The sequence below is a fragment of the Alsobacter sp. SYSU BS001988 genome (assembly GCF_054796215.1).
Genome location: NZ_JBTAMK010000016.1, coordinates 1 through 54,162 on the forward strand (window position 1 = coordinate 1; position 54,162 = coordinate 54,162).

Sequence of the window (54,162 nt, forward strand, 5' to 3'; positions counted from 1 at the left end):
GCGCCCTGGTGGCTGGATGATGGCTGCCAGGGAGCGCTCCACTCCCAAAGCTCTAACAATCTGAACAAAAAACCGCTTGACCCCTATGACGCGGGATCATGGGCGGTCCTTTCGGGTGCGCGTCAGAGCTTGATGTCGTAGGTCACCCACCGGGTGCGCTCGGCCACGCGATCATAGAGCGCGCGGGCGCGATCATTGTCTTCGGCGGTGATCCAGCGGATCACGGACCAGCCGCGCTCCTGGCCGAGTCGCTTCAGCTGCGCGATCAGCGCGGATGCGGCCCCTGAGCCCCTGGCCTGCGGGTCGACGAAGAGGTCATCCAGGAAGCCGCCGGTCGTCGCCGAAAGCGGCCGCGCGAATGGGCGATAATGCGCCAGCCCGACCAAGCGCCCGGCGTCGAGCGCCGCAAGGCCTCCGACCTCGTGCGCAGGGTCCATGATCCAGCCCCAGACGCGGGCGCGCATCTCGGGCGTCTGCGCGACCTTGTAGAACTGGGCGTAGCCCTCGTAGAGGCGCTCCCAGCCGGAACGATCCTGCTCGCTCAGGGGGCGGATCTCGATCGCCATGGTCCGGTCCTCCAGTCGGTCAGCCCTGCGTCCCGCCCGCGGCGGCCCGGATGGCCGCGATATTGGCGGCGTAGGCCTGGGGCGTGCCGCCCTTGAAGACGGCGGAGCCGGCGACGAGCACATTGGCCCCCGCCTCGACGACGAGCGGCGCCGTCTCGGGCGTGACGCCGCCGTCGATCTCGATGTCGATCGGGCGGTCGCCGACCATGGCGGCGACGCGGCGGACCTTTTCGACCACCTCGGGGATGAAGGCCTGGCCGCCGAAGCCGGGGTTCACGGTCATCAGCAGGACGAGGTCGACGTGATGCAGCACGTATTCCAGCACGCTCTCGGGCGTGCCCGGGTTGATCGAGACGCCGGCCTTCTTGCCATGCGCCCGGATGGCCTGCAGCGAGCGGTGCAGATGCGGCCCGGCCTCGGCGTGGACGGTGACGATGTCGCAACCCGCCCGGCAGAACGCGTCGATATAGGGGTCCGCGGGCGCGATCATCAGGTGCGCGTCGAAGACCTTGTCCGAGTGCCGGCGCAGCGACCGGATCACGTCGGGACCGAAGGTGATGTTCGGGACGAAATGCCCATCCATCACGTCGAGGTGGATCCAGTCGGCGCCGGCGGCGGCGACGTCGCGGACTTCCTCCCCGAGGCGGGAGAAGTCGGAAGCGAGGATGGACGGGGCGATCAGGAGCGGCTTCGTCATCCGTCGGCGGTAGCACCGCCGGCGGCGTCAGGCAATGGCGCGGTTCAGGCCGAAGCCGCGGTGGGAGCCGCGGTCGCGGCGGCCGTCGCGCCGGTCTGGGACAGCGTGCGGCCATAGGCCTGGACGGCGCGCAGGGCCAGCGCCTCGAGGCTCGGCTGGGACGCGCCCGCCATGCTCTTGCGGCGCTCGTTCTGGGTGCGGGACGCGTCGAGCGCGGCGGAGATCTCGTCCTTGCTGATCGCGCCGTCGCCATTGGCGTCGAAGCTCGCCATCAGCTGGTCGGCCAGCGATCCATTGGCGGAGCGCGGCGGGGGCGGGCCGCGGCCGTCCTTCACGGCGGCGAGTTCGGCCTGCGACAGGGAGCCGTCGCCGTCCGCGTCGAGCTTGCCGAACAGGGACGCGGCGACGCTCTGCGTCGTGCCGCCGGAGGCCTGCGCCTGGATCCCGATCAGGCCGCCGGTGGACTTGTCGAGGGACTGCAGGAAGCTGGAGAACTCGTCCTTGGAGACCGACCCGCTGGAGTCGCCGTCGACCTTCGACATCAGCAGCGCGGGGTCGAAACCGCCCTGGCCCACGCTGCCGGCCGGCAGATTCTGCCCGGTTGCGTCCGCCTGGGACGTGGCGGAGGTTTCGTGCCTGGAATGGCCCTTTTTGTGGGACTTGAACGCGTCCATCAGGCTGGACAGGGCGTTTGCGGCTCCGGAAACCGCCAAAGCGGGGATCGTCATGGCTGGACCTCTCTCGCCGGCCCCCCTCGCGGTCATGATGCGGGCCGGCCTCTCGGCCCTGTCTCGCAAGGGCGGCGCCAGCGGCGTCAGGTCAGGCGGGCTCGGGCGAGGGCGCCTTGCGGACGAGGCGCGCCAGCGGGGCCACGGCCAGCGGCGCGCAGTAGATCGGGAACTGCAGCAGCGAGAAGAACAGGTAGGTGTCGGGCGGGCAGGCGGCCCCCATGGCGATGATGAGCAGGCCGGTGTTGCGCATGCCGGAGCCCAGCCCCAGCACGAAGGCGTCGGCGCGGCCGAGGCGGCGCAGCGCCAGCATGGTGACGGCCAGCCCCATCACGCAGCTCGCCGTCGCGACCAGCAGATAGAGCGCCACCTTGCCGGGCGACGCGACCGCGGCCGCGATGACGCCGTCCATCGCCGCGATGGCGAAGACGAGGTAGAGGATCACGAACAGGCCGTCGAACTGGTGCTTGAGCGCGTTCAGGCGGGCGTAGCCGAGCGCCCGGCGCAGCGCGAAGGCCCCGATGAAGCTGCCGCCCAAGAGCCAGAGCAGGCGAAAGCCCAGCACGGCGGGATCGATCGGCACGACGCTGCCGGCCACCAGGGTCGCAAGCGGCGGCGAGACCAGCGGGGTCACCGCCATGGTGAGGACCAACAGCGCGATGGGGACGCTGTTGTCCATCCCGAGCAGGGACGTGTAGGCCGCAAAGCCCATCAGGGGCGGCGAGGCGGCGACCAGCGCGAGGCCGAGGAGCAGGCCGGGATCGACGGCCCCGCGCCCCACCAGCGCCAGGCAGGCCAGCACCAGGAGGGGCGGGGCCGCGGTGATCCACGCCCAGGAGACGCCGAGCCGGCCGGGCTGGGCGATGGCGCGCCGCACGCCGGCGAAGTCGGCCCGGGCGAAGGTCAGCGTGACGAAGCAGAAGATCGAGACGGGCAACACCGGCCGCATCGTGGAGGCGAGGCCCGGGAGCGCCAGGCCGACGAAGATGGAGACGGCGAAGCCCAGCGTCCCGTAGCGGCCCATGGCGGCGAGGGCGCGGGACAGCGCGGCGAGGGCGGAGGGCATGGGGGAGGTGCTTTCCTCAAGCCAGGAGGCTGCGCTTTCGGGAGAGCGCCTTTCGACCGCTTTGCGGAACATTGGCGCTTCAGAGTTGCGGAACGTCGTAGGATCTGCGGCGAATAAGGTATTTCCTGCAACGAAGAATATTCTATGTCATGACCTCGGGGACGGCGCGTTCCTTGCTCCTCCGGCGTGGAGGGGCGACCTGACGCGCCGGCGCGCGAACCTGTATCGTTCACGCGGCAATCGAGCATGGGGCGGTGGAAAGAGCAATGCAGCGCGACGTAGTGGTGTTGGGCGCAGGGATCGTGGGTCTCGGCGCAGCCCTGAAAATCCAGGAAAAAGGGCGTTCCGTCGCTCTCGTGGACCGCCGCGCGGCCGGCGAGGGCACGAGCTTCGGCAATGCGGGCATCATCGAGCGCGCGTCGATCTTTCCCTACGCCTTTCCGCGCAAGCTGTCGGACCTCATCAAATATGGCCTGAACAACACGCCCGAAGCCTATTACCACCTCTCCTACCTGCCCAAGATCGCGCCCTGGCTGGCGCGCTACTGGTGGAATTCCTCCCCGGCCGGCCATCTGGCCGCCATGCGGGCGTCGCTGCCGCTGATCGAGCGGTGCCTCTCCGAGCACGAGCCGCTGATCGAGGCCTCCGGCTCCGAGAACCTCATCCGGCGCACCGGCTGGATCAAGATGTTCCGCGGCGAAGCCAAGTACATGGCCGCCATGGAGGACGCCAAGCGCCTGACGCCCTTCGGGCTCAGCTTCGAGTTCCTGAACGCGGCGGGCCTGCGGGAGCGCGAGCCGCACATCAAGGAGACGGCGTTCGGGGCCATCCATTTCAAGGATCCGGCCTGCGTGTCGGATCCCGGCGCCCTTTCGCGCGCCTATCTGCACCTGCTGGAGAGCCGCGGCGGCTCGTTCCTGGCCGGCGACGCCCGCTCGCTGCAGCAGGACGGCGAAGGCTGGACCATCAAGACGGAATCGGGGGTTCTGCACGCCCGGAACGTCGTCGTGGCGCTGGGCCCGTGGTCGGACATCGTCTTCAAGCCGCTCGGCTACGGCCTTCCGCTCGCGGTGAAGCGTGGCTACCACCTGCATTACCGCCCGGAAGGCAATGCGGTGCTCAACCACACGCTTCTGGACGCGGACAACGGCTATGTGCTCGCCCCGATGGCGCGCGGCATCCGCCTGACTACGGGCGCGGAGTTCGCCGACCGTGACGCGCCGCCGAGCCCGGTGCAGATCCAGCGCACCGAGCCGCGGGCCCGCGCGCTGTTCCCGCTCGGCGAGGCGGTGGACGCCCATCCGTGGATGGGCTCGCGGCCCTGCACGCCCGACATGCTCCCCATCGTCGGAGAGGCGCCGCGCCACAAGGGCCTCTGGTTCGATTTCGGCCACGCCCATCACGGGCTGACGCTCTCGGCCGTCACGGGCCGCCTGCTGGCCGAGATGATCGCGGGCGAGACCCCGTTCACCAATCCGGAGCCCTACCGGGTCGGCCGGTTCCACTGACGCCAGGCGCCGTCAGGGCGTGACCATGATGCGGCCGAACCGGTCCCGCCAGGCCGGAAGCGCGCCCGGGAAGGGGAGCGCGACGGCCTCGAACACGGCGCGCGCGACCGCCCGGGCCAGGCAGTCGGCGGCGGCGACCGCGATCTCGTTCAGGCCGTAGACAGGATCCGCCAGCGGCCGCCGGCCGGTCGCGGCGGCGAAGACGAGGTCGCCGTCGAGCGGCGTATGGGCCGGCCGGATCGCGCGGGCGAGGCCGTCATGCGCCGCCACGGCGACGCGCTTGCACTGCGCCTTGGTGAGATCGGCGTCGCAGGCGACGAGCGCGATGGTGGTGTTCTCGCCCGGGCCGCCCTTGAGCCGCGGCGCCAAGGCCTCGGGCGGCACGCGCATGGGCTGGCCGAGGCCGCCGAACTCGCCGCCGCGCTCGTAGGGCGCGGCCCAGAAATGCGGGCCGTCCCCGATCATGACGCTGCCGACGGCGTTCACCGCCACCACGGCGCCGACCGTGAAGCCCGACGGGGTGACGGCGCTGGCCGAGCCAAGCCCGCCCTTCAGGGTTGCGGTGGCGGCGCCGTAGCCCGCGCCGGCGGTGCCCAGCGCGAAACGGTCCGCGGCGGCCTCGCAGGCCGCCATGCCGAGATCGAAATAGGGCGGCTTGCGCCCCCAGGCCTTGTCCCCGCCATTGGCGAGATCGAACAGGATGGCCTGGGGCACGATCGGCACCGTGAGGTCGCGGATGCGAAAGCCGCGCCCGCGCTCCGCCAGCACCGCCTGGACGCCGCCGGCCGCGTCGAGCCCGAAGGCCGAGCCGCCCGAGAGCACGACGGCGTCGATCTTCTCCACGGTCATCTCGGGGTCGAGGAGGGCGGTGTCGCGCGTCCCCGGCCCGCCGCCCTGGATGGCGACGCTGGCCGCCGCGGGCGCCTCGAACAGGACGACCGTGACGCCGGTGGCGCGGGCCGGATCGTCCGCCTGGCCGACGAGGACGCCGGGCACGTCGGTGATGAGATTCAGCATTCCGCATTTGTCGCGGCGAACGCCGCCGGGCGCAAGACGCACCCGGGGCGCCGCTCGCGACATTGCTATCGGGGCGGGTCCGCCGCGCCCCTGCGAAGGCTTGGCCTGCAGGCGCGAAGCCGCTACCACAGCGCCATGGCGGACGTCACATACCCGGCCGCGGTCGCCGCGGGCCTCCTCAGCTTCCTCAGCCCCTGCGTGCTTCCGCTGGTGCCCCCTTATCTGTGCTTCATGGCCGGGACCACCATCGAGGACCTCGCCGAGGAGGGCGAGAAGGCGGCCAAGCGCGACGTCATGCTGGCGTCCTGCCTCTTCGTGCTCGGCTTCGCCACGGTGTTCGTCGCGCTGGGCGCGACGGCCTCGGTGCTCGGGCAGGTCATCCGGCACTATTCGCAGACGCTCTCCCTGGTGGCCGGCGGGGCCATCGTGCTGATGGGGCTGCACTTCCTCGGCGTGTTCCGGCTCACGATGCTGTATCGCGAGGCGCGCGTGAAGGTGGAGAAGCCGGTGGGCCTGTGGGGCGCCTATGTGATGGGGCTCGCCTTCGCCTTCGGCTGGACGCCCTGCATCGGGCCCGTGCTGGCGGCCATCCTGGCGGTCGCCGGGTCGGAGGACACGGTGCTGCGCGGCGCGACGCTGCTGGCGTTCTATTCGGCCGGCCTCGGCATCCCGTTCCTGCTCGCCGCCATGGCGCTGGGCCCGTTCGCGCATTTCATGCGCCGGTTCCGCAGCCGCATGGGCGTTGTGGAGAAGGCCATGGGCGTGCTGCTGGTGGCCACGGGCGTCGCCTTCCTGACCGGCTCCTTCACGCAGCTCTCGTTCTGGCTGCTGGAGACCTTCCCGGCGCTGGGGCGGCTCGGCTAGAGCGCTCCACGTTTCAGCCTCCTGGAGCCCTCGTCCTTCGAGACGCAGGCCCAAGGGGGCCTGCTCCTCAGGACGAGGGGGATGGAGGGGGCTGCGGATGCGGGGATGGAGCGATTTGGGTCGGCCGCCCACCCCCTCATCCTGAGGAGCCTCGCGCAGCGAGGCGTCTTGAAAAACGAGGGGCTCTAGCCGCCGGACAGCTCGCCGAGATCGAGCTTCATGCCCTCGTGGCTCGCCTTGAAGCCGAGCCTTTCGTAGAAGCGCACGGCGTCCGGCCGGGCCTTGTCGGTGGTGAGCTGCACGAGGCCGCAGCCGCGCGCCCGGCACTCCTGGATGGCCCAGTCGAACATCTGGCGGCCCAGTCCGCCGCCCCGGTGGGAGGCGGCGACGCGCACGCTCTCGATCTGGCCGCGCCAGGCGCCGCGCCGCGACAGCCCGGGGATGAAGCTGAGCTGCAGGCAGCCGATCGGCTCGCCGGCGTCGCCGAGCGCGACCGCCAGGAGCTGGTTGGGATCGCGTTCGATCGCCGCGAAGGCGGCGGCGTATCGGGGGTCGCCGGGCCGCTCGCGCGCGGCGCCGAGCGCATCGTCGGCCAGCAGCGCCACGATGGCCGGCAGGTCGGAGAGGGCGGCGCGCCGGATGCGGAGCGGCTGCGTCATCGACGGCTCAGGCCGCGTCGCCTTCGCGGCCGCGGCGGCCCGAACGGGCGCGTCCGGCCCCGCTCTTGGGCCGGGTGATGGGGCCGAGGCTCGCCTCGACCGCCTCGATGCTGGGCCGCCCGAGAGGCGTCGCCGAGGAGGCCTCGAGCGCGTCGATGGCCCCGCGCATCGCCGCGATATGAGCGGGCGAGGTGCCGCAGCAGCCGCCCACGATCCGCGCGCCGGAGGCGACAGCGAGCCTGGCGTATTCGGCCATCAGCTCGGGCGTGCCGCCATAATGGACGTGGTCGCCGTGCAGCACCGGGATGCCGCAATTGCCCTTGGCGACCAGGATGTCGCCCGGGGCCGCGCCGCTCATGGCCAGGATCGAGGCGACGAGATCGCCGGGGCCGATGCCGCAATTGGCCCCATAGGCGACGGGCCTGCGGGGCAGTCCCTGGGCCAGTTCGGCCAGCGCCTCGGGCGTCATCCCCATCATGGTGCGGCCGGCGGTGTCGAAGCTCGCGGTGAACACATAGGGGAGGTCGGCCTCGATGGCGCCGCGCGCGGCGGCCTCCAGCTCCTCAGGAGCCGACATCGTCTCGATCCAGGCGACGTCGGCGCCGCCGGCCTTCAGGCCGCGCGCCTGGTCGGCGAAGGCGGCGACGGCGCTCGCCATGGTGAGCGCGCCGAGGGGCTCGAACAGCTCGCCCGTGGGTCCGATCGATCCGGCCACCACGACGGTCCGCCCGGCCTCGTCGGCGACCTTGCGGGCGATCGACGCCGCGATGCGGTTGAGCTCGGCCGCCTGGTCCTGCAAGCCGTGCAGCTTCAGCCGGAAGCTGTTGGCCCCGAAGCTGTTGGTCAGGACGATGTCGGAGCCGGCCTCGACGAAGCGCCTGTGCAGGTCGGCGACCTTCTCGGGCTTCTCCAGGAGCCAGCTCTCGGGCGCCTCGCCCGACATCAGGCCCATGTCGAAATAGTTCGTGCCGGTCGCGCCGTCAGCCAGGAGGATGCGGCGTTCGCCGAGGAGACGGGACAGGAGATCGGACATGGTGGGCCTTCATCGCGTGGCGCTGCGAACGCGATCCCTCCCTTAGCACCGCGCAAGGGTTTTGCAAAACGGACGATGCGGGTGTTTTGAGGAACGCTGGCGCGCTGACGCTCTGGAAATCTGGACAGCTGCCCCGCTTCGATATACCTTTGAATGCATATTTCATGGATTGCCGGATGAAGTGGCTTGTTGTCTTGCATCCGGCGTTCGCGTCGGAGTTTCTGGGCTTCGACGAGGACGTTCAGAATGAAATGGCCGCGTTATCACGTCTTCTTGCCGAGTTCGGCCCCCATCTCAAACGACCGCACTCGGACACTTTGAAAGGATCAGCCTTCGGCAACATGAAAGAACTTCGTTGGACCGAGCAGGAGGCGTATGGCGGGCAGCCTATGCGTTCGATCCGGAACGAAGCGCAATTCTGTTGTGCGCCGGCGACAAATCCGGGAAGGGGCAGGCCCGGCTTTACGTCCGACTGATCGAGACAGCCGATCGGCGCTTCGCCGATCATCTTCAGCGCCTGCGAGATGGAACCTGACCGTGAGCAAACCCGTGCCGATGGAGTCGGTGATCGCGTCCTTTTCGCCAGAGCGAGAGCGGAAGATCGCCGCACGCGCCGAGCAACTGACGAACGAATACAAGTCGCTTCAGGATGTTCGACGTTCGCGGGGGCTGACCCAGCGCGAAGTCGCCGGCCGGGTCGGGGGACGCCAGGAGCATGTTTCGCGGCTCGAGCAACGGGCCGACATGAAGGTCTCGACCCTGCGTGAATACGTGCGGGCGCTGGGCGGCGATCTCCATCTGATCGTGACGTTCCCGGATGGCGAGACCGTTCAATTGGACGAGATCGGGCGAGGGTCTTAACCGCAGTCAGCCAAACGAAAAGGGCGCCCGCGAGGGGCGCCCTTCCGGTCAGCCGCGAGGCTGCGCCTTACTTCATCTCGGCGTAGGAGATCTTGCCGTCGGCGCCCTTCTTCCAGACATACATCGTGTAGTCCGGACGGGTGATGTCGCCCTTCTTGTCATAGGCGATGTCGCCGATGACGGTCTTGAACGGCTTGCCGGAGTGCATCGCCTCGGCGACCTTCTTGGGGTCGAGGGACTTCGCCTGCTCGGCGGCGGCGGCGATGATCTGCACCGCGGCGTAGCTGTAGAGCGTGTAGGCCTCGGGGTTGAACTTCTTGGCCTCGAACTTCTTCACGACGTCCTTGGCTTCCGGACGGTTGCGCGGGTCCGGCGGGAAGGTCATCAGGGTGCCTTCGACGCCCGGTCCGCCGATCGTGGCGAACTCGTCGGAGGTGATGCCGTCGCCCGACATCAGCACCGCCTTGACGCCCTGGTCGCGCATCTGGCGCACGATCAGGCCGCCTTCGGTGTGCAGGCCGCCCCAATAGACGATGTCGGCGCCGGCCGACTTGATCTTGGAGACGAGGGCCGAGTAGTCCTTCTCACCGGTGTTGACGCCCTCATAGAGGACTTCCTTCACGCCGGCCTTGTTCATCGCCTTCTTGGTCTCGTCGGCGAGACCCTGGCCGTAGGTGGTCTTGTCGTGGACGACCGCGACCTTCTTGCCCTTCAGGTTCTTGGCGATGTACTCGGCCGCGACGGCGCCCTGCTGGTCGTCACGACCGCAGGTGCGGAACACGTTCCACATGCCCTTCTCGGTGATCTTCGGGTTGGTGGCCGACGGGGTCACCATCAGCATGCCGTTTTCCTGATAGACGTCCGAGGCCGGGTTGGTGACGCCCGAGTTGAAGTGGCCGACCACGAACTTCACGCCGTCGCCGACGAACTTGTTCGCCACGGACACGCCCTGCTTGGGGTCGGACACGTCGTCGCCGGTGGACAGCGTGATCTTCTGGCCGAGGATGCCGCCCTTGGCGTTGATGTCCTCGATGGCCTGCTCCACGCCGTTCTTCAGCTGGGCTCCGAAGGCCGCGTTCGGACCGGTGATCGGACCCGCGACGCCCATCTTGATCTGGGCGCTGGCGACGCCCGAAAAGGCCATCACCGCGCTGAGCGCAATGCCGGTCAACAGTAGTTTCTTCATTGAACTTCCCCTCTGGTCGTATGGTCCCGCAGGACCGGGTCTCCCGGATTATCCTCACGAGAAAGGCGGATCATTGCGCCTTTTCCGGTGCGAGTCATCCGAAAAGCAAAGCGTTTTTCAGGCCTTTCGGGCTCTTTCTTCAAACGGCGGCAGGGCCGCGCTCACGCCACGAAAAGGGGCCCGTCTTCTCGTAGAGCCAGCGGTACTGGGTGGTCATCTGCTGCGTCCGCTTGTAGCGGAAGCCGAGCGCTCCGGCCGCCAGCAGGATCAGCGTGTCGACCACATAGTAGTGCCCCGAGAGGAGAGTGCCGTCGAACAGCGCGAAGTGGATGAAGCGCACCGCCATGCCCAGGATCAGCATGTAGGGGATCACCATCCAGGCGGGACGCCATGTCTGCGCGATGGACTTGCCGGACGCCCAGGCGGCCGCGCCGCCCATGACGATGGAGACGAGGAGGAAGAGCCCGATGGAGCTTTCTTCGTAGAGGACGCCTTGCATGCTTTCCTCGGATGGAGCGTGTTCGCCGGAGCGGCGGAGGACGGGTTCGCGAGCGGCGCTCTGCCGCTCAGTGGCCGCCGCCTTCCAGATAGGCGGCGCGGACCTGCGGGTCGGCCAGGAGCTCGCGGCCGGTGCCCGACATGGTGACGAGGCCGTTGACCATCACGTAGCCGCGGTGGGCCAGCTTCAGCGCGTGGTAGGCGTTCTGCTCGACCAGGAACACGGTGAGGCCCTCCTGGCGGTTCAGCTCGCGGATGGCGTCGAAGATCTGCTTGACGATGAGGGGCGCGAGGCCCAGCGAGGGCTCGTCCAGCAGCAGCAGCTTGGGGCGCGCCATCAGGGCGCGGGCGATGGCCAGCATCTGCTGCTCGCCGCCCGAGAGGGTGCCGCCGCGCTGGCCGATGCGCTCCTTGAGGCGCGGGAACAGCGCATACATGCGCGCCAGGTCCTCGTCGAAATGGGCGAAGTTGTTGATCGACGCGCCCATCTGCAGGTTCTCGTAGACGGTCATGCGCGGGAACACGCGCCGGCCTTCCGGAGACTGCGAGATCCGCAGGCGCGCGATCTCATGCGTCGGCATCGACGTGATGTCCTGCCCGGCGAAGGTGATGCGGCCCTCGCGCGCCCGCGGGCTGCCGAAGATCGTCATCATCAGGGTCGACTTGCCGGCGCCGTTGGCGCCGATCAGCGTGACGATCTCGCCCTGGTTCACGTCGAGGTCGACGCCCTTCAGGGCGATGATGTTGCCGTAGAAGGTCTTCACGCCGCGGATCGCCAGCAGCGGCTGGCCGGGGGCGGTCGTCGCCGCCGAACCCTGGCCCGGCGCCTGGACGGGGGCTTGCGCCAGAGTGCTCATCGTGTGTGCTCCCCGCCGGCCTGCTCGGCCACCACCTGTTCGGCGACCACTTCGACTTCCGCCTCCACCTCCTCGACCTCCTCGTCCTCGACGCCCAGATAGGCGGCGATGACCTTCGGGTCGTTCTGGATCTCCTTGGGCGAGCCGTCGGCGATCTTGGTGCCGTAGTCGAGCACGACGACATGGTCGGAGATCTGCATCACCACCGACATGTCGTGCTCGATCAGCAGCACGGAGGTGTCGTGGTCGGTGCGGATCGAGCGCAGCAGCGCATTGAGCTCCAGGCTCTCGCGCGGGTTCAGGCCCGCGGCGGGCTCGTCGAGGCACAGCAGCACCGGGTCCGTGCACATGGCGCGGGCGATCTCGAGGCGCCGCTGCGCGCCGTAGGGCAGTTCGCCGGCGGCGTCGTCGGCTCGGTCGGTGAGGTCGATCTTGTCAAGCCAGTATTTGGCCCGCTCGATCGCCTCCTTCTCGCGCGCCTTGTAGCCGCCGACGCCGAGCACGCCGAGGATGGTCATCCCGGAGGCGATCATCAGCGGGTTGTGCTGCGCCACCAGCAGGTTCTCGAGCACGGTCATGCCCTGGAAGAGGCGGATGTTCTGGAAGGTGCGGGCGACCTTGGCCTTCCAGTTGATGCGGAAGTCCGGCAGCCGCTCCAGCAGGTAGTTCGAGCCGTCCGGATGGGTGAGGGTGATCATGCCCTCGGTCGGCTTGTAGAAGCCCGTGATGCAGTTGAACACGGTGGTCTTGCCGGCCCCGTTCGGGCCGATCAGGGCGGTGATGTCGCCGCGCCGGGCCTCGAAGCTGAGGTCGTTGATCGCCACGAGGCCGCCGAAGCGCATCGTGAGGTGATCGACCTGGAGCAGCGCGGCCGGGGACGCGGCGGCGGAGGGGGAGGAGATCGCGGACGACATCAGCCGTGGCCCTCCTTCACGAGGGAGCTCGAGACGCTTCGGCGCTCCTTGAGGAAGGCGGTCGGCTCGCGGGTGGAGACGAGGCCGCGGGGCTTCCAGAGCATGATCAGCACCATGGCGAGCCCGAAGAGCAGCGTGCGGTACTGGGTGGGATCGAAGCTCTCGCCGAAGATCTGCTTCAGGAAGTCCAGCTCGCGCAGGATCTCGAAGCCGCCCACGAGCGCGATGGAGGAGATGACCACGCCGACGAGGCTTCCGGTCCCGCCCAGCACCACGATGGCCAGCACCTGCGCGGATTCGATGAAGGTGAAGCTCTCCGGGCTGATGAAGCCCTGGCGGGCGGCGAAGAAGCAGCCCGCGAAGCCGCCGAACATGGCGCCCAGCGCGAAGGCGGTCAGCTTCGTGTTGGTCGTGTTGATGCCCAGCGAGCGGCAGGCGATCTCATCCTCGCGCAGCGCCTCCCAGGCGCGCCCGACGGGCAGGCGGCGCAGCCTCAGCGTCACATAGGCGGTCAGCAGCGCCAGGCACAGGATGACGTAGTAGAGGAAGATGGTCCGGTAGATCGGGCTGAACTCCAGCCCGAACAGCGCCGCGAAGCCTTCGTCGCTGGCGTTGAAGGGCACCCCGAAGAAGCTCGGGCGCGGGATGGAGGACAGGCCGGCGTAGCCGTTCGAGAAGTCCACCCAGTTGATCAGGACGAGGCGGATGATCTCGCCGAAGGCCAGCGTCACGATGGCGAGGTAGTCGCCGCGCAGCCGCAGGACCGGGAAGCCCAGGATGATGCCCCACAGCGCGGCGAGCAGCCCGGAGATGGGAAGGCAGATCCAGAACGACCACACGCCCAGCGCCGGCAGCGTCTCAGGGATGACCTTGGTGGCGATGAGCGCGTAGCTGTAGGCGCCCACCGCATAGAATGCGACGTAGCCGAGGTCGAGCAGGCCGGCGAGGCCCACCACGATGTTCAGGCCCCAGCCGAGCATGATGTAAATGAGGATCTGGATGCCGAAATTGTCGATCCACTTGATGGAACCGCCGGGGCCGACGAGCGCCAGCGTCATCATCGGATAGACGGCGATGAAGCCGAGCGCGACCGGGCCCACATAGCGCGACAGCGCCGAGATGCGGGCGCGGGTCTGAGCGGAGAGGGGCGAGGTCACGCCCTGGGTCTCGACGCGGCGCTCCCACAGCAGGCCGAGCAGGAGCAGCAGCGCGCCGATGGAGAAGACCGTCGCGGCGAAGCCGTCGAAGGCGGCGTTGACGGCGCGGCCGAGGCCGCCGAGCAGCGTCAGGCAGCCCAGGATCAGCAGCGTCTTGGTGAGCTTGTTGATGAAGTAGATCTGGACGAAGCGGGCCAGGAACACCGCCACGCAGGCGAGGAAGACCCAGTTCCAGCGCGGCGCCAGGACCAGCTCGTTGGCCATGTTCTGCTCGGTGCGCAGCGCCAGGATGGGCACCGAGAGGCCGAGCATGACGACGGCCGCGAACCCGGCCTCGCGGGTGGCCCGCATCATCAGGCCCATGGCCGGCTTGGCCGGGACCTGGGCCTGGGGGACTCCTGTGTCGATGGTGGCGGTCATGCTCAGACCTTCTCGACTTCAGGACGGCCGAGGATGCCGGTCGGCAGGAAGATCAGCGTGATGGCGAGGATCGAGAACGCCGCCACGTCCTTGTAGTCGATGGTGAAATAGGCCGACCACATGGTCTCGATGAGGCCGATCAGCAGGCCGCCCAGCACCGCGCCGGGGAGCGAGCCGATGCCGCCCAGCACCGCCGCCGTGAAGGCCTTCACGCCCGGCACGAAGCCGTCCGAGAAGTTCACCACGCCGTAATACATGAGGTACATGACGCCCGCGACGGCGGCGAGCGCCGCGCCGATCACGAAGGTCAGCGAGATGGTGCGGTCGACGTCGATGCCGAGCAGCGCCGCCATCTTGCGGTCCTGCTCGCAGGCGCGCTGGGCGCGGCCGAGCGGGGTCTTCTGCACCAGCCACCAGAACACGGCGAGCAGCGCCACCGTGATGATCATGATGACGATCTGCTTGTAGGCGAGCACCACCGTGGTGGAGCCCTCGCCCATGAGGGTGAAGTTGCCCTGGATCATCGGCGGCAGCGGCTTGTTGCGCGGGCCCTGGACCACCTGGACGAAGTTGGACAGGAAGATCGACATGCCGATGGCGGAGATCAGCGGCGCCAGGCGGAACGAGCCCCGCAGCGGCCGGTAGGCGACGCGCTCGATGGTCCAGTTCCACAGGCCCGTCAGAGCCATGCCGAGGATCAGCACCAGGAACAGCGCGGGCACCACCGCGACGCCGAGCCAGGCCGTGAACACCATGAACAGGATGAGGGCGATGAAGCCGCCGACCATGAACACGTCGCCATGGGCGAAGTTCACCATGCCGATGATGCCGAAGACCATCGTGTAGCCGATCGCGATCAGCCCGTAGATGGACCCCAGCGTCAGCCCGTTGATGAGCTGCTGGAGGAAAACTTCCATGTCGAAACGCCACTCCCCTCATACGCCTTCCACGCTCTGACGGCGCTGTCGAAGGCGGCGGGGTTCCCGCAAGCAAGGCGCGTGCCCGGAACCCGCACTCAGTCTGATCAAAGTCTTATCAAGGCCCCGCCGACGCTACAATCATCACCCGCCACAAACCCGACAAAAAGCATAAACCGCTAAAATGGCAGGGGACAGCAGCGCTTTTCGCCGCATGACGCGCGCAGGGGCGCGTCATGCGCAATGGCGTGCGGAGCCGGCGGCGCCCATGAGCCTCGCGCACGGCAGGCATGCCGGCCGACCGCCCGGGCTCGTGCGGCTCAGCCGGGCTCGCGGTCCATCACCTGGAAGCCGTGCGCCAGGGGGTCGCGGTCGTCGATGAAAATGGTGTTGTAGCCGGTCATCCGCGCCCAGCCCTCGATGGAGGGCACGATGGCGTCGAACCCGCCCACCTTCACGGCCTTCTCGACGCGCCCGTTGAAGACGGTGCCGATGATCGATTCGTGGATGAAGTCGTCGCCAACCTTGAGCCGGCCGAGGGCCGCCCACTGGGCCATGCGGGCCGACGTGCCGGTGCCGCAGGGCGAACGGTCGATGGCCTTGTCGCCGTAGAACACCGCGTTGCGGGCGTGCGCGCCGGCGGAGGGCGTTCCGGCCCAAAGCACGTGGGAGAGGCCGTTGATGGCCGGGTTCTCAGGATGCACGAAGTCGTAGCGCGCCCGGAAGGCCGCCCGGACCTTCGGGCTCCAGCGCAGGATGTCGGAAGGGTCGACATGCTCCAGGCCCGGGAAGTTCGGCTGCGGCTCCACGATGGCGTAGAAGTTGCCCCCATAGGCCACGTCCACGGTGAGTTCGCCGAGGCCCTCGACCTCGGCCGAGATCCGGCGCGAATGCAGGAAGGACGGAACGTTGGTGATGCGCACGCTGTCCACATAGGGGCCGTTCTGGACGTAGCGGGCCTCCACGAGGCCGGCCGGCGTGTCGATGCGCAGCACGCCGGGCTCGCGCGGGCTCACGAGCCCGCGCTCCAGCGCCATCGTGACCGTCCCGATGGTCCCGTGGCCGCACATGGGCAGGCAGCCCGACGTCTCGATGAACAGGAAGGCGATGTCGCAGTCGGGCCTTGTGGGCGGGTAGAGGATCGCGCCCGACATCATGTCGTGGCCGCGCGGCTCGAACATGAGCCCGGTGCGGACCCAGTCGAACTCGGCCAGGAAATGCGCCCGCTTCTCGACCATGGTGGCGCCCTCGAGGCGCGGGCCGCCGCCGGCGACGAGGCGCACCGGGTTGCCGCAGGTGTGGCCGTCGACGCAGAAAAACGTGTGGCTCGCCATGAGGTTGGTTCCGAGTGGTGGAGTTCTGATTCAACTTGAAGGTGCGACTTTCGTGGGCGTCCAACGATCCCTCATTCTGAGAAACATCGCCTCTTGGCGATGTGGCTCGAAGGACGAGGGCCTCCAGCAAGATCGATCGTCGTGCGATCCGGATCCCCTCGTCCTTGGAGACGCCCTGCTGCGCAGGGCTCCTCAGGATGAGGGGTCTAAAGTGAGCGACCCCCGGGTTTTCAGGCGATGAGCATAGCGCTGCGCCAAGGCCTTGCTTCAGCCCCCATCAAAACCGCTGCGGGCTGAAGCGCGCAAGGTCGATCTGGGACGCGCGGCCGGCGACGAGGTCGGCCACGAGGGCGCCGGTGGCGGCCGACTGGGTCAGGCCGTAGTGACCGTGCCCGAAGGCGTAGATCACGTCGGCGGTCGAGCGCGCCCGGCCGATGACGGGCAGCGAATCCGGGATCGAGGGCCTGAAGCCCATCCAGACGGAGCCGCTCTCGAAGGGCGGCACGTCGCGCAGGTAGCGCGTGGCCTTGGCGTGCAGCGCCCGGGTGCGGGCGTGGTTGGGCGGCAGGGACAGCCCGCCCAGCTCCACCGCGCCGCCGATGCGAAGCCCGCTGTCGAGCGGCGTCGCCACGAAGCCCTGGCCGTCGAAGGAGACCGGGCGGGCGAGGAGCCCCGTGACGCCGGGGAAGCTGACATTGTAGCCGCGCTCGGTGTCGAGCGGCACGGCGTCGCCCAGGGAGGCGGCGAGGGGCTTCGACCAGGCGCCGGCGGCGAGCACGATCTTGTCCGCGGTCAGCGCGTCGCCGGCCCGGGTGGCCATGCGCGCGGGCGGGCCGGCCTCCAGGGCGACGATGTCGGCCCTCTGGAACGCGACGCCGCGCCGCAGGGCGGCGTCGAAGAGCGCCTGCGTGACCTCGCGGGGGTCGCTCACATGAGCCGCGTCCGGGAAGAACGCGGCCGCCACGATCCGGTCGGAGAGCGCCGGCTCCATCCGGCGCGCCTCGGCGGCGTCCAGCAGCTCGCACGCGACGCCGAGTTCGCGCTGCTTTGCGAAATGCGCCTTGGCGCGGACGAAGGCCGCCTCGTCGTCGAACACGAAGAGCCCGCCGCGGCGGTGGATGAGCGTCTCCAGCCCGAGATCGCCGGAGAGCCTGGTCCAGGCCGGCATGGCCAGCCGCTGCAGCTCGACCAGCGCCTCGACCGAACGGGCGAGGTTCTCCGGGCGCGAGGCCCAGATCAGGCGCGTCAGCCAGGGCAGGAGGGGGAGGAGGTAGCTCGGCCGGATGGCGAGCAGCCCGAGCGGATCGAGAAGGAAGCGCGGCGCCCGGCGCAGCATCTTGGGCGACGCGATGGGGTCGATGTCGGTGTGCGCCAGCCAGCCCGCATTGCCCTGCGAGGCGCCTGCGGCCGGTCCCTCCCGGTCGACCACCGTGACGCGATGCCCTTCGGCCGCCAGCGCATGCGCGCTGGCGAGACCCACGAGCCCGGCTCCGACGACGGTGATCTTCATGGACGGCCTCGGTCGTTTGAGGGGAAGACCCTCACCCCAGCCCTCTCCCCGGCGCGGGGAGAGGGGGCCAAGCGCAGCGAGGTCGGATCAGGGGAGGGCGCTGTCCTACTCCGCGGCGAGCTTGCCGGCCGGCAGCTGCGGGCGGTTGGCCAGCGCCTTGGCGACGATGGCCTCGACCCGGGCGCGCTCGTCGCCGACGAGCGGCATGCGCGGGGCGCGGCAGCGGTCGTTCGAGCCGGCCGCCAGCTGCTCGACCAGCTTGATGTTCTGGACGAGCTTGGAGGAGAGGTCGAGATCCAGCAGCGGCTGGAACCAGCGGTAGATCGCGACCGCCTCGGCCAGGCGGCCCTGACGCATCAGCTCGTAGATCGCGACCGTCTCGGCCGGGAAGGCGCAGACGAGGCCCGCGACCCAGCCCACGGCCCCGACGGCCAGGCTCTCCAGGGCGAGGTTGTCGACGCCGGTGAAGATCTGGAACCGGTCGCCGACGGCGTTGAAGATCTGGGTCACGCGGCGGACGTCGTCGGAGGATTCCTTCACGGCGACGAAGAGCGGGTCGGCGGCGAGCTCGCCCAGCATGGCCGGCGTGATGTCGACGCCATAGCTGACCGGATTGTTGTAGATCATGACCGGCAGGCCGCCGGCCTTCGCGACGGCGCGATAATGGGCCATCGTCTCGCGCGCGTCGGACCTGTAGGGCACGCCCGGCAGGATCATGAAGCCTTCGGCGCCGGCCTTCGCGCCCGCCTCGGCCAGCGCCTGGGCGCGGCGGGTGGAGCCTTCCACCACCGTGAGCAGCACGGGGACGCGGCCCTTGGCGACCCGGAGCGCGGTCTTGAGCACGTCGACCTTCTCGTCCGGCTCCAGCGTGGAGGCCTCGCCCAGCGAGCCGCAGACGATGATCCCGTGCACGCCGGCGTCGAGCTGCAGGGCGAAGGAGCGCTCCATCTCGGCGATGTCGAGGCGGTCGTCGTCGGTGAACTTGGTGGTGACGGCGGGGAAGACGCCTTTCCAAACCTTCGCGCTCTCGGACATGGGGCTCTCCTGGGTTGCCGGCTGACGTCGTATATGCGTAATATATCACCAAGGGACGGTCAAGCGGGCAGGGAGAGCCGGTGTCGGACGCAGCGCAGGCGGACAGGGTCGAGAGCGAGGGCAGGGAGGCGCGCGCCGCCGCTCCCGCGGGTCCGGGCCTGACCGGAGCGGAGGCCGAGACCCTCGCCGACCGGGCCTACCGCATCATCGAGGACCAGATCGTCCGGCTGGCGCTGGCGCCCGGCGCGCGCCTGACCGAGCAGGATCTGGCGGCCCGGATCGGGCTCGGCCGCACGCCGGTGCGCGAGGCGGTTCAGCGCCTCGTCGCGGACGGACTGCTGACCGTGTTCCCCCGCAAGGGCATGGCGGTGGCGGCCATCAACCCGCTCGACGTGCTGCTCGCGCTCGACGCCCGCGCGGCGCTGGAGCGCGTCATCGCGGCCGCGGCGGCCCGGCGGGCGACGCCGGAGCAGCGCGAGGCTCTGGTGGAGGCGGCGGGCGCCATGATGGCCGCGGCCGAACGCGGCGATCCGGCCGACTATATGCGCCACGACCAGCGCTTCGACCACCTCGTGGGCGAGGCGTCCGGCAACCCCTTCGCCGTGCGGGCGCTGGCGCCCCTGCAATCCATGGCGCGACGGGGCTGGTTCTATTTCCGGCGCGAGCGGGACCTCGCGGCCTCGTCCCGCCAGCACGCCGCCGTCGCCGCCGCGATCGGGGCGGGGGACGCCGCCGCCGCCGCGCGGGCCTCCGACATGCTCATCGCCCATGTGCGGGACGGGTTGAAGCAGGCGCTGGCCGATCTCTGACGCCCATCGGCCGGCTTCGCGCCATTCTGGGACAATGGGCGGCCTTCTCGCGGCCATACAACTGGCGCGTGCATTGCCTTGCCTCTCCCCGAACCCTATCTTGGGACCTTGCGGAGCGCTCGCCGAATGACCCGACCCTTGCGTCCCCCGTCGCCTGGCGAGATGGCCGCCCCCGCCGCAAACGCCCGCGAGGCCGCCGGCGCGGCGCGCTCGCAGGCCTATCGCGACGGCATGGCCCGCATCGCCTCGGCGGTTCACGTGATCGCCACGGACGGGCCGGCGGGCCGGACCGGCTTCACCGCCACGGCGGTGACCTCGATCTCCGACGCCCCGCCCACGCTCCTCGTCTGCCTCAACCGCGCCAGCGCGTCCGCGGCGCGGCTCGTCGCCAATGGCGTGTTCTGCGTCAACACCCTGGCGGCCGACCAGGCCGGGCTCGCGGAGGACTTCGCCGGGCGCTCGGGACTGCACGGCGAGGCGCGCTTCAGCCATGGCGTGTGGACGACGCTGGCGACGGGAGCGCCCCTGCTGGAGGGCGCTCTCGCGAGCTTCGATTGCCGGCTGGTGGAGGTGCGCGACATCGCCACCCACCACGTGCTGGTCGGCGAGGTCGAGGCGGTCCGGATCGGGACCGCCGGCGAGAGCCTCGTCTATCTCGATCGCGCCTACCGGGCCGTAACGGGCGGCTGAGCCTCACCCGGCCAGCGAGAGGCGGCCATGCGGGTCCACCACGACCCGCCGGTCGGCGAGGCGGCGCTGGTCCAGCGCGCCGACCCGAAGCGCCGGCGGGGTGGCCCAGCCCATCTCCCGCGCCACCACGAGGCCGAGCAGCAGGATCGCGTCCGGCTCCGTCATCAGGATCGCGGCCGGGGCCTTGCCGGCGTGCACCAGCTCCAGCAGGACAGCCGAGGCGGAGGACGAGCCGATCGTGCCGGGCAGCGCCAGCACGCGGCCGGCCACGCATGCTCCGCGCTGGGGATGGCGGGCGTCGATGATGTCGCCGGTCTTCGGGTCGACGCCGCCCCAGAAGCTGATCGGGGCCGACAGGGCGAGAACGACGCCCTCGGCGTCGCGGTCCTGGTCGCCCGGCAGCAGCACGTCGCAGCTCAGCTCCACAGCACGTCCTCCCGAACGAGGCGGCCGGCGACCGCGCTCTCCACGCAGTCGGCCAGCGAGCCGTATTGGACGGCGAGGCCGGTGTTGCCGGGCGCGTAATGGGCGAACTTGCCCGAATTGGTCATCAGCACGCCGTCGGCCCGCTCCAGGATGGGGGTCACCACCACGCAGGTGTCGGCCACGAAGGTGACGCCCCGCGCCTCCAGCGCCGAGCCCAGGCCGCTCGCCTCGATGGCCTTGATCACGTGGCGCCCGGTGCAGGCGTAGAAGGGCACGCTCATCCGCCGGCCGCCGAGGAAGAGGCCGAGCGCCTCCACCTCGTCGAGCGAGAGATGCGGGCTGCCGATGGCGACGGCGTCCACGGCGTCGCCGGGGCCGGCCGTCGACAGGCGCGCCTGGGCGGCGAGCATCATGTCGGGCGTCACCCGGATGCGCTCGGCCGCGAGGGCGGGCTCCGCCCCGCCGCACGCCGCCTCGACGGTGGGCGCCTCCGGGGTGACCCCGGCGATGTGGAACAGCCCGACGCCGCCGGACGACGCCGCCGCGGCGCCCAGCGCCTTCAGCCGGTCCTCGCTGGAGAACCCGTCCAGCCCGGCGACGACGCCGATGGCCGAGCCCAGCGTCAGGCCGTACCAGGTTCCGAAGACGGGCCAGAACACGTCGGACGCGCGAAGGGCGGCCGACAGGCCGGACGCGTCGATCACCACCGTGGCGCGGCGGCTCTCCGGCCGGTGCAGGCCATAGTCCGGCGCGCGGCCCGTGATCGCGCAGGCGATGTCGAGGAAATCGCCATAGCGGTTGGTGCGGGCGCCGAGCACCGAGTTGCAGAACACCACCGCGTTGGACTCGCCCCAGGCCACGTCGCTGCCGAGGGCCGGCCGGTGGCCGGCCTGGTAAGGCGCGCAGGTCCAGGTGGGGGCGCAGCCCATCGCCTCATAGGCGCGCATCATGCGCCGGGCCATCTCGCGCTCATGCGGCGGCAGGCGCACCCGCGAGCAGCCGACGAGATCCAGCGCGCCGACATTGAGGGTCGCCTTCACGGCCGTCTTCGCCGCGCCGGCGACGAGCGCCTCGGCGAAGAGCGTGCCCGAGTCGCCGTGATAGAGCGCGCCGTCGATATGGGCGGAGGCGACCGGGATCAGCCGCGGCGCGCCCATCAGGCGGGCCGCCTCCGCGACGATCCGCATCGCGATGGCGCGTCCACGGCCGTGTTCGCCGGCGGCGGCGGCCCGTTCTTCCGGCGTTAGCGCGAGCATGGCTCACCTGCGTTCGCGTCCGTTCGGCCCGATTGCGGCGGCGTGCGGGACATGGTCTGATCCGCGCGACTTTAACAGGGGCGCTCGCGCCGGGCGCAAGTCCCGGACGCAGGTCGGCGCCCTCTTTTCTGACGTGGGAGGAACTCCATGGCGATGACCATGTCCGGCGAATTCGTGCTGCCGGCCGACAAGGCGACGGTGTGGGCCAAGCTGAACGATCCGGACGTCCTGCGCGCCTGCATTCCCGGATGCCAGAGCCTCGAGACGACGGGCGACAACGGGTTCGCCGCCGTCGCCAAGGTCAAGGTCGGGCCGGTGAGCGCCACCTTCAAGGGAAAAGTCACGCTCTCCGACATCGATCCGCCGAACGGCTACCGGATCACCGGCGAGGGCGAGGGCGGCGTGGCGGGTTTCGCCAAGGGCGGCGCCGTGGTGAAGCTCGAAGACGCCGACGGCGGCGCGACCAAGCTGAATTACGACGTGGAGGCCCAGATCGGCGGCAAGCTGGCCCAGTTGGGCGGGCGGCTCATCAATGGCGTCGCCAAGAAGATGGCGGACGAGTTCTTCGCGAACTTCGCCAAGGCGGTCGAGCCGCAGCAGGCGGCCTGACGACGTCCTGCCCGCGACGCCGCTTCAGCTTGGCGCGCCGGCGCCGAGACCTTGGCGGTGAGGGCGCCGGGCGCAACCTAAGCGGTCGACCTGCCGCGAGTCTTGCAACCGGAATCCGCAGCTGTCCGAAATTCGCGCGAAACGTCGCGGATTCGGGGTGCTTTCTCATCCCTTAAGTTGCTTGACCGCGTTTTCCGGGCGTACCAAACTGGAATCCTTCGAAGTTGGACAGTGATCAACCTGGGTCATCCGACCTGGGACATCTCGGTTTTCGCCGCGTCGGAGCGGCCAAGAAAGGTCGTCGCATCCTCTCCGGACAGGACCGCGCGGCGACGCATCAGTGGAGGAAGGCATGACGACGATTTCGATGACGGTGAACGGCAAGGCCGTTTCCGGGGCGGTGGAGCCGCGCACGCTTCTGGTTCAGTTTCTGCGCGAGACGCTGCGGCTGACGGGCACGCATGTGGGCTGCGACACGAGCCAGTGCGGGGCGTGCGTGGTGCATGTGGACGGGGCGGCGGTGAAGAGCTGCACCGTGCTGGCGGTGAGCTGCGAGGGTTCGCACGTCGTCACCATCGAGGGGCTGGCGAACGGGACGGAGCTGCATCCGATGCAGGCGGCGTTCCGCGAGCATCACGGCCTGCAATGCGGCTTCTGCACGCCCGGCATGATCATGACGGCGGTCGACCTCGTGAACCGCAAGGGTTCGGCGCTGGACGAGCACACCATCCGCGAGGAGCTGGAGGGCAACATCTGCCGCTGCACGGGCTACCACAACATCGTCAAGGCGGTGGAGGCCGGGGCCCAGGCGATGGGCGCGGGCGGGCTGCGCGCCGCGGCGGAATAGGGAGAGGGGCGCGTAGCGAATGGCGAATGGGGACGCCTGGTCCCCGCCTCTCCGCCTTTCCTATCGCCCACTCGCCATTCGCACTTCGCCATTCGCGCAACACCATTTTGCGCGCCGTAGCCGCCCGGGCCTGACCCGAACCAGAAGCGGCCGGCGCCTCCCGAGGAGGAACACCATGACATCGACCGGCATCGGCGCTCCCGTCCGCCGCAAGGAAGACTACCGGTTCATCACCGGCAAGGGCCAGTACACCGACGACATCAACCGCCAGGGCCAGACCTACGCGGCCTTCGTGCGCTCGCCGCACGCCCACGCCGTGCTGAAGGGCGTCGACGCCTCCGCCGCGCTGGCGATGCCGGGCGTGCTGGCGGTGCTCACCGGCCAGGACCTGGAGGCCGACAAGGTCGGCGGCCTGATCTGCGGCTGGATGATCCACAACAAGGACGGCTCGCCCATGAAGGCCGGCGCGCATCCGGCGCTGGCGGTGGGCAAGGTGCGCTATGTCGGCGACCACGTCGCCGTGGTGGTGGCCGAGACGCAGGCCCAGGCGCGCGACGCCGCCGAGGCCGTGGCGGTGGACTACGACGTGCTGCCCGCCGTGGTCGACATGAGCGAGGCGCTGACCGGCAAGACCGTCATCCATGACGTCGCGCCCGACAACCGCGTCTATGACTGGCATCTGGGCGACAAGGCCTCGACCGACGCGGCCTTCGCCCGCGCCAGGCACGTGACGCGGCTCGACATCGTCAACAACCGCCTCGTGCCCAACCCGATGGAGCCGCGCGCCGCCATCGGCGACTACGACCCCGGGCAGGAGCAGTTCACGCTTTACACCACGAGCCAGAACCCGCATGTGGCGCGGCTGGTGCTGTCGGCCTTCATCGGCATCGCGCCTGAGCACAAGCTCAGGGTGATCGCGCCGGACGTGGGCGGCGGCTTCGGCTCGAAGATCTTCATCTACGCGGAGGAGACGGTCTGCGTCTGGGCGGCCAAGAAGGTCGGCCGGCCGGTGAAGTGGGTCAGCGACCGCACCGAGGCCTTCCTCAGCGACGCGCATGGCCGCGACCACGTCACCCACGCCGAGCTGGCGCTGGACGAGCGCGGCAAGATCCTCGGCCTGCGGGTCAAGACCAAGGCCAATCTGGGCGCTTACCTCTCCACCTTCTCGTCGTCGGTGCCGACCTATCTCTACGCGCCGCTGCTGTCGGGCCAGTACGACATCCCGGCGATCTACGCCGAGGTCGAGGCCGTCTACACCACGACCGCGCCGGTGGACGCCTATCGGGGCGCGGGGCGGCCGGAGGCCACCTTCGTGGTCGAGCGGCTGGTCGAGGTCGCGGCGCGCGAGCTGGGCCAGGACCCGGCGGCGTTCCGGCGGCGCAACTTCGTGCGCAAGTTCCCGCACCAGACGCCGGTGATCATGACCTATGACGTGGGCGACTACGCCGCCTCGCTCGACAAGGCCATGGAGATGGCGGACGTGAAGGGCTTTCCCCGGCGCAAGCGCGAGAGCGCCCGCAACGGCAAGCTGCGCGGGCTCGGCTACTCGGCCTATATCGAGGCGTGCGGCATCGCGCCCTCGCAGGCGGTGGGCTCGCTGGGCGCCGGCGTCGGCCTGTGGGAATCGGCCGAGGTCCGGGTCAACCCGGTCGGCACCGTGGAGGTGCTGACGGGCTCGCACTCGCATGGCCAGGGGCACGAGACCACCTTCGCGCAGCTGGTCAGCGACCGGCTCGGCGTGCCGATCGACCAGGTGGCGATCGTGCATGGCGACACCGACAAGGTGCAGTTCGGCATGGGCACCTACGGCTCGCGCTCGGGCGCGGTCGGCATGTCGGCGATCTCCAAGGCGCTCGACAAGGTGATCGCCAAGGGCAAGAAGGTGGCCGCCTACGCGATGGAAGCGTCGGAAGGCGACATCGAGTTCAAGGACGGGCGCTTCGCGGTGAGCGGCACGGACAAGTCGCTGGCCTTCGGCGAGGTCGCCCTGCAGGCCTATATCGCGCACAAGTTCTCCGGCCAGGAGCTGGAGCCGGGGCTGAAGGAGGGGGCGTTCTACGATCCCACCAACTTCACCTTCCCGTCGGGCGTGCATATCTGCGAGCTGGAGATCGACCCGGACACCGGCGTGACCACCATCGCCAAATGGACCGCCGTGGACGACTTCGGCACGGTCATCAACCCGATGATCGTGGAGGGGCAGGTGCATGGCGGCATCGCGCAGGGCGTCGGCCAGGCGCTGTTCGAAGGGGCGCGCTACGACGCCTCGGGCCAGCTGGTGACCGCCTCCTACATGGACTACTGCATGCCGCGCGCCGACGACCTGCCGAGCTTCCAGGTGGGCGCGACGACGACGCCCTGTCCGTCCAACCCGCTCGGCGTCAAGGGATGCGGCGAGGCCGGCGCCATCGCGTCGCCCCCCGCCGTGATCAACGCCATCACGGACGCGCTCGGCCACGAGGACATCGCCATGCCGGCGACGCCCCAGGCCGTGTGGCTGGCCGTCCAGCGGCGGCTGCCGGCGGTGGCGGCGGAATAGGACGGGGGCGAATGGCGAAGTCGCGAATGGCGAATGGGGGGAAGAGGCGGACGCAGGGGCCTGGCCTCCCTCCTCACCCTTCGCCCTTCGCCCCTTTTCGCCCTTCGCCTCGACCCCATTCGCCACTCGCCATTCGCCATTCGCGCCTTTCCTGAAGAGGTTCCCATGTACGCCTTCTCCTACCACCAGCCCAAGACCGTGCGGCAGGCCGCCTCGCTGCTCGCCAAGAACGAGGACGGCAAGATCCTGGCCGGCGGCCAGACCCTGCTGCCGACGATGAAGCAGCGCCTGGCGGCGCCTTCGGCGCTGATCGACCTCGGCAAGGTCGAGGGCCTGTCGGGCATCGAGCTCAGGGGCCGCTCCCTCGTCATCGGGGCGACGACCAAACATGCGCAGGTCGCCACCTCCGAGATCGTCCGCCAGGCGATCCCCGGCCTCGCCGACATGGCCGGCCTGATCGGCGACCCGGCGGTGCGCAACCGCGGCACCATCGGCGGCTCGGTCGCCAACAACGACCCGGCGGCGGACTATCCGGCCGCCTGCCTGGCGCTGGGCGCCACCATCGTCACCAACACGCGCAAGATCCCGGCCGAGCAGTTCTTCACCGGCCTGTTCGAGACGGCGCTGGAGCCCGGCGAAGTGGTCGTCAAGGTGGCCTTCCCGATCGTCTCCAAGGCGGCCTACGCCAAGTTCCGCAACCCGGCCTCGCGCTACGCCATGGTGGGCGTGTTCGTGGCCAAGCGCGGCTCGGACATCCGCGTCGCCGTCACGGGCGCCGGCGCCAACGGCGTGTTCCGCGCCACAGCGCTGGAGGAGGCGCTGAAGAAGCGCTTCTCGCCGAAGTCCCTGGAGGGCGTCTCCGTGCCGGCCGCCGGCATCAACGGCGACATCCACGCCTCCCCCGAATACCGCGCCCACCTCATCACCGTCATGGCCAAGCGCGCCGTGGCGGCCGCCATCGGCAAGTAAAGCCTCCCCGCCCTCACGGGCCGATGCGACCCAGCCCTCTCCCGCCCGGCGGGGGAGGGCTTTTCATTGGAGGGGCGAAATCCCCGTCACGGCGCCTCATTTTGCGGCGCCCCGGCGTCTTGCGGGCCCATGTTCTTGACCCCCATTGCTGGCACGCGCTTTGCGGTTACTCTGGCGTTGCGGCCGCGTCGCGAGACGGGCCTTGAGGGGGACTGACATGGCGTCGGCGTTCGACGAGATGAACGGCGCGAATGGAGAGATCCGGGAGGCCTACACCGCGCTCAAGCGCTGGCTGGACACGGCCCCGCCAGACCACCTGGCCCTGCGGCGGAGCCAGGCCGAACTCTTCTTTCGCCGCATTGGAATCACCTTCGCCGTCTATGGCGACGCGGAATCGACGGAACGGCTGATTCCGTTCGACATCATTCCCCGGGTCATCACCAAGCCGGAATGGACCAGGCTGGAGGAGGGGCTGGTCCAGCGCGTGACCGCGCTCAACGCCTTCCTGGCCGACCTCTACGGCCCGCGCGAGTGCCTGAAGGCGGGGATCATCCCGGAGGACCTCGTCTATCGCAACGCCGGGTTCCGGCCCGAGATGGCCGGTCGGCCCGTGCCGCACGGCATCTACTGCCACATCGCCGGCATCGACATCGTGCGGGTCGGCCCGGACGACTTCTATGTGCTGGAGGACAACGCCCGCACCCCGTCCGGCGTCTCCTACATGCTGGAGAACCGGGAAGTGATGATGCGGCTCTTCCCGGAGCTGTTCACCGAGAACCGCGTCGCCCCGGTCGAGAACTACCCCGACTCGCTGCTGGCGACCCTGCGCTCGGTGGCCCCGCGCAACGGAGCCGGCGACCCGGTCTGCGTGCTGCTGACGCCCGGCCAGTACAATTCGGCCTTCTACGAGCACTCGTTCCTGGCCGACAAGCTCGGCATCGAGCTCGTCGAAGGGTCGGACCTCTTCGTGCGCGAGGACATCGTCTACATGCGCACGACCGAGGGGCCGAAGCGCGTCGACGTCATCTACCGGCGCATCGACGACGACTTTTTGGACCCGCTGGCCTTCCGGCCGGACTCGGTGCTGGGGGTGCCCGGCATCGTCAGCGCCTACCAGGCCGGCAACGTGACGCTGTGCAACGCCATCGGCACCGGCGTGGCGGACGACAAGGCGGTCTACAGCTACATGCCGGAGATCGTCCGCTTCTTCACCGGCAAGGACCCGATCCTCAACAACGTGCCGACCTACCGGTGCCGCGAGAAGGATTCGCTGTCCTATGTGCTCGACAATCTGACCAGCCTGGTCGTCAAGGAGGTCAACGGCTCCGGCGGATACGGCATGCTGGTCGGCCCGCACGCCAGCAAGCAGCAGGTGGAGGAGTTCCGCCGCAAGCTGAAGACGGCGCCGGACGGCTTCATCGCCCAGCCGACGCTGGCGCTGTCGACCTGCCCGACCTTCGTGGCGTCCGGCGTGGCGCCGCGGCACGTGGACCTCCGGCCCTTCGTGCTCACCGGGTCGGACAAGGTGCGAATCGTGCCGGGCGGGCTGACGCGCGTCGCCCTGAAGGACGGATCGCTCGTCGTCAATTCCAGCCAGGGCGGCGGAACCAAAGACACCTGGGTGCTCGATGCTTAGCCGGACCGCCGACAACCTCTACTGGGTCTCGCGCTACATCGAGCGGGCCGAGTTCCTCGCCCGCATCCTGGACGCGACCGCCCGCCTCGCCACCCTGCCGGCCGCCTATGGGGGCGCGGGCAACGAGTGGCAGAGCGTGCTCCTGACGGCGGGGGCGGCGGAAACCTTCGCGGCGCTTTATGACGAGCCGACCGAGCGCAACGTCACCGAGTTCCTGGCCTTCAGCCCGGACAACCCGTCCTCGATCCGCAGCTGCCTGGAGCAGGCGCGTTCGAACGCCCGCGCGGTCCGCACCGCCATCACGGGGGAGATGTGGGAGGCGATCAACAGCGCCTATCTGGAGCTGCGGCGCTACGACCCCAAGACCATGAGCCGCGAGGAGTTCGCCCGCTTCCTGGAATGGGTGAAATCGACGTCGCTGACCTTCGACGGCTCGGCCTACCGCACGATGCTGCGCAATGACGGCTACTGGTTCTCCCGCCTCGGCGTCTATCTGGAGCGCGCCGACAACACCGCCCGCATCCTGGACGTGAAATACCATGTGCTCCTGCCCGAGAACGAGCGGGTGGGCGGCAGCCTGGACTACTTCCAGTGGTCGACCATCCTACGCGAGGTGTCGGCGCTGACGGCCTATCACTGGGTCTACCGGCAGAGCCTGAAGCCGTGGCTGGTCGCGGACCTCCTGATCCTGAACCGGCAGATGCCCCGCTCGCTCGCCTCGTCCTACGAGAACGTGGTGCGCTTCCTGGACGACCTCGGCGGCGCCTACGGGCGTCAGGGCGTCTCGCAGCGGCTGTCGCGGACGATTCTGGCGCGGCTGGAGAACACCCGCATCGAGGACGTGCTGAGGAGCGGGCTGCACGAGTTCATCTCGGGCTTCATCGCCGACAACGCCAAGCTCGGATCGGCCATCACGGACCAATACCTCGTCTGACGCCGCCCCGGCCCTGGGCGGCCGGGCGGCGCGGGCGCACAAGGCGAGCCCCATGCGCATTCGCGTTTCACAGCAGATGACGTACCGGTACGCGCCGGCGGCGAAGTCGCTGATCCAGACCCTGCGGCTCACCCCGCGCAACACCGAGAGCCAGTTCGTGGTGAACTGGCGCATCGACGTGGACGTCGACGGGCGGCTGCGGCCCGTGGAGGACGCCTTCGCCAACCTCACCCATGTGCTGTCCGTGGCGGGGCCGGTGGAGCAGATCAGCGTCAACGTCCAGGGCACGGTGGAGACCTTCGACTCCGCCGGCGTGGTGCGCGGAGCGGTGGAGCGCTTCCCCGAGAGCCTCTATCTGCGCGACACGCCGCTGACGGAGGCCGGCGAGGCCGTGCAGGCATTCGCCGAGGAGGCGACGGCGGCCGGGCAAGACGACCGCCTCGCCCGCATGCACCTGCTGATGGCCGCCATTCACCAGCGCTTCGACTATGACGCCTCGGAGAGCCGCACCGCCCTCTCGGCCGCCGACACGCTGTCGCGCGGCGCGGGCGCGTGCCAGGACTTCGCGCATCTGTTCATCGCCGCCGCGCGGCACCTGTCCGTCCCGGCCCGCTATGTGAGCGGCTTCGTGTGGCGCGGCGAGCCCGGCTCGAAGGAGCGGGGCGGCGCCGACGCCGGGCACGCCTGGGCCGAGGCCTATATCGCGGGCCTCGGCTGGGTGGCGTTCGACCCCGCCAACAAGATCTGCCCGGCGGGAGCCCATGTGCGGGTGGCGGCGGGCCTCGACCAGCTCGGCGCGGCCCCGGTGCGCGGAGCGCAATATGGCGGCGGCGAGGAGCGCATGGAGGTCCGCGTCGCCGTGGACGCGCTGGAGCAGTCGCAGTCGCAGTCGCAGTCCTGAGCCCCGTCGCGCTCCGGCGCGCGGGCCTCAGCCGTTCGCAGCCCTTCCAGACGGGTCGCATGCGCGTATGATGGGCGCCGCGACGCAGCAGCCCGCGGCACGGAGTCCCGCCCATGGAGACCTGTGCTAAGGCTGAAAGGCGTCCCGTGCTCCTCGCGCCCGGGAGGACACGCCCTTGAACCCGGACCCACCGATGACCTATTGCGCCGGCATTCTCGTTCGCGACGGCCTCGTGATGATCGCCGACACCCGCACCAATGCGGGGCTCGACAACATCTCGACCTTCCGCAAGCTTCACCTCTTCGAGCGCAAGGGGGAGCGCGCGATCGCGCTGGCCACCGCCGGCAATCTGTCGATCTCCCAATCGGTCGTCAGCTTCCTGCATGAGGGCGTGGAGAATCCCGACACGGGCGAGGTCGAGACGCTGTTCGACTCGCCGACCATGTTCCGGGCGGCGCAGCTCGTCGGGCGGGCCGTGCACAAGGTGCGCACCGTGGACGGCCGCAGCCTCGACGAGGCGGGCGTGAAGTTCGACGTGTCGATCCTGATCGGCGGCCAGATCAGGGGCGGGGCGCCGCGGCTGTTCATGCTCTATGCGGCCGGCAACTTCATCGAGTGCGGGGTGGAGACGCCCTATCTCCAGATCGGCGAGCACAAATACGGCAAGCCGATCCTGGACCGGGCCGTGACGTTCAACACCAATCTCAGCGACGCGCTGAAGCTCGGCCTCATCTCGATGGATTCGACCATGCGGTCCAATCTCGGGGTCGGGCTGCCGATCGACATCGTCACGCTGCGGCGGGACGCGATGGAGCCCGACCTGGTGCACCGCATCGAGGCGGGCGAGCCCTATTTCCACGACCTGCGGGAGCGCTGGTCCGCGGCGCTGAGGGCGGCGCACATCGCCATTCCGCAACCTCCCTACAAGCCCAAGGCGCCTGCGGAGCAGATTGGTAAGAACTGAATGCGATAACGGCCTGTGTTACGGTCGGAATTGCGTAATGGTGTGGAGTATTCCCCGGCGGAGTCCAGCGACGGTGACGGCCAGGATCGTCTGGCCCGTGGCCGCGGTGCTTCTCTCCCTGCTGACCCTCGCGGTCGGCGGCCTCGTCCTTGCTGGCCAACGCGCCAACGAAATCTCGCTGGACCGCCAGCGCGCCTCCTTGGGCGTGCTGCTGGATCACGAGCGGGCCAAGGCGCTGCGCGCCCTCGCCGTGACGGTCTCGGGCGGGGAAGCGGCCGCGGCGCTCAAGCATCCGATGTCGCCGGACCGGGCCCAGCGCGCCATCGGGGCCGTGCTGGAGACGGCCTACGGGTTCGACCAGTCCTTCGTGGTGACGCCCGAGAACGTCGTCGTGACCGGCCGCGCGGACGGCCAGCCCGGGGACCAGCGCCGCTTCACCTGGGCGAAGCCGCTGCTGTCGGGATCCATCCAGGCGGTCCGCGACCGCGTCTCGCAGCTCGTCCTGCGCCGCAGCGACTGGGCCGGCGGGACGGAAACCCCCGATGGGGCGGCGCTTCGCTCGGGCCACGCGCGCCTCGTCTTCGACGGCTCCACGCTGCGGATCGTGGCGGCCGTGGCGCTTCCCACCACCGAGGGCGAAAGCGCCTTCGGCGGCCTCGTGGCCGTCGCCTCGCTGCCGCTCAGCCCCGCCGCCCTGCAGCACCTCTCCCAGGCGAGCGGCCATGAGGGCCTGCGCGTCGAGGCGGGCGAGAGCGCCGGCTTCAACGGCCTGCCGGTCACGGACGAGTACGGCTACGTCAAGGCGCAGCTGGTCTGGACGCCCGACCGTCCGGGCGACATCGTGCTGGAGCGGGTGCTGCCCGCCATCGCGGCCGCCCTGCTGGCGATCGGCCTGTTCTCGGCCTTCATGTTCGCCCATGTCCGCACCGTCACGACGGAGCTCGTCACCCGCGAGGCGGAGGCGACCCACCTTGCCAACCACGACCGCCTCTCCGGCCTGCCCAACCGCGCCTTCTTCTCCGACCGGCTCGACGTGGAGCTCTCGCGCCTGAAGGAGAGCGGCGAGGGCCTGGCGGTGATGTTCCTCGACGTCGACAAGTTCAAGGACATCAACGACAACTACGGCCACAGCGCCGGCGACATGCTGATCCGCATCGTGGCGCGGCGCATCACCGGCGTCCTGCGCGGCGCCGATACGCTGTCGCGGTTCGGCGGCGACGAGTTCGCGATCATTCAGACGGGGGTCCGCAGCGTCAACGACTGCGCCGCCCTGGCGCACCGCATCCTCGAGGCGATCCGCGAGCCGGTCGAGCTCAACGGGTCGCTCGCCTATGTGGGCGTGTCGATCGGCGTCGCCATGGCGCCCGACAATGGCGAGGACCGCGACATGCTGATGCGCCTCGCCGACGTGGCGCTCTACCGCGCCAAGCGGGAGGGCCGCAACCGCTACTCCTTCTTCGAGCTCGGCATGGACGAGACCCTGCGCATGCGCAAGATGGTCGAGGAGGACCTGCGCAACGCGCTCGAGACGGGCCTCGTCGACGTGGTCTACCAGCCGCAGTTCTCGCCGGACGGCCGCAAGGTGCTGGGCGTGGAGGCGCTGGTGCGCTGGACGCATCCGGTGCACGGCCCGATCTCGCCGGCCGACTTCATCCCGGTGGCCGAGCAGCGCGGCCTCATCGGCATGCTGGGCGAATATGTGCTGCGCCGCGCCTGCCGCGACGGCAAGCGCTGGAAGAACATCACCGTGGCGGTGAACGTCTCGCCCATCCAGTTCCGCCAGAAGGACTTCGTCGGCACCGTCGCCCGAATCGTCCAGGACGAGGGCATGGAGGCCGGCCGGGTCGAGCTGGAGCTGACCGAAGGCGTGCTGGTCGACGACGCCGACAACGCCGAGAACGCCATGATGGAGCTGCGGGCGCTGGGCCTGCGCTTCGCCCTGGACGATTTCGGCACGGGCTACTCGTCGCTGATCTATCTGCGGCGGTTCGCGTTCGACAAGATCAAGATCGACCGGTCGTTCCTGGAGTCGATGGAGACGACGGGGGAGAGCGCCATCCTGGTGCACTCGGTCGTGCATCTGGGCCGGGCGCTCGGGCTCACCGTCACGGCCGAGGGCGTGGAGACGACCGAACAGCAGCGCTTCCTGCAGGCGGTCGGCTGCCACCAGCTGCAGGGCTACCTGTTCTGCAAGCCGGTCCCGGCCCAGAAGATCGACGAGCTGCTCGGGCTCACGAGCGAGGTTCGCGCCCCCGGCAAGGCGTCCTGACCGCCGCCGCGCGGCGGCTCAGAAGATCGCGGCCGCGCTGGCGAAGATGGCGAAGAGGAAGCCCAGGCTCAACGTCGTGCCGACGAGGCCGAAGCTGAGGCCGGCGACGACCACGATGCCGTCGCGCTCCACCAGGCCGAGCCCGACGAGCACGACCGCAAGGCCGAGCGGGATCTGGCCGATGACCGGCGCGGCGAAGACCAGCGCCAGCGAGAAGGCCAGCAGCGCCAGCCCGACGAGCCGGAACGCGATCGCGCTCTCGAACACGGACAGGCGCGGGCGCGCCACGCGCTCCAGCCGGCGCAGCCACGGCACGGCGCGGTCCACCGCCTTGCGCAGGTCCTCCAGGGCGATGGTGCGCGCCAGCAGCCGGCGCGGCAGCCAGGGCGCCTGCTTGCCGAGCACGATCTGCGCCGCCACGAACAGCAGCAGCAGGCCGCAGATCAGCGGAATGGGCGGCGGCATCGGCAGGCAGTTCGGCAGGCCGAGCACGACCACGAGCAGCGCATAGGCGCGCTCGCCCAGCACGTCCACGATGGCGCGCACGCTCACCCGGTCCGTCGCGCTCTCGCCGACGAGCCGCACCAGAATGTCGGAAGTCCGGGTGGAGCCCTGCTGCATGGCGCCGTCGAAGGAGGGATGGCCGGGAGCCGGCCGGGCGCCTGCATAGCCCAGAGGCGCGCCGGGGCCAAGGGCCGCCGGCGAAGGCTGCGCAGCTCGCCCGTCGGGACCTGTCGCCGCATGGCGTCCGAGCCGCCGCATGCGGTCCGCCCAGGTGCTCAACGGACGGGGCTCATCGAGGGATGCATCAGCGACGAACTCAACTCAACCTGCTCTTTCGGGCTCTCAGCGAAGGCGGACGGGACGGCCGGCCTCCGCGCGCGCGGCGCCTGCTCTCTGGACGCCCCCAATGTGGCGATTGCGGGGTCAGGATCAAAGGCCCACGCGGCGAAACGGCCTCCGGGCCAGAGCTTTACAGCGCGGCCGAGGAGGTGGCCAGATCCTGCCGGATGCTGCGAACCGCGTCGCGCAACGCAGGGTCGTCCCTGCGGCGGGGGCGCGCCGCCTCGATCACCTGGGCCACCCGCAGCTCGCCGGGCGAGCCGCCCAGGGCCACGATGCGGTCCGCGAGGTAGACGGCCTCCTCGATGTCGTGGGTGACGAACAGCACGGTCTTGCCAGTGCTGTCGCGGATGCGCAGCAACTCGTCCTGCAGCGCCTCGCGCGTCATCGCGTCGAGGGCGCTGAAGGGCTCGTCCATCAGCAGCACCTCGGGATCGACCGCCAGAGCGCGCGCCAGCGACACGCGCTGGCGCTGGCCGCCCGACAGCTCGTGCGGGAACCGGTCGGCGTAGGAGGCGAGGCCGACCAGCGCCAGGGCCTCGCCGGCGCGGCGCAGCCACTCGGCGCGGGGCAGGGCGGAGCGCTCCAGCCCGAAGGCCACATTGGCGAGCACGCGCCGCCAGGGCAGCAGCCGGCCGTCCTGGAACACCAGCGCCACCGGCAGCACGGCGCCGGCCGAGGCGGGGGCGACCCTGACCGTCCCGGCGCTGGGCTTGGCCAGGTCGGCGATCACCCGCAGCAGCGTCGACTTGCCGACGCCAGACGGCCCGACGATGGCCAGGAACTCGCCGCGGCGGACGGTGAGGTCCAGCCCGCGCAGCACCTCGGTGCGGCGGCCGTTGCGCTCGAAGGACAGGCCGATGCCGGCAAGCTCGATCACGCTTTCCATGCGAGGATCCGGCTCTGGACGAGGACGAAGGCCGTGTCGATGATCCCGTAGAGGGCGGCCATGGTGATCATGTAGACGACCACGATGTCCGTCGCGAGCAGGCTGGACGCCTGCATCATGCGCTGGCCGAGGCCGGTGACGCCGAAGAGCTCGGCCGCCACCACCGCCATCCAGGCCTGTCCCAGCGCGGTGCGCAGCCCCGCCAGGATGCCGGGCGCGGCGGCCGGCAGCACGATCTTGACCAGCTTGGCGGGCGCGGAGCGGTAGCCATAGGCGTCGGCGAGCTCCATCAGGTCGCGGTCCACGGAGCGCACCGCCCCCAAGGTCGCGAAGTAGCAGATCCAGAACACGCCGACCCCGACGATGAACACGGCCCCGCCGGTGGAGACGCCGAACCAGATGATCGCGAAGGGCACCCAGGCGAGGCCGGGGATCGGGCGCAGCAGCCGCACGACCCAGGCGACGCTGGCCTCCGCGGCGCGGCTGAGCCCGGTGACGACGCCCAGCGCGACCCCGAGCAGAGCGCCGAGCAGCAGGCCCATGAGATAATGGCCGAGGCTCGACCGGATGGACGCGATCCAGAAACCGGACTGGATCTCGCGCCAGAGCGCGGCCGGCAGCTGGCTCGGGGCCGGCAGCAGGGCGGGCGGCAGGACGCCGCTGCGCACCAGCCCCTCCCAGAGCAAGAGAAAAGCCCCGAGGCCGAGCGCCCCGAGGCCGATGGATCGCTGTACGGTCATGAGGCCTTCACCCCTGAAGCCGCGGCCCTGTCCATCACGGAGGCCCGCGCGGCCGGTTTCCGTGGCGAGGGGGTCAGCCCTCGACGGCCTTCTTGTAGAAGCTGCGGTCGAAGAGGCCTTCGAGCGGATATTCCTTGTCGAGCGAGCCGAGCTTGACCTGGTAGGCCTGCATCTCGCGCGTGGCGTCCACGATGACGTCGGGATCGGCCACGAATTTCGACGCCGGCGAGGTCAGCGCCGCCTTGATGGTGGCGACGTCGACGATGCCCTTGCCGAGCATCGCCTCGATATGGAGCGCGGCCTTGTCGGGGTTCGACTTGATCAGCGCCACCGCCTTCACGACGCCATTGACGATGGCCTGGGCGGCCGCCCGGTCCCGCGACAGGAAGTTGCCCGAGAACGCCACCACGGTGCCGGGCTGGTTGGGGAACATCGCGCCGCCCAGCGCCACCACCCGGTTGCGCGGGTCCCGCTTCGTCACGATGGTGACGGCCGGCTCGCGGATCGTCGCGCCCTCGACTGCGCCGGTGAGCAGCGCCTGCTGGGTCGCGTCGATGCCCATCGGCACGATCTCGGCGTCCGCCTTCTGGGCCTTGGCGACCTCCCACAGCCAGTGCTGCAGGGTCGTGTTGGGCACGGAGCCCGCCGGCTGCGTGGCGAGGCGGGCGGGCTTGCCGCTCGCCTTGCGGAAATTGGCCAGGGCCTCGGCGGGCGAGACGCCGTCCTTGAACTCGGCGGCGAGCTTGGGGCCGGCCACCATGGACATCTCCTCGATGGCGGTGGCGGCGACGACCTTGACGTCGACGCCCTTGGCGCGGGCGACCGCGAGCGGCGCCACGCCGGCGACATAGACGTCGAGCGTGCCGGAGGCGAGCGCCTGGATCATGTTGGGCCCGGACTCGAAGGTGACGAAACTGAGTTCGAGGCCCGCATCCTTGCCCCAGCCCTCGCCGTTCATGACGATCGCCGGCGCCGCGCCCAGGACGGGGATGATGCCGACCCGGATCGGGGCGGCGGCCAGCGCGCGCCCGACTCCCCAGCGGGCGATGGCGGGCATGGCCAGAAGCGCGCCTGCGGCGGTGACGAAAGTCCGGCGGGTGATCATGGCGTTGTCCTCGGCGGCAGTCCTGCAAGTCGTCGCAGCGACGGGCGAGACGGGATGTAGCGCCGGGCGGCTCAAAAGACAACAAACGTCGTAGAAAGCAACATTCTACACGCAATCACGGGTATTGCCCGGCGGGCCGCCCATGCGGCGGCGTACGCGGACAATGCCGTCGGCGTTCGCCCGGTTCCGCGGGCGTGCGTGCTCGTGGAGAGCGGGCTGGGCCGCCGCGCGATCAGTTCAGCACGAACTCGCCCGAGGCCAGCCTGAGCTCCGCCGGCTTGATGAGCTTGGCGTGCGCCACGCGGACCGAATGAAGCGGCCCTTCGAGGGACGTGCGCCAGAAGGTCAGGAAGGCGTTCAGCACCGGGAATTTGGGCGCGACGTCGTATTCCTGCCAGATGTAGCTCTGCAGGAGCGAAGGGTGGTCGGGAAGGCAGTAGAGGATGTGGGCGGTCGTCAAGCCGTAGCCCTGGAGCTGCTTGATGAACGCTTCGTCGCAGGCGCGTGCAGGACCCATGGAACCTCCTTCTCGCCAAGGAAGGACCGGGACCCACGCCCCGGTTCCCTGGAGAACTTGTGGACGAGCCGAAGGTTCAAGATTCGCGCCAATTGGTAAATTGTTCGTTCGTTCTCAACAGCTTGGCAGCAGGCGTGCAGGACTGCTGACAACGGCTCAACCCTTGGTGCGCAGGCTGGAGCGGCCGCCGTCGACGCCGATGATCTGGCCGGTGATCCAGGACGCCTCGTCGGAGAGCAGCAGGGCGGCCAAGGGCGCGATGTCGGCGGGGTCGCCCAGCCGCTGCGCGGCGTGGAGCTGAGCGATGGCCTCCGCCATCGCGGCGCTGCCGGTGAGCGGCGCCGCGAGCGGCGTCCGGGTCAGCGACGGCGCGATGGCGTTCACCCGCACGCGCGGGGAGAGTTCGGCCGCCAGCGAGAGCGTCAGGCCCTCGACCGCGCCCTTGGCCATCGCCACGCTGGCGTGGGCGGCGAAGCCCTGCGCGACGGCGACGGTGGAGAAGAACAGCACGGAGGCGACGCCGTCGAAGGCCTTGAAGCCGGGCAGGGCGGCCTGCACGGCGCGCGCGGCGCCGAGCGCGTTGATGCGGAAGTCGCGCTCGAAATCGGCGTCGGTGAGCCGGGCGATCGGCTTCAGCGTGATGGTGCCGACCGCGTAGCAGAGGCCCGCCACGGCGCCGCCGTGGCGCGCCGCGGCCTCCTGGATGGCGGCGGCGATCGCGCCGGGCTCCTCCACGTCTGCGGCCGTGAAGCCGGCGCCGAGACGGGCGGCGGCCTCGGCGAGCCTGCCTTCGTGGCGGGCGATAAGGTGCACGGCCCGCCCGGCGTCGGCGAGGCGCTGGGCCACCGCCTGGCCGATCCCGCCCGTGCCGCCCACGATGACCACGACCCCCATGCCGACCTCCCGCGTCCGCCCCGCATGCGGGATCAACTAAGGCTGGGCCGCCGGCCTGCAACCGCGTCCATGCGGCGCAGGGGCGTGGTCCGCTCCGCCACGCGGCGCGTATGGGCGAGGGACGCGGAGGAGCCGCCATGGCGCGCATGCGCAAGACATCGGACCTGCCCAGCAAGACCTGCGCGGCCTGCGGACGGCCCTTCACCTGGCGCAAGAAGTGGCGCAGGGACTGGGAGGCGGTGCGCTACTGCTCGGACCGGTGCCGCGCGGCGGGCGCCCCGGCCGGCGCCGTCAAAGCCCCGACCTGAGCTTCTCGAGCGCGGCCGGCGTGTCGACGTCGACCGCCACGGCGGCGTCGGAGATCGGCGCTTCGATCACGGCGTCGCGGCGGCGCTCCAGCAGCTTGCGGGCGCCCGCGTCCCCGGCCAGGCTTTCGACGTCGGCGAACAGCGCCCGGGCCAGCACGACGGGGTTGCCCCATTCGCCGTCATGCACCGGAACGGCGGCGACCGAGCCGGGGGCCGCCTCGAAGGCCGCCACGATCCGGCGCACCACGTGGCAGTCGACCAGCGGCATGTCGCCGAGCATCACCACGACGCCGTCGACGCTGTCCGGTAGGGCGCGCACGCCGACCTTCAGCGAGGTGGAAAGGCCCTGCGCGTAGTCCGGATTGCGGACGAGCGTCACCGCGAGGCCGGCGAGCTCGGCCTCCACCGCCTCGGCCTCGTAGCCGGTGACGACCAGGACCGGGGCGGCGCCGCAGAGCACCGCGTTCTCGACCGTGCGGCGGACGAGGCTCTTGCCGGCGTAGTCCTGGAGAAGCTTGTTGGCCCCGCCCATGCGGGTGGAGCGGCCGGCGGCGAGCACCAGGGCGGCGATGCGGTCCAGCGGCTCGGTCATGCGTCGGCTCCCTCGACAGGGTCATGGCCCGGGTCGTCGCCGGAGCGGGGCTGGCCGCGCTGCACGATCTCCATCAGGAGGCCGCCCACCCCCATGCGGGTGATCTCCGCCCGGCCCACCGGCAGGCCGGCGAGGAGGCGCTGCAGCGCCCAGTCGAAACCGTTCTCGGCCGGGCTGCGGGCGCAGCCGGGCGCGCCGATGACGGGCTTGCCGGCGAGGCTCCCCAGCAGCAGCAGGTTGCCGGGATCCACCGGCATGCCGAAATGGTCCACGACGCCGCCGGCCGCTTCGATCCCGGCCGGGATGACGTCGCGCCGGTCGGTGATGGCGGAGGCGCCGAAGACCACGATCATCTGCGCGTCGCTGCGCGCCATGCCGGCCAGCGCATCCGCCAGGGCGGCGGCGTCGTGCGGGGTCTCGACGTCGCGGACGATGGAGGCGCCGGCGGGCGCGATGCGCTCGGCCAGCGTCCTCACGGTCTTGCGCACGACGGTCGGCTTCAACCCGGGCAGGAGCGTCGAGACCACGCCGATGCGCAGCGGCCGGAAGGCGGCGACCCGGATGAGGGGCGCGGCGCCGGCGGCGGACTGGGCGGCCGCGATGGCGCGCTCGGGCACGGCGAACGGGATGATCTTGACGGTGGCGATCATCTCGCCGGGCTCGACGGGCTTCCAGGCCGGGAGCGTCGCGAACGTGATCGCCTCGTCGGTCCCGTTGAGGCGGTCGACCGCGTCCCTGTCGACCACGAGGACGCCCGCCGTCTGCGCGAAGAGGTTGGACCGGCCGGTGAACGGCTTCTCCACCCGCACATTCTCGCCCGCGGCGGCCTCGGCGAGCCGTCGGGCGGCCTCGTCCTCCGGCACGTCGCCGGGTTCGAGCCGGACGACCACGACCTCCCGCACGCCGGCGGCGCGAAGGCGCGCGATCCGCTCGGCGTCGAGCAGCGAGCCCTTCTTGACGACGCCGTCGGGCAGCCGCACGGAATGCGCGGCGACGCCGCCCAGCGCATCCTCCAGCGATACGGGCCCGAACAGCATGGCCGCGCCCTCAGGCGGCCGCCGGGGCGGCCGCAGCCGGCCGGGTGCGCAGCGCCGCCGTGATCTCGCCCATGATCGACAGGGCGATCTCGGCCGGGCTGATGGCGCCGATCGGCAGCCCGATGGGGGCGCGGATGCGGCCGATCTGCTCCTCGGTGAAGCCCGCGGCCAGCAGGCGCTCGACCCGCTTGGCGTGCGTCTTCCGGGAGCCGAGGGCGCCGATATAGAAGCATTTCGACTTCAGCGCCTGGATCAGGGCCGGATCGTCGATCTTGGGGTCGTGGGTCAGCGCCACGAAGGCGGTGTAACGGTCGACGCCCAGCTTGGGCAGCACGTCGTCCGGCCACTCGGCGTAGAGCGGCACGTCGGGGAAGCGCTCGGGCGTGGCGAAGGCGGTGCGCGGGTCGACGATGACGATGTCGTGCCCGAGCAGCTGGGCCATGGGGGCGAGCGCCTGGCTGATATGGACCGCGCCGGTCGCCAGGATGCGCACGGGCGGCGCCTGAACGGTGAGGAAGACGTCGCCCTGCGGCGTCTCCGCCATGCCGCTCTTGCCCATGCGCAGCCGCTCGGCGAGCAGGTCGGCCAGGGGGTCGCCGGCGATGTCGGCCTCGCGCACGAGGCGCTGCGCGCCGGTCGCGATCTCGGTGACGAGGACGGCCGCCCGGCGCGCCTCACGCTCGGCGTTCAGGGCGGCAAGGATTTCGAGCTTCATGGTCGCCCTCCCGGGTTCATGTCAGTTCCGCTCCAGCGCCAGCCGCGCGCCGAGGCCGATGAGAAGGGCTCCGCCGGCGGCGCGCGCGAGACGCTGGGCGCGGCCGGCGCGCTTCAGCCGGCCGACGACCGCCGCCGCGAAGACGACCGTGATCAGGTCGGCCGACGAGAAGGCCATGTTCACCACGACGCCCAGGATCAGGAACTGCGCCCAGACCGGCAGACTCGCGGCGGGATCGATGAACTGCGGCAGGAAGGCGATGAAGAAGATCGCCACCTTGGGGTTCAGCAGCTCCACCAGGAAGCTCTCGGCCAAGGCCCGCCGCACGCTCTTGGGAGCCACGGCCGGCAGCTCCGCCCCGAAGCCGCGGTTGCGGATCATGCCGATCCCCAGCCAGACCAGATAGGCCGCGCCGGCGATCTTCACGGCGACGAACAGCTCCGGGACATGCTGGAACACGGCCGAGAGGCCCAGCGTGGCGGCGATCACATGGACGTAGCAGCCGAGATGGATCCCGAGCGCCGCCATGAAGCCGCCCCGGCGGCCGCGGGTGAGCGTCTGCGCCGCCGTGTAGAGCAGCGCCGGGCCCGGGAAATAGGCGAAGAGGGCCGTGGCGGCCGCGAAGGCGAGGAGGACGTCGAGCGAGGCCATCAGTCGACCCGCTCCACATAGACGCGGATGCGCCCGCCGCAGGACAGGCCGACCTTCCAGGCGGTCTCGTCGGCGACGCCGAACTCCAGCATGCGGGGCTCGCCGGAGGCGATGACGTCCACGGCCTCGGTCACCACCGAGCCTTCGACGCAGCCGCCCGACACGGACCCCAGGAAGTTGCCGTCGTCGTCGATGACGAGATGGCTGCCCACCGGCCGCGGCGCGGAGCCCCAGGTCTCCACCACGGTGGCCACGGCGACGCCCTTGCCGTCGCGGCGCCAGGCCTCGGCCTTGTTCATGATGTCGTTGTCGGTCGCCAGCATGGTCGATCTCCGGTCCTGTCCCATCCACTCTGCGCGCCAGAAGGCTTGCGGTCCGGCCTCAGGCGACTTGCGAGAGCCAGCGCCGGGGGTCGGCGTCGCCGGTCCCGGCCGAACTCAGCGCCTGAGCCAAGGTCTCCATGGACTGGAGATTATGGATCGGGCGAAATTCGTCCACATGCGGCAGCATGGCGCGAATGCCCTGCGCCTTCGCCTCGAAACCGCCGAAGCGCAGCAGCGGGTTCAGCCAGACGAGCCGGCGGCAGGAGCGGTGCAGCCGGTCCATCTCCGCCTTCAGGTCGGCCGAGCCGTCGCGCTCCAGCCCGTCGGTGAAGAGCAGGACGACCGCGCCCTGGCCGAGCACGCGCCGCGACCACTGGCGGTTGAAGTCATGCAGGCATGTGGCGATGCGCGTGCCGCCGGACCAGTCCTGGACCTGCGCCGAGCAGAGCGCCAGCGCCTCGTCGGGGTCGCGGCTCTTCAGGGCCCGGGTGACGTTGGTGAGGCGCGTGCCGAACAGGAAGGTGTGCACCCGGCGCCGCGCGTCGGTCAGCGTGTGCAGGAAGTGCAGGAACAGCCGCGTGTAGTCCGCCATGGAGCCAGAGATGTCGCACAGCGCCACCAGGGGAGGGTGGCGGACGGCCTGCTCGCGGCGGGCGAGTTCGATCACGGCGCCGCCTGCCCGCAGCGACTGGCGCAGCGAGCGCCTGAGGTCGATGCGGCTGCCGCGCGAGGAGGCCGTCATGCGCCGCGTCAGCACCTCGTCGTCGGGCAGCCTCAGCCGCGCGATGGCGCGCTGGGCCCGGGCGATCTCCTCCGCGCTCATCTGGGCGAAGTCCTTCGCCTGCAGGATCTCGCGCTCGGACACGGTGAGGCGGGCGGAGAACTCCTCCTTCTGCTCCTCCTGCGGCTCGAGGGGCTTGTCCTGCTTCAGGAGCGCCTGCGCGGCGCGCAGCGCCCCGGCGTCCGGCTTCTTCGTCTTTTCGTCTCGGGAGGGCGGCGTCGCCGGCGACATGGAGGCGATGATCTTTTCGATCAGGGCCTTGCGTCGCCAGAAGATGCGGAAGGCCTGAGCGAACACGTCCGAATGCTCGTGCTTCTTCACGAACACCGCGTGGAGCGTCCAGTAGAAGTCCTCGCGCGTCCCGACGCGCGCGGACTCCACCGCCGCGATCGCGTCGAGGACGGAGCCCGGCCCCACGGGCAGCCCCGCCTCGCGCAGCGCGCGGGCGAAATAGGCGATGTTCTCGGCCAGGCGGCCGGTCTCATCGGGGGCGGGCGTCGGTTCGTGCATGGTCATGCCCTCGGGCGGAGACCTTTCCTGGAAAGGGGCGTCCTCACCCGGCCTTGGCGGTCGCGCCGGTCTTGATCTCGTCCAGGATCGCCTTCACCCGCGAGCCCTGCATCTTCTGGATGTCGTCCTGGTATTTGAGCAGCACGCCCATGGTGTCCGACACCATGGCGGGATCGAGCGCGACGGCGTCGAGCTCGACCAGGGCGGAGGCCCAGTCGAGCGTCTCGGCCACGCCCGGCGCCTTGAACAGGTCCTGCGCCCGGATCGCCTGCACGAAGGCGACGATCTCGCGCGAGAGCCGGGCCGGCGCCCGGGGCGCCTTGGCCTTGAGGATCTGCAGCTCGCGCTCGGCGGTGGGATAGCCGACCCAGTGATACAGGCAGCGGCGCTTCAGCGCGTCGTGGATCTCGCGGGTGCGGTTGGAGGTGACGATCACGATGGGCGGATGATCGGCCTTGATCGCGCCCAGCTCCGGAATCGTGACCTGGCTGTCGCTCAGCACCTCCAGCAGGAAGGCCTCGAAGGCCTCGTCGGTGCGGTCGAGCTCGTCGATCAGCAGCACCGGCGGGCCGGCGACGTCGGGCGCCAGGGCCTGCAGCAGGGGGCGCTTCACCAGATAGCGCTCGGAGAACACGTCCTCTTCGAGCCGGCTGCGGTCGACCACGCCCTCGGCCTCCGCCATGCGGATGGCCATCATCTGGCCGGCGTAGTTCCACTCGTAGACGGCGGAGGAGACGTCCAGGCCCTCATAGCATTGCAGCCGGATGAGCTTGCGGCCCAGAACGTCGGCCAGAACCTTGGCGATCTCGGTCTTGCCGACTCCCGCCTCGCCCTCCAGCAGGATGGGCCGGCCCATGCGCAGCGCCAGGAAGACGACCGTCGCCAGCGAGCGGTCGGCCACATAGGCGCCGGCCGACAGGAGCTCCAGGGTCGCGTCGATCGAGGTGGGAAGCGAATGCGGGGTGCGAAGCGCCTGGGCCATGCGGGTCGTCGTCTCCGGATCGGCGGCGCAGGACGTGGTGCGGGGCGCCGCTCCCGAACAAACTAGCGCGCCGCGACGCGAGCGCCACCGTCCTGAAGGAGGAGGCGCACCCGCCCGGGGCGCATGGCGCGTCCGGGACGCATGCCGCGCGAGCCGGGGTCAGCGGGCCGGGTCGTCGCCGCAGCGCGGCCGCCGTTGCTCTCGGCTCAGATCAGCCGCAGGCCTTTCAGGCTCGCATGTCCGTTGCGGCCCACGATGATGTGGTCGTGCACGACGACGCCCAGCGGCTTGGCGATGTCGGCGATCTCGCGCGTCATCCGGACATCGGCGTCGGAGGGGGTGGGGTCGCCGCTCGGATGGTTGTGGACGAGGATCACCGCCGAGGCCGAGAGCTCCAGCGCGCGCTTGAGCACCTCGCGCGGGTATACGGGCGTGTGGTCGACGGTGCCGGTCTGCTGCACCTCGTCGGCCAGGAGCCCGTTGCGCTTGTCGAGGAACAGGATGCGGAACTGCTCCTTGTCGGAGAACGCCATCGCGGCGCGGCAATAGTCGATCACCGACGACCAGGAGGCGAGCACATGGCGCTTGCCCACCGCGCCCTTGGCCAGCTCGCGGCCGGCCGCCTCGACGATCTTCAGGTCGAGCGCGGTGGCCTCGCCCACGCCGTCCACCTCCAGGAGCCGCGTCAGCGGCGCGCCGAGCACCTCGGCGACCGAGCCGAAGCGGCCGATCAGGTCCTTGGCGAGCGGCTTGACGTCGCGCTGCGGGATGGAGCGGAAGAGGATCAGCTCGAGAAATTCATAGTCCGCGAGGGCCGCGCGCCCCGCGCGCGAGAAGCGGTCCTTCAACCTATGGCGGTGTCCACGGCGATGATCGTCCCCGGAAGCGTCCTTGCCGGGGAGATCGCCGTGGCTCATGGGGCCTCTCAGCTGGCCAGATAGGGAGGCTGGTCGTAGCCCTTGGGGGAGAGCGTGAAGATCTCCACGCCGGTCTCCGTCACCCCCACGGTGTGCTCGAACTGCGCCGACAGCGAACGGTCGCGGGTGACGGCCGTCCAGCCGTCGCCGAGAACCTTCACGTGGGGGCGTCCGAGATTGATCATGGGCTCGATGGTGAAGAACATGCCGGGCTTCAGCGGCACGCCTTCGCCGCGTCGTCCATAGTGCAGGATGTTGGGCTCGTCATGGAAGAGCCGTCCGAGCCCGTGGCCGCAGAAATCGCGCACCACCGAGCAGCGCTCCGCCTCCGCGAAGGTCTGGATGGCGGCCCCGATGTCGCCCGTCGTGGCGCCGGGCTTCACCTCGGCGACGCCGCGCATCAGCGCCTCGTAGGTCACCTCGACCAGCCGCGCCGCGCGGCGCGGCGTCTCGCCGACCAGATACATGCGGCTCGAATCGCCGTGCCAGCCGTCGAGCACCAGGGTCACGTCGATATTGACGATGTCGCCCTCGCGCAGCGGCTTATCGTTGGGGATGCCGTGGCAGACGACGTGGTTGATGGAGGTGCAGATGCCCTTGCGGAAACCGCGGTAGAACAGCGGCGCCGGATAGGCCCCGTGGTCCATCGCGAACTCGAAGATCAGCTTGTCGAGCGCCTCAGTGGCGACGCCGGGCTGCACGGCCGGGACGAGCAGGTCCAGCGCCTCGGCGGTGAGACGGCCGGCCCGGCGCATGCCCTCGAAGGCCTCGGGGCCATGGAGCTTGATCTCGCCTGTCTTTCGGCCGGCTGCTGCGGCGGCGTCGACGAACGTCATCGATCTATCCCTTGGGATCCTGGTCGTGCGGGGGGAGAGGGGCGCGCGGCGTCCGCCTCTCACATGGGCCATGGCGGCGTTTTGCGCAAGCTCGGGCGAGGCGCGGGACGGGGCGCCGCCCCGCTACGTGGAGGCCCGGGCTTCCTTTCCGGTTCGTAAACCGCTAGTCGTCTCGCCCAGAATGACGGATCCCAGCGTGACCGACACACGAACGCTCTCCCCCGACGAGGCCGGCGGCTTCGGCGCCTATGGCCCGCAGGGGCTGCCCAAGCGCCTCATCGACATGACCCGCCGCATGCCCCGGAGCTGGGCGGGGCGGCGCGCCGCCTATGCGCTGCGCCAGATCGCCATCTGGTGGCTGCGGGGCCAGCCGGTCGACGTGCAGTCGCTCGGCGCCCGGATGCGGCTCTATCCCTACAACAATGTGTGCGAGAAGCGGCTGCTGTTCACGCCGCAATATTTCGATCCGGACGAGCGCGAATACCTGGCCGAGCGGATCCGGGACGGATTCACCTTCGTGGACGTCGGCTCCAATGTGGGCGGCTACGCGCTCTTCGTCGCGGCGCTCGCCGGGCCGAGCGGGCGCGTCCTGGCCGTCGAGCCGCAGCCGGGCGTCTTCGAGCGGCTGGTGTACAACATCCGCCAGAACCCGTTCGGCACCATCAAGGCGCTGGACTGCGCGGTGGCCGACAAGGCCGGCGAGGTCACGCTCTTCGTCGACCCGCGCAACCATGGCGAATCGAGCGTCAAGATCGTCGGCTTCGGCGAAGGCCAGGCCATCCGTGTGCCGGCCAGCACGCTGGAGCAGGTCCTGGTGAACGAAAGGCTGGAGCGCGTCGACGCGATCAAGCTGGACGTGGAGGGCGCCGAGGATCTCATCCTGGAGACCTTCCTGCGCAACGGACCGCCCTCGCTCTGGCCGCAGACCTTCATCATCGAGAACGGCGTCGGCCGCTGGCAGATGGACCTTCCCGGCCTGCTGGCCGAGAAGGGCTACCGCCTCGTGCGCAAGACGCATGTAAACCTGATCTTCGAGCGCAGCTGAGCGGCGACGAACGGCCGGCTATCCGCTTGAGCGCGGGGGCGGGGCGCGATACATGCGCTGATCACCGGAGCGCCCCCCCCCATGCCAGAGACCGCCGACATCGTCACAGCCGCCGTCCTGGTGATCGGGGACGAGATCCTGTCCGGGCGCACCAAGGACAAGAACATTGGCTACATCGCCGAATATCTCACCGCGATGGGGGTCGACCTGCGCGAAGTCCGGGTCGTGCCTGACGACGAGACGGAGATCGTCGACGCCCTGAACGCGCTGCGCGCCCGCTACACCTATGTGTTCACGACCGGCGGCATCGGGCCCACCCATGACGACATCACGGCCGACTGCGTCGCCAAGGCGTTCGGCGTCGGCATCTCGCATGACGAGCGGGCCGTGGCCATGCTGCGCTCGCGCTACGAGAACCCGGCGGACCTGAACGAGGCGCGGCTGAGGATGGCGCGCATCCCGCACGGGGCGGACCTGATCGAGAACCCCATCTCGAAGGCGCCGGGCTTCCAGATCGGCAACGTGTTCGTGATGGCCGGCGTGCCGTCCATCATGCAGGCCATGCTGGACAACGTGGCCCCGAAGCTGAAGACCGGCCGCACGATGCTGTCGGTGTCGATCGATTCAGGCGGCGCGCCGGAAGGCGTCTACGCCGAGGGTCTCGGCGCGGTGCAGAAGGCCCATCCGGGCGCGATCATCGGCTCCTATCCGTCGTTCAACGGCAAGACCTTCGCCAACCAGATCGTGGTGCGCTCGCGCGACGAGGCGACGCTGGACGCCGCCCGCCGGGCGGTCGAGGCGATGATCGCCGCCTTGCCCCCACGCTGACCCATGCAGCCTCCGGAGACACCCATGTCGCAGCCGCAGCCGAAAGCCTTCCCGGTCTCGTGGGACCAGTTCCACCGCGACGCCAGGGCGCTGGCCTGGCGGCTCGCCGGCGCGGGGCCGTTCCAGGCGATCGTGTGCATCACCCGAGGCGGGCTGGTGCCGGCCGCCATCGTGGCGCGCGAGCTCGGCGTGAGGGTGATCGAGACGGTGTGCGTGGCGAGCTACCACGACTACACGTCCCAGGGCGAGCTGCAGGTGCTGAAGAAGGTCGCCGACGACATCGCTGCGCTGGGCGGCCCGGGCGGCAAGGGCGTGCTCGTCCTCGACGACCTCGTCGACACCGGCAAGACCGCCCGCGTGGTGAAAGACATGCTGCCGGACGCGCATTTCGCCGCCGTCTACGCCAAGCCGATGGGCCGGCCGCTGGTCGACACCTTCGTGACCGAGGTGTCGCAGGACACCTGGATCTATTTCCCCTGGGACATGGGCCTCGCCTACCAGGCGCCGATCGCCGAGAACCACAAGGGCTGAGCCGCCTGCGGGGGCGGCCGCACGGCCTGGCTCTGGCGTGAGCGAAGCGGCGGGGCTAGCGTGGGCGCCTGTTCCGCCTGGGGCTCTCGCGTGCCGCATTTCGATCCCGCCTCGACCCGCAGCACGCTCTTCCGCGCGCTCCTCGACGCCGCCGACCTGCACGGGCGCGGCGCGCCGATCCTTGAGGATCCGGAGCGCAGCCCGCTCAGCTATGGCCGGCTGATCCTCGGGTCGCTGGTCATCGGCGGCCGGCTCGCGGCCCAGACCCGCCGCGGCGACGCGGTGGGCGTGCTGCTGCCCAATGTGAACGCGGTGGCGCTCGTCCTGTTCGGGCTCAACGCCTTCGGCCGCGTTCCGGCGCTGCTGAACTTCACGGCGGGGCTGAAGAACCTGCGCTCGGCGGTGGCCACGGTCGAGATCCAGACGGTGGTGACCTCCCGGCGCTTCGTCGAGAGCGGGCGGCTCGACGACGTCGTCGCCGGGCTGTCGGAGTCGCCGGAGCCCGGCAGGGCCGTGCGGATCGTCTATCTGGAGGACCTGCGCGCCGGGCTCACCTCGCTGGACAAGCTCAAGGGCGTGGTGAGCTCCTGGTTCGCCCGCTGGACGCACGCCCGCCACGCGCTGTCGCCGGACGAGGCGGGGGTGGTGCTGTTCACCTCCGGCTCGGAGGGGCTTCCCAAGGCGGTGATGCTCTCCAACGCCAACCTGCTCGCCAATGTGAGGCAGATTGAGGCGCATATCGGCGCGCCGCCCCTCGTCCCCTCGCAGATCGTGCTGAATCCCCTGCCGGTGTTCCACAGCTACGGGCTGACGGGCGGATTGCTGCTCGGCCTGCTGGTCGGGATGCGGGTCGTGCTCTATCCGAGCCCGCTGCACTACCGGCAGATCCCCAAGATGGCCAAGGCCGTGGGCGCGACGGTGCTGTTCGGGACGGACACCTTCCTGCAGGGCTGGGCCAAGGCGGCCGAGCCGGGCGATCTCGACAGCGTCACCCTCGTCGTCGCCGGCGCCGAGCGCGTCAAGGAACAGACGCGCGAAATGTGGCGGGCGTCCGGGGCCGTCATCCTGGAGGGCTACGGGGCCACCGAATGCTCGCCGGTGATCGCCGTGAACCAGACTTTCGAGAACCGCCCCGGCACGGTCGGACGCTTTCTGCCCGGCATGGAGCACCGGCTGGAGCCGGTCGAGGGGCTGCACGAGGGCGGCAGGCTCTTCGTGCGCGGCCCCAATGTGATGGCGGGCTACGTCCTGCCGGACCGTCCCGGCGTCCTCGTTCCGCCTGCGGGCGGCTGGCACGACACCGGCGACATCGTCGGCGTCGACGAGGAAGGCTTCGTCAGCATCCAGGGCCGGGCGCGCCGATTCGCCAAGATCGGCGGCGAGATGGTGTCGCTGGCCGCCATCGAGACCCTGGCCCAGGCGCTCTGGCCGGGCGCCACCCATGTGGCGGTGAGCCTCGCCGACGCCCGCAAGGGCGAGCAGATCGTGCTCGTGACCGACCGCGCCGAAGCCGACCGCGCCGCGCTCGCCGCCTACGTCAAGGCGCAGGGCTATCCCGAGCTCTGGGCCCCCAAGGCCGTGCTGGTCACCGCCTCGATCCCGGTCCTGGGCTCCGGCAAAATCGACTTCGCCGGCGCGGCCGAAATGGTGAAGTCGCTGCGGCCGTTGTTGTAGGGGGAGGCCGCGAGGCCGCGCGCCTGGTGGCCCCGGTCGGATTCGAACCGACACTGGAGCGATTTTAAGTCGCCTGTCTCTGCCATTGGACTACGGGGCCAGCCGTCTCTCTTTGCCCAGCGCCGGCCGGGAAAGCAACCGGTCTGGAGGGCGGAGACTCACGCGCCCTCCGGCTTCCAGCCATAGAGCCAGTCGTAGCGCTTCAGCATGCCCTGGCCGGAGAGGCCGCGCAGGACGAGGTCGCGGCCCACCGTGAGGGGGAAGCCCATATGGTAGGCGCGGCCGTTCTGGCGGGCCGCGGCCTGGACCTGGCGGGCGCGGGGCCTGCGGTCGGCCTGGTAGGCGGCCAGCGCCGCGGGGACGTCGTGGGGCGCGCGGGCGAGTTCGCGGGCCAGGACGGCGGCGTCCTCGATGGCGAGGGCGCCGCCCTGGGCCAGGAAGGGCAGCACCGGGTGGGCGGCGTCGCCCAGCAGCGCGACCCGGCCGGCGGCCCAGGTCTGGCGCGGGGCGCGGTCGAAGAGGGACCAGACCTGCCACTCCGGCGCGGCCGCCAGCAGGTCGCGAAGCTGCGGCGCCCAGCCGCGGAAGCGGGCGGCGAAGACGGCCGGGTCCCCCGGGCGCGACCAGCCCCGGGCGGCGTCGCGGTCGCGCATCACCGCCACGATGTTGACCACCCTGCCGCCGCGCAGCGGGTAATGCACCACATGGGCGTCGCGGCCGAGCCAGAGCCCGGTCTCCTGCGCGCGCAGCGCGGCCGGGGCGGCCTCCGCCGGCACGGTGGCGCGCCACGCCACATGGCCGATGAACTCCGCCTCGGTGTGGTCGCCGATGGCGGGCGCGACCCGCGACCAGAGTCCGTCGGCGCCGATCAGCAGGGAGCCGCGCACGGTCTCCGGACCGCCGGCGGCCTCCACCGCGACGGAGACCTCGTCGCCCTCCGTGTCGACGCTGGTCACCGTGCGGCCAAAGGCGAGGCGGATGTTGGGATCGCTGCGCGCCACGTCGAGGAGCGCCATCTGCAGGTCGGCCCGGTGGACCAGCAGGTAGGGCGCGCCGTGGCGCCGCCGCATGGCGTCGCCGAGCGGCATCTCCGACAGAAGGCGGCCGCTGCGGCCGCTGCGCACCACGAGGCGCTCGGGCTCGCCGGCGGCGCGCGACAGCGCGGCCCCGAGGCCCAGGCCCGCCAGCACGCGCGACGCGTTGGGCGAAAGCTGGATGCCGGCCCCGACCTCCTCGACGCGCGTGCGGCGCTCCAGGATCGCGACCTGCCGTCCGGCGCGCGCCAGCGTGATGGCGGCCGTCAGCCCGCCGATGCCCGCGCCGGCGATCAGGATCGGCCGGGCGCCGCTCGTCTCAGATGTCATCGGGTCAGGTCCGTCGGGGGGACCGCGGAGGAGAGGGAGGCGCGCCTCGCCCGGCTCGCCTGGGCGGGATCAGGCGGCTTTCGGCGTCTCGTAGGCGCAGCCCGGCGGGATCGTCTCGGCGCCGTGCAGGGAGGCGTCGAACCGGTAAAGCGTGGAGCAATAGCCGCAGATCGTCTCGTTCTCGTCGCCCATGTCGAGGAAGACGTGGGGATGGTCGAAGGGCGGCCGCGCGCCGATGCACATGAACTCCTTCGCGGCGATCCTGATGACCGGCGCGCCGACATCGTTCTGGAAATGCGGAACGCCGGTATCGGCCATGGTCGTGCTCCGGGTCTTGTCGTGCGTGGCCCCGGCGGGGCGGATCGCGGCGCACCATAATGGCTCGCCCTTGCGTTCGCTAGGGGGCGGATCTGGCCCGTCGTGAGCCGTGGCGCGTTCGGGAGAAGGACGTGGCGACGATCCTTGGGTTGCGGGATCGGGACCTTATCGCCTAGACCACGGGAGCGCTCGCCGCCTGGCCCGGGCCCGGGTCCCGGCCGGGCGGCGCAGCCGTCCCACGCAGCCGTCCCACGACGGAGTGAGCATGCAGACCTTCGATTCCGCCGGCGTGCCCATCGCCTATCTCGATTCGGCTCCGGAGGAGGGCGCGGGCGAGCCGATCGTGCTCGTCCACGGCTTCGCCTCCAACCACGCCGTCAACTGGGTCAACACGCTCTGGGTGAAGACGCTGAACCGCGCCGGCCGGCGCGTGATCGCGCTCGACAATCGCGGCCACGGCCAGAGCGGCAAGCCGCGCGATCCGGCGGCCTACGCCTCCGGGGTGATGGCCGAAGACGTGCGGCGCCTGATGGACCATCTGGGCGTCGAGCGCGCCGACGTCATGGGCTACTCGATGGGCGCGCGCATCACCGCCTTTCTGGCGCTCGCGCATCCCGGGCGGGTCCGCTCGGTGATGCTGGGCGGCCTCGGCATCCATCTGGTGGAGGGCGTCGGCCTTCCGGTCGGCATCGCGGACGCGCTCGAGGCGCCGTCGCTGGCCGACGTCACCGATCCGATGCAGCGCATGTTCCGCGCCTTCGCCGAGCAGACCGGCGGCGACCTCCAGGCGCTCGCCGCCTGCATCCGCGGGTCGCGCCAGACCCTGACCGCCGAGCAGGCCGCCGCGATCCGCCAGCCGACGCTGATCTGTGTCGGCACGAAGGACGACGTCGCGGGCGACCCGCATGCGCTCGGCGCGCTGATCCCCGGCGCGCAGGTGGTCGACATCCCCGGGCGGGACCACAATCTCGCGGTGGGAGACCGCGTCCACAAGGAAGCGGTGCTGGCCTTCCTGGAGCGCCGTCCTTGACCGCAGGCGCCCCCAGGGGCGAGAGGCTCGTCTTCCAGGGGGCGGACCTGAACCGGCTCGTCGGGACGGTCTACCGCGGCGGGGCCCGGCCCGTGCTGCTGCTGCATGGCGGCGGCCAGACCCGCCACGCCTTCGACGACGCGGCGCGTCGCATCGCCGGGGCCGGGTTCCTGGCCGTGACGCTCGACCAGCGCGGCCATGGCGAGAGCGAATGGGTGGCGAACGGCGCCTACGCCTTCGCCGACTATGCGCGCGACGTGGAGGCCGTGGCGGCGGCGCTGCGACGCGAGAGCGGCCTCGCGCCGGTCGCGGTCGGCGCATCCATGGGCGGCATCGCGTCCCTGTCGGCGCTCGGCCGCAGCCCGGACGCGCTGGCCGGGCTGGTGCTGGTCGACGTGACGCCGCGGCTCGACCGCAGCGGCGTGGAGGCCGTGCTGGGCTTCATGGCCGAGCGGGCCGAGCTCGGCTTCTCCTCCATCGAGGAGGCGGCGGACGCCATCGCGGCCTATCTGCCGCATCGCGAGCGCCCGCGTTCGCTGGCGGGCCTGCGCAAGAACCTGCGCCGCTCCGACGACGGACGCTGGCGTTGGCATTGGGATCCCCGTTTCATCCACGGGACGCGCTCGATCGACCAGGACGCCGCCGCGACCGAGACGGCGCTGCTGTCCGCCGCCGCAGGCCTGCGGGCGCCGGCGCTGCTGGTGCGCGGCCGCTCCAGCGAGTTGGTGACCGAGGAGCATGCGCGCGAGTTCCTCGCGCTGGCGCCGGACGCCGAATACGCCGACATCGCCGGCGCGCGCCATATGGTCGCGGGCGACCGCAACGACGTGTTCACGGCGGCGATCCTGGACTTCCTGACGCGGCGCTTCGGAGCGGCTGCGCGCGCGCTCAGCGCGGCGGATTAGGTTTTCCCGAGAGCGCCGAATCGGTTGTGCCCGGTTGTTGACGCCGCGCTTCGCCGGCTTCGCGTGACGCTCGAGCTCGGCCCGCCTGAAATCGCTGGAGAGATCCATTGGCAAAGGCGTCCGATGCGCCTAGCTGTATGGCTTGCGGGCG

Annotated in this window: 56 protein-coding genes, 1 tRNA gene and 1 pseudogene; 22 read left to right on the plus strand and 36 right to left on the minus strand. The window is 70.5% G+C overall.

The features are described 5' to 3' along the window. Window positions 1-122: 122 nt before the first annotated feature. The 4 genes from ACYVO7_RS21320 to ACYVO7_RS21335 all read right to left on the minus strand — a co-directional run bounded on the left by ACYVO7_RS21320 (window position 123) and on the right by ACYVO7_RS21335 (window position 3,057). Window positions 123-566, minus strand: a complete 444-nt coding sequence (locus tag ACYVO7_RS21320; protein ID WP_460451804.1) for a GNAT family N-acetyltransferase — start codon at window positions 564-566, stop codon at window positions 123-125. A gap of 19 nt (window positions 567-585) precedes the next feature. Next, window positions 586-1,263 (minus strand): ribulose-phosphate 3-epimerase, encoded by a 678-nt coding sequence (rpe, locus tag ACYVO7_RS21325; RefSeq protein ID WP_460451805.1) that lies wholly within the window; start codon window positions 1,261-1,263, stop codon window positions 586-588. Between the two features lie 44 nt (window positions 1,264-1,307). Beyond that, window positions 1,308-1,991, minus strand: a complete 684-nt coding sequence (locus tag ACYVO7_RS21330; protein WP_460451806.1) for an EF-hand domain-containing protein — start codon at window positions 1,989-1,991, stop codon at window positions 1,308-1,310. A 91-nt stretch (window positions 1,992-2,082) separates the two neighbouring features. Continuing rightward, window positions 2,083-3,057, minus strand: a complete 975-nt coding sequence (locus tag ACYVO7_RS21335; RefSeq protein WP_460451807.1) for a hypothetical protein — start codon at window positions 3,055-3,057, stop codon at window positions 2,083-2,085. A gap of 266 nt (window positions 3,058-3,323) precedes the next feature. On the opposite strand from ACYVO7_RS21335, the gene ACYVO7_RS21340 reads away from it, so the two are divergent. Next, window positions 3,324-4,565, plus strand: coding sequence for an NAD(P)/FAD-dependent oxidoreductase (locus tag ACYVO7_RS21340; protein ID WP_460451808.1), 1,242 nt, complete (start codon window positions 3,324-3,326; stop codon window positions 4,563-4,565). A 12-nt stretch (window positions 4,566-4,577) separates the two neighbouring features. On the opposite strand, the gene ACYVO7_RS21345 is transcribed toward ACYVO7_RS21340, so the two are convergent. After that, entirely contained in the window at window positions 4,578-5,582 is a 1,005-nt protein-coding gene (locus ACYVO7_RS21345) for a P1 family peptidase (protein WP_460451809.1), read from the minus strand. 135 nt (window positions 5,583-5,717) lie between these two features. On the opposite strand from ACYVO7_RS21345, the gene ACYVO7_RS21350 reads away from it, so the two are divergent. Next, window positions 5,718-6,446, plus strand: coding sequence for a cytochrome c biogenesis CcdA family protein (locus tag ACYVO7_RS21350; RefSeq protein ID WP_460451810.1), 729 nt, complete (start codon window positions 5,718-5,720; stop codon window positions 6,444-6,446). A 185-nt stretch (window positions 6,447-6,631) separates the two neighbouring features. Here ACYVO7_RS21350 and ACYVO7_RS21355 read toward each other — a convergent pair whose 3' ends face one another. Together ACYVO7_RS21355 and bmt are read right to left on the minus strand one after the other, a co-directional pair. Continuing rightward, window positions 6,632-7,105, minus strand: coding sequence for a GNAT family N-acetyltransferase (locus ACYVO7_RS21355; protein ID WP_460451811.1), 474 nt, complete (start codon window positions 7,103-7,105; stop codon window positions 6,632-6,634). Window positions 7,106-7,112: 7 nt separating this feature from the next. Beyond that, window positions 7,113-8,138 carry a betaine--homocysteine S-methyltransferase gene (gene bmt, locus ACYVO7_RS21360; RefSeq protein ID WP_460451812.1) on the minus strand — a complete coding sequence of 342 codons (1,026 nt, stop codon included), beginning with the start codon at window positions 8,136-8,138 and terminating at the stop codon, window positions 7,113-7,115. 251 nt (window positions 8,139-8,389) lie between these two features. Here bmt and ACYVO7_RS21365 point away from each other — a divergent pair. Continuing rightward, window positions 8,390-8,673, plus strand: a pseudogene (locus ACYVO7_RS21365) (type II toxin-antitoxin system RelE/ParE family toxin). A gap of 2 nt (window positions 8,674-8,675) precedes the next feature. Next, entirely contained in the window at window positions 8,676-8,999 is a 324-nt protein-coding gene (locus ACYVO7_RS21370) for an XRE family transcriptional regulator (RefSeq protein WP_460451813.1), read from the plus strand. A gap of 67 nt (window positions 9,000-9,066) precedes the next feature. On the opposite strand, the gene ACYVO7_RS21375 is transcribed toward ACYVO7_RS21370, so the two are convergent. From ACYVO7_RS21375 to ACYVO7_RS21415, 9 genes are all read right to left on the minus strand, one after another. Beyond that, window positions 9,067-10,185 carry a branched-chain amino acid ABC transporter substrate-binding protein gene (locus ACYVO7_RS21375; protein ID WP_460451814.1) on the minus strand — a complete coding sequence of 373 codons (1,119 nt, stop codon included), beginning with the start codon at window positions 10,183-10,185 and terminating at the stop codon, window positions 9,067-9,069. Between the two features lie 139 nt (window positions 10,186-10,324). Next, on the minus strand, window positions 10,325-10,684 hold the full coding sequence (locus ACYVO7_RS21380; RefSeq protein ID WP_460451815.1) for a DUF6867 family protein: 360 nt from the start codon (window positions 10,682-10,684) through the stop codon (window positions 10,325-10,327). 67 nt (window positions 10,685-10,751) lie between these two features. After that, entirely contained in the window at window positions 10,752-11,540 is a 789-nt protein-coding gene (locus ACYVO7_RS21385) for an ABC transporter ATP-binding protein (RefSeq protein WP_460451816.1), read from the minus strand. After that, on the minus strand, window positions 11,537-12,454 hold the full coding sequence (locus ACYVO7_RS21390; protein ID WP_460451817.1) for an ABC transporter ATP-binding protein: 918 nt from the start codon (window positions 12,452-12,454) through the stop codon (window positions 11,537-11,539). The genes ACYVO7_RS21385 and ACYVO7_RS21390 overlap by 4 nt, the downstream gene beginning before the upstream one ends. Beyond that, the gene (gene livM / locus ACYVO7_RS21395; RefSeq protein WP_460451906.1) at window positions 12,454-13,974 is read right to left on the minus strand and encodes a high-affinity branched-chain amino acid ABC transporter permease LivM; all 1,521 of its coding nucleotides are present in this window, start codon (window positions 13,972-13,974) and stop codon (window positions 12,454-12,456) included. Before livM ends, ACYVO7_RS21390 begins: the two co-directional genes overlap by 1 nt. Window positions 13,975-14,033: 59 nt before the next feature. Then, window positions 14,034-14,948 carry a branched-chain amino acid ABC transporter permease gene (locus ACYVO7_RS21400; RefSeq protein WP_406854038.1) on the minus strand — a complete coding sequence of 305 codons (915 nt, stop codon included), beginning with the start codon at window positions 14,946-14,948 and terminating at the stop codon, window positions 14,034-14,036. A gap of 320 nt (window positions 14,949-15,268) precedes the next feature. Then, window positions 15,269-16,282, minus strand: a complete 1,014-nt coding sequence (locus tag ACYVO7_RS21405; protein WP_460451818.1) for a 4-hydroxyproline epimerase — start codon at window positions 16,280-16,282, stop codon at window positions 15,269-15,271. A gap of 277 nt (window positions 16,283-16,559) precedes the next feature. Continuing rightward, entirely contained in the window at window positions 16,560-17,792 is a 1,233-nt protein-coding gene (locus ACYVO7_RS21410; RefSeq protein WP_460451819.1) for an NAD(P)/FAD-dependent oxidoreductase, read from the minus strand. Window positions 17,793-17,897: 105 nt separating this feature from the next. After that, window positions 17,898-18,827: a dihydrodipicolinate synthase family protein gene (locus tag ACYVO7_RS21415; RefSeq protein WP_460451820.1), complete on the minus strand. Its 930-nt coding sequence runs from the start codon at window positions 18,825-18,827 to the stop codon at window positions 17,898-17,900. An 80-nt stretch (window positions 18,828-18,907) separates the two neighbouring features. Here ACYVO7_RS21415 and ACYVO7_RS21420 point away from each other — a divergent pair, with 80 nt between their 5' ends. Together ACYVO7_RS21420 and ACYVO7_RS21425 are read left to right on the plus strand one after the other, a co-directional pair. Further along, window positions 18,908-19,636, plus strand: a complete 729-nt coding sequence (locus ACYVO7_RS21420) for a GntR family transcriptional regulator (protein WP_460451821.1) — start codon at window positions 18,908-18,910, stop codon at window positions 19,634-19,636. Between the two features lie 126 nt (window positions 19,637-19,762). Beyond that, window positions 19,763-20,326: a flavin reductase gene (locus ACYVO7_RS21425; protein ID WP_460451822.1), complete on the plus strand. Its 564-nt coding sequence runs from the start codon at window positions 19,763-19,765 to the stop codon at window positions 20,324-20,326. 3 nt (window positions 20,327-20,329) lie between these two features. On the opposite strand, the gene ACYVO7_RS21430 is transcribed toward ACYVO7_RS21425, so the two are convergent. Together ACYVO7_RS21430 and ACYVO7_RS21435 are read right to left on the minus strand one after the other, a co-directional pair. Beyond that, entirely contained in the window at window positions 20,330-20,752 is a 423-nt protein-coding gene (locus tag ACYVO7_RS21430; protein WP_460451823.1) for an aconitase X swivel domain-containing protein, read from the minus strand. Continuing rightward, window positions 20,743-22,008 carry an aconitase X gene (locus ACYVO7_RS21435; RefSeq protein ID WP_460451824.1) on the minus strand — a complete coding sequence of 422 codons (1,266 nt, stop codon included), beginning with the start codon at window positions 22,006-22,008 and terminating at the stop codon, window positions 20,743-20,745. Before ACYVO7_RS21435 ends, ACYVO7_RS21430 begins: the two co-directional genes overlap by 10 nt. 147 nt (window positions 22,009-22,155) lie before the next feature. On the opposite strand from ACYVO7_RS21435, the gene ACYVO7_RS21440 reads away from it, so the two are divergent. From ACYVO7_RS21440 to ACYVO7_RS21480, 9 genes are all read left to right on the plus strand, one after another. Further along, on the plus strand, window positions 22,156-22,617 hold the full coding sequence (locus ACYVO7_RS21440) for an SRPBCC family protein (protein ID WP_406854030.1): 462 nt from the start codon (window positions 22,156-22,158) through the stop codon (window positions 22,615-22,617). A gap of 352 nt (window positions 22,618-22,969) precedes the next feature. Beyond that, the gene (locus ACYVO7_RS21445) at window positions 22,970-23,464 is read left to right on the plus strand and encodes a (2Fe-2S)-binding protein (protein ID WP_460451825.1); all 495 of its coding nucleotides are present in this window, start codon (window positions 22,970-22,972) and stop codon (window positions 23,462-23,464) included. Window positions 23,465-23,639: 175 nt separating this feature from the next. After that, complete coding sequence (locus ACYVO7_RS21450) at window positions 23,640-26,003, plus strand: xanthine dehydrogenase family protein molybdopterin-binding subunit (protein ID WP_460451826.1); 2,364 nt, start codon at window positions 23,640-23,642, stop codon at window positions 26,001-26,003. A 165-nt stretch (window positions 26,004-26,168) separates the two neighbouring features. Then, entirely contained in the window at window positions 26,169-26,972 is an 804-nt protein-coding gene (locus ACYVO7_RS21455) for an FAD binding domain-containing protein (protein WP_460451827.1), read from the plus strand. Window positions 26,973-27,189: 217 nt separating this feature from the next. Next, complete coding sequence (locus ACYVO7_RS21460; protein ID WP_406854026.1) at window positions 27,190-28,608, plus strand: circularly permuted type 2 ATP-grasp protein; 1,419 nt, start codon at window positions 27,190-27,192, stop codon at window positions 28,606-28,608. Continuing rightward, entirely contained in the window at window positions 28,601-29,542 is a 942-nt protein-coding gene (locus ACYVO7_RS21465) for an alpha-E domain-containing protein (RefSeq protein ID WP_460451828.1), read from the plus strand. The genes ACYVO7_RS21460 and ACYVO7_RS21465 overlap by 8 nt, the downstream gene beginning before the upstream one ends. Before the next feature lie 52 nt (window positions 29,543-29,594). Beyond that, window positions 29,595-30,443: a transglutaminase family protein gene (locus tag ACYVO7_RS21470; RefSeq protein WP_460451829.1), complete on the plus strand. Its 849-nt coding sequence runs from the start codon at window positions 29,595-29,597 to the stop codon at window positions 30,441-30,443. 193 nt (window positions 30,444-30,636) lie between these two features. Next, on the plus strand, window positions 30,637-31,407 hold the full coding sequence (locus tag ACYVO7_RS21475; RefSeq protein WP_460451907.1) for a peptidase: 771 nt from the start codon (window positions 30,637-30,639) through the stop codon (window positions 31,405-31,407). 73 nt (window positions 31,408-31,480) lie between these two features. After that, complete coding sequence (locus tag ACYVO7_RS21480) at window positions 31,481-33,676, plus strand: putative bifunctional diguanylate cyclase/phosphodiesterase (protein ID WP_460451830.1); 2,196 nt, start codon at window positions 31,481-31,483, stop codon at window positions 33,674-33,676. 18 nt (window positions 33,677-33,694) lie between these two features. Here ACYVO7_RS21480 and ACYVO7_RS21485 read toward each other — a convergent pair whose 3' ends face one another. The 6 genes from ACYVO7_RS21485 to ACYVO7_RS21510 form a co-directional block, all read right to left on the minus strand. Continuing rightward, entirely contained in the window at window positions 33,695-34,297 is a 603-nt protein-coding gene (locus ACYVO7_RS21485; RefSeq protein ID WP_460451908.1) for an exopolysaccharide biosynthesis protein, read from the minus strand. A 352-nt stretch (window positions 34,298-34,649) separates the two neighbouring features. Then, complete coding sequence (locus ACYVO7_RS21490) at window positions 34,650-35,408, minus strand: ABC transporter ATP-binding protein (protein WP_460451831.1); 759 nt, start codon at window positions 35,406-35,408, stop codon at window positions 34,650-34,652. Further along, a complete protein-coding gene (locus ACYVO7_RS21495; protein WP_460451832.1) occupies window positions 35,396-36,148 on the minus strand; it encodes an ABC transporter permease in 753 nt (250 codons plus the stop codon). Before ACYVO7_RS21495 ends, ACYVO7_RS21490 begins: the two co-directional genes overlap by 13 nt. Before the next feature lie 73 nt (window positions 36,149-36,221). Further along, on the minus strand, window positions 36,222-37,253 hold the full coding sequence (locus ACYVO7_RS21500) for an ABC transporter substrate-binding protein (protein ID WP_460451833.1): 1,032 nt from the start codon (window positions 37,251-37,253) through the stop codon (window positions 36,222-36,224). A 232-nt stretch (window positions 37,254-37,485) separates the two neighbouring features. Next, the gene (locus tag ACYVO7_RS21505; protein WP_406854019.1) at window positions 37,486-37,770 is read right to left on the minus strand and encodes an usg protein; all 285 of its coding nucleotides are present in this window, start codon (window positions 37,768-37,770) and stop codon (window positions 37,486-37,488) included. 156 nt (window positions 37,771-37,926) lie between these two features. Beyond that, window positions 37,927-38,664, minus strand: coding sequence for an SDR family NAD(P)-dependent oxidoreductase (locus tag ACYVO7_RS21510; RefSeq protein WP_460451834.1), 738 nt, complete (start codon window positions 38,662-38,664; stop codon window positions 37,927-37,929). A 137-nt stretch (window positions 38,665-38,801) separates the two neighbouring features. Between ACYVO7_RS21510 and ACYVO7_RS21515 the strand changes: the two genes are divergently transcribed. Continuing rightward, window positions 38,802-38,972, plus strand: coding sequence for a DUF2256 domain-containing protein (locus ACYVO7_RS21515; RefSeq protein WP_460451835.1), 171 nt, complete (start codon window positions 38,802-38,804; stop codon window positions 38,970-38,972). Here the strand turns inward: ACYVO7_RS21515 and ACYVO7_RS21520 are convergent. The 9 genes from ACYVO7_RS21520 to map all read right to left on the minus strand — a co-directional run bounded on the left by ACYVO7_RS21520 (window position 38,956) and on the right by map (window position 46,316). After that, window positions 38,956-39,564 (minus strand): nucleotidyltransferase family protein, encoded by a 609-nt coding sequence (locus ACYVO7_RS21520; RefSeq protein ID WP_460451836.1) that lies wholly within the window; start codon window positions 39,562-39,564, stop codon window positions 38,956-38,958. The two genes, ACYVO7_RS21515 and ACYVO7_RS21520, sit on opposite strands and share 17 nt — an antisense overlap. Beyond that, a complete protein-coding gene (locus tag ACYVO7_RS21525) occupies window positions 39,561-40,601 on the minus strand; it encodes a molybdopterin-binding protein (RefSeq protein ID WP_460451837.1) in 1,041 nt (346 codons plus the stop codon). Before ACYVO7_RS21525 ends, ACYVO7_RS21520 begins: the two co-directional genes overlap by 4 nt. A gap of 10 nt (window positions 40,602-40,611) precedes the next feature. Beyond that, window positions 40,612-41,316 carry an XdhC family protein gene (locus tag ACYVO7_RS21530; protein WP_460451838.1) on the minus strand — a complete coding sequence of 235 codons (705 nt, stop codon included), beginning with the start codon at window positions 41,314-41,316 and terminating at the stop codon, window positions 40,612-40,614. A 21-nt stretch (window positions 41,317-41,337) separates the two neighbouring features. Beyond that, window positions 41,338-41,967 carry a LysE family translocator gene (locus ACYVO7_RS21535; protein ID WP_460451839.1) on the minus strand — a complete coding sequence of 210 codons (630 nt, stop codon included), beginning with the start codon at window positions 41,965-41,967 and terminating at the stop codon, window positions 41,338-41,340. After that, the gene (locus tag ACYVO7_RS21540) at window positions 41,967-42,290 is read right to left on the minus strand and encodes an XdhC family protein (RefSeq protein ID WP_460451840.1); all 324 of its coding nucleotides are present in this window, start codon (window positions 42,288-42,290) and stop codon (window positions 41,967-41,969) included. Before ACYVO7_RS21540 ends, ACYVO7_RS21535 begins: the two co-directional genes overlap by 1 nt. Before the next feature lie 58 nt (window positions 42,291-42,348). Then, complete coding sequence (locus ACYVO7_RS21545; protein ID WP_460451841.1) at window positions 42,349-43,581, minus strand: vWA domain-containing protein; 1,233 nt, start codon at window positions 43,579-43,581, stop codon at window positions 42,349-42,351. A 43-nt stretch (window positions 43,582-43,624) separates the two neighbouring features. Next, entirely contained in the window at window positions 43,625-44,563 is a 939-nt protein-coding gene (locus ACYVO7_RS21550; protein WP_460451842.1) for an AAA family ATPase, read from the minus strand. 206 nt (window positions 44,564-44,769) lie between these two features. Further along, the gene (gene radC / locus ACYVO7_RS21555) at window positions 44,770-45,480 is read right to left on the minus strand and encodes a RadC family protein (RefSeq protein WP_460451843.1); all 711 of its coding nucleotides are present in this window, start codon (window positions 45,478-45,480) and stop codon (window positions 44,770-44,772) included. An 8-nt stretch (window positions 45,481-45,488) separates the two neighbouring features. Further along, window positions 45,489-46,316, minus strand: a complete 828-nt coding sequence (gene map / locus ACYVO7_RS21560; RefSeq protein WP_460451844.1) for a type I methionyl aminopeptidase — start codon at window positions 46,314-46,316, stop codon at window positions 45,489-45,491. Between the two features lie 196 nt (window positions 46,317-46,512). Here map and ACYVO7_RS21565 point away from each other — a divergent pair, with 196 nt between their 5' ends. The 4 genes from ACYVO7_RS21565 (at window position 46,513) to ACYVO7_RS21580 (ending at window position 50,394) form a co-directional block, all read left to right on the plus strand. Next, entirely contained in the window at window positions 46,513-47,361 is an 849-nt protein-coding gene (locus ACYVO7_RS21565; RefSeq protein ID WP_460451845.1) for an FkbM family methyltransferase, read from the plus strand. A gap of 81 nt (window positions 47,362-47,442) precedes the next feature. Continuing rightward, the gene (locus tag ACYVO7_RS21570; RefSeq protein ID WP_460451846.1) at window positions 47,443-48,189 is read left to right on the plus strand and encodes a competence/damage-inducible protein A; all 747 of its coding nucleotides are present in this window, start codon (window positions 47,443-47,445) and stop codon (window positions 48,187-48,189) included. A 24-nt stretch (window positions 48,190-48,213) separates the two neighbouring features. Beyond that, window positions 48,214-48,720 (plus strand): xanthine phosphoribosyltransferase, encoded by a 507-nt coding sequence (gpt, locus tag ACYVO7_RS21575; RefSeq protein WP_406854005.1) that lies wholly within the window; start codon window positions 48,214-48,216, stop codon window positions 48,718-48,720. 90 nt (window positions 48,721-48,810) lie between these two features. After that, complete coding sequence (locus ACYVO7_RS21580) at window positions 48,811-50,394, plus strand: AMP-binding protein (RefSeq protein ID WP_460451847.1); 1,584 nt, start codon at window positions 48,811-48,813, stop codon at window positions 50,392-50,394. A 24-nt stretch (window positions 50,395-50,418) separates the two neighbouring features. On the opposite strand, the gene ACYVO7_RS21585 is transcribed toward ACYVO7_RS21580, so the two are convergent. The 3 genes from ACYVO7_RS21585 to ACYVO7_RS21595 all read right to left on the minus strand — a co-directional run bounded on the left by ACYVO7_RS21585 (window position 50,419) and on the right by ACYVO7_RS21595 (window position 52,076). Then, a tRNA-Leu gene (locus ACYVO7_RS21585) sits at window positions 50,419-50,494 on the minus strand. Between the two features lie 58 nt (window positions 50,495-50,552). Then, complete coding sequence (locus ACYVO7_RS21590) at window positions 50,553-51,758, minus strand: FAD-dependent monooxygenase (RefSeq protein WP_460451848.1); 1,206 nt, start codon at window positions 51,756-51,758, stop codon at window positions 50,553-50,555. 69 nt (window positions 51,759-51,827) lie between these two features. Then, window positions 51,828-52,076 carry a zinc-finger domain-containing protein gene (locus tag ACYVO7_RS21595; protein ID WP_460451849.1) on the minus strand — a complete coding sequence of 83 codons (249 nt, stop codon included), beginning with the start codon at window positions 52,074-52,076 and terminating at the stop codon, window positions 51,828-51,830. Between the two features lie 265 nt (window positions 52,077-52,341). Here ACYVO7_RS21595 and ACYVO7_RS21600 point away from each other — a divergent pair, with 265 nt between their 5' ends. Next, entirely contained in the window at window positions 52,342-53,106 is a 765-nt protein-coding gene (locus ACYVO7_RS21600) for an alpha/beta fold hydrolase (RefSeq protein ID WP_460451850.1), read from the plus strand. Then, complete coding sequence (locus tag ACYVO7_RS21605; protein WP_460451851.1) at window positions 53,103-54,011, plus strand: alpha/beta fold hydrolase; 909 nt, start codon at window positions 53,103-53,105, stop codon at window positions 54,009-54,011. The genes ACYVO7_RS21600 and ACYVO7_RS21605 overlap by 4 nt, the downstream gene beginning before the upstream one ends. Window positions 54,012-54,162: the final 151 nt, after the last annotated feature.

Coding starts and splice junctions, on each gene's coding strand:
- ACYVO7_RS21400 (WP_406854038.1), bottom strand. CDS start 14,948: ATGGAAGTTTTCCTCCAGCAGCTCATCAACGGGCTGACGCTGGGGTCC.
- ACYVO7_RS21435 (WP_460451824.1), bottom strand. CDS start 22,008: ATGCTCGCGCTAACGCCGGAAGAACGGGCCGCCGCCGCCGGCGAACAC.
- ACYVO7_RS21355 (WP_460451811.1), bottom strand. CDS start 7,105: ATGACGCAGCCGCTCCGCATCCGGCGCGCCGCCCTCTCCGACCTGCCG.
- ACYVO7_RS21380 (WP_460451815.1), bottom strand. CDS start 10,684: ATGCAAGGCGTCCTCTACGAAGAAAGCTCCATCGGGCTCTTCCTCCTC.
- ACYVO7_RS21530 (WP_460451838.1), bottom strand. CDS start 41,316: ATGAAGCTCGAAATCCTTGCCGCCCTGAACGCCGAGCGTGAGGCGCGC.
- ACYVO7_RS21345 (WP_460451809.1), bottom strand. CDS start 5,582: ATGCTGAATCTCATCACCGACGTGCCCGGCGTCCTCGTCGGCCAGGCG.
- ACYVO7_RS21570 (WP_460451846.1), top strand. CDS start 47,443: ATGCCAGAGACCGCCGACATCGTCACAGCCGCCGTCCTGGTGATCGGG.
- ACYVO7_RS21495 (WP_460451832.1), bottom strand. CDS start 36,148: ATGACCGTACAGCGATCCATCGGCCTCGGGGCGCTCGGCCTCGGGGCT.
- ACYVO7_RS21450 (WP_460451826.1), top strand. CDS start 23,640: ATGACATCGACCGGCATCGGCGCTCCCGTCCGCCGCAAGGAAGACTAC.
- ACYVO7_RS21320 (WP_460451804.1), bottom strand. CDS start 566: ATGGCGATCGAGATCCGCCCCCTGAGCGAGCAGGATCGTTCCGGCTGG.
- ACYVO7_RS21470 (WP_460451829.1), top strand. CDS start 29,595: ATGCGCATTCGCGTTTCACAGCAGATGACGTACCGGTACGCGCCGGCG.
- ACYVO7_RS21445 (WP_460451825.1), top strand. CDS start 22,970: ATGACGACGATTTCGATGACGGTGAACGGCAAGGCCGTTTCCGGGGCG.
- ACYVO7_RS21510 (WP_460451834.1), bottom strand. CDS start 38,664: ATGGGGGTCGTGGTCATCGTGGGCGGCACGGGCGGGATCGGCCAGGCG.
- ACYVO7_RS21505 (WP_406854019.1), bottom strand. CDS start 37,770: ATGGGTCCTGCACGCGCCTGCGACGAAGCGTTCATCAAGCAGCTCCAG.
- ACYVO7_RS21545 (WP_460451841.1), bottom strand. CDS start 43,581: ATGCACGAACCGACGCCCGCCCCCGATGAGACCGGCCGCCTGGCCGAG.
- radC (WP_460451843.1), bottom strand. CDS start 45,480: ATGAGCCACGGCGATCTCCCCGGCAAGGACGCTTCCGGGGACGATCAT.
- map (WP_460451844.1), bottom strand. CDS start 46,316: ATGACGTTCGTCGACGCCGCCGCAGCAGCCGGCCGAAAGACAGGCGAG.
- ACYVO7_RS21475 (WP_460451907.1), top strand. CDS start 30,637: ATGACCTATTGCGCCGGCATTCTCGTTCGCGACGGCCTCGTGATGATC.
- ACYVO7_RS21350 (WP_460451810.1), top strand. CDS start 5,718: ATGGCGGACGTCACATACCCGGCCGCGGTCGCCGCGGGCCTCCTCAGC.
- ACYVO7_RS21535 (WP_460451839.1), bottom strand. CDS start 41,967: ATGGCCTCGCTCGACGTCCTCCTCGCCTTCGCGGCCGCCACGGCCCTC.
- livM (WP_460451906.1), bottom strand. CDS start 13,974: ATGGGCCTGATGATGCGGGCCACCCGCGAGGCCGGGTTCGCGGCCGTC.
- ACYVO7_RS21455 (WP_460451827.1), top strand. CDS start 26,169: ATGTACGCCTTCTCCTACCACCAGCCCAAGACCGTGCGGCAGGCCGCC.
- ACYVO7_RS21340 (WP_460451808.1), top strand. CDS start 3,324: ATGCAGCGCGACGTAGTGGTGTTGGGCGCAGGGATCGTGGGTCTCGGC.
- ACYVO7_RS21515 (WP_460451835.1), top strand. CDS start 38,802: ATGGCGCGCATGCGCAAGACATCGGACCTGCCCAGCAAGACCTGCGCG.
- ACYVO7_RS21375 (WP_460451814.1), bottom strand. CDS start 10,185: ATGAAGAAACTACTGTTGACCGGCATTGCGCTCAGCGCGGTGATGGCC.
- ACYVO7_RS21540 (WP_460451840.1), bottom strand. CDS start 42,290: ATGCTGGCGACCGACAACGACATCATGAACAAGGCCGAGGCCTGGCGC.
- ACYVO7_RS21525 (WP_460451837.1), bottom strand. CDS start 40,601: ATGCTGTTCGGGCCCGTATCGCTGGAGGATGCGCTGGGCGGCGTCGCC.
- ACYVO7_RS21390 (WP_460451817.1), bottom strand. CDS start 12,454: ATGTCGTCCGCGATCTCCTCCCCCTCCGCCGCCGCGTCCCCGGCCGCG.
- bmt (WP_460451812.1), bottom strand. CDS start 8,138: ATGTCCGATCTCCTGTCCCGTCTCCTCGGCGAACGCCGCATCCTCCTG.
- ACYVO7_RS21490 (WP_460451831.1), bottom strand. CDS start 35,408: ATGGAAAGCGTGATCGAGCTTGCCGGCATCGGCCTGTCCTTCGAGCGC.
- ACYVO7_RS21410 (WP_460451819.1), bottom strand. CDS start 17,792: ATGAAGATCACCGTCGTCGGAGCCGGGCTCGTGGGTCTCGCCAGCGCG.
- rpe (WP_460451805.1), bottom strand. CDS start 1,263: ATGACGAAGCCGCTCCTGATCGCCCCGTCCATCCTCGCTTCCGACTTC.
- ACYVO7_RS21590 (WP_460451848.1), bottom strand. CDS start 51,758: ATGACATCTGAGACGAGCGGCGCCCGGCCGATCCTGATCGCCGGCGCG.
- ACYVO7_RS21385 (WP_460451816.1), bottom strand. CDS start 11,540: ATGAGCACTCTGGCGCAAGCCCCCGTCCAGGCGCCGGGCCAGGGTTCG.
- ACYVO7_RS21425 (WP_460451822.1), top strand. CDS start 19,763: ATGACCCGACCCTTGCGTCCCCCGTCGCCTGGCGAGATGGCCGCCCCC.
- ACYVO7_RS21600 (WP_460451850.1), top strand. CDS start 52,342: ATGCAGACCTTCGATTCCGCCGGCGTGCCCATCGCCTATCTCGATTCG.
- gpt (WP_406854005.1), top strand. CDS start 48,214: ATGTCGCAGCCGCAGCCGAAAGCCTTCCCGGTCTCGTGGGACCAGTTC.
- ACYVO7_RS21335 (WP_460451807.1), bottom strand. CDS start 3,057: ATGCCCTCCGCCCTCGCCGCGCTGTCCCGCGCCCTCGCCGCCATGGGC.
- ACYVO7_RS21485 (WP_460451908.1), bottom strand. CDS start 34,297: ATGCAGCAGGGCTCCACCCGGACTTCCGACATTCTGGTGCGGCTCGTC.
- ACYVO7_RS21415 (WP_460451820.1), bottom strand. CDS start 18,827: ATGTCCGAGAGCGCGAAGGTTTGGAAAGGCGTCTTCCCCGCCGTCACC.
- ACYVO7_RS21500 (WP_460451833.1), bottom strand. CDS start 37,253: ATGATCACCCGCCGGACTTTCGTCACCGCCGCAGGCGCGCTTCTGGCC.
- ACYVO7_RS21440 (WP_406854030.1), top strand. CDS start 22,156: ATGGCGATGACCATGTCCGGCGAATTCGTGCTGCCGGCCGACAAGGCG.
- ACYVO7_RS21330 (WP_460451806.1), bottom strand. CDS start 1,991: ATGACGATCCCCGCTTTGGCGGTTTCCGGAGCCGCAAACGCCCTGTCC.
- ACYVO7_RS21595 (WP_460451849.1), bottom strand. CDS start 52,076: ATGGCCGATACCGGCGTTCCGCATTTCCAGAACGATGTCGGCGCGCCG.
- ACYVO7_RS21465 (WP_460451828.1), top strand. CDS start 28,601: ATGCTTAGCCGGACCGCCGACAACCTCTACTGGGTCTCGCGCTACATC.
- ACYVO7_RS21460 (WP_406854026.1), top strand. CDS start 27,190: ATGGCGTCGGCGTTCGACGAGATGAACGGCGCGAATGGAGAGATCCGG.
- ACYVO7_RS21405 (WP_460451818.1), bottom strand. CDS start 16,282: ATGGCGAGCCACACGTTTTTCTGCGTCGACGGCCACACCTGCGGCAAC.
- ACYVO7_RS21550 (WP_460451842.1), bottom strand. CDS start 44,563: ATGGCCCAGGCGCTTCGCACCCCGCATTCGCTTCCCACCTCGATCGAC.
- ACYVO7_RS21520 (WP_460451836.1), bottom strand. CDS start 39,564: ATGACCGAGCCGCTGGACCGCATCGCCGCCCTGGTGCTCGCCGCCGGC.